The organism is Pseudomonas salmasensis (genome assembly GCF_014268375.2).
GTDB classification, from domain to species: Bacteria; Pseudomonadota; Gammaproteobacteria; order Pseudomonadales; family Pseudomonadaceae; genus Aquipseudomonas; species Aquipseudomonas salmasensis.
Genome location: NZ_CP077083.1, coordinates 922,744 through 980,414 on the forward strand (window position 1 = coordinate 922,744; position 57,671 = coordinate 980,414).

Here is a 57,671-nt window from a genome sequence, read left to right on the forward strand (position 1 = left end):
TGATGGTCAACCCGGCCGACGTACTCGATCACGCCGTCGGCGCGGTAGCGTGCCAGGTCTGCGGTGCGGTACAGACGCTCGCCGGGTTCACCGAAAGGATCCGGCACAAAACGCTCGGCTGTCAGCACTGCGCGATTCAGATAGGCACGCGCCAAGCCGCAGCTGCTACCGATATACAGCTCGCCCACGGCGCCCAACGGCGCCAGGTTCAAGTCGCGGTCCAGCACATACAGGGCCCGACCCGGCAGCGAGCGGCCAATCGGGCTGGCAGTGGCGCCGATGATTTCAGTACCGGACGTGCAATCGAGCACGCTCGATACCACCGTGGCTTCGGTCGGACCGTAAGTGTTGAGCAAACGCACATGGCCAAGACCGGCTTTCAACCATTGCGCTGGGCCATCTAGCGGCATGGCTTCGCCGCCAATATGAATTTGACGCAATGCACCGTAGGAGCGAGGGCCAGCGGCCAGGCAGTCGAGCAGAAACAGGTTCCAATAGGCGGTTGGCAAGTCTGCCAGGGTGATGCCCTGGGCAATAATTTCGGCGTATAGCCGCGCGCTGTCCCACAGTTCGGGGCCGCGCAGGACAACCGTGGCGCCATGGGTCAGCGCCGGGTACAACTGCTCGACAAACCCATCGAAGTTCAGGGTAGCGAATTGAAGCACGCGGTCTTCGGCGGTCAACTGCGAGTAACCGGCGGCAATACTGGAGAATTCGGTCAGCGCCGCATGGTTGATAGCCACGCCCTTGGGCTTGCCAGTGGAGCCCGAGGTGTAGATCACGTAGGCCAGGTTTTTCGCGGTAACAGCCACCTGCGGATCGTTTTCAGGACACAGCGCCAAGCGTGCATCCGCCAGATCGATCGTCGCCATGCCTTCGGGCAATGGCATCGCCACATGGGCTTGGGTCAGCACCAGGCGCACGCCACTGTCTTCAAGCATATGCAACAGCCGCTCACGCGGGTATTGCGGGTCAAGCGGCACATAGGCGCCGCCGGCCTTGAGTACCGCCAACAGGCTGACCACCATGTCGAACGAACGCTCGACCGCTACCCCCACCAGCACTTCCGGGCCAATGCCCTGGTCGATCAGCTGATGGGCCAGACGGTTGGCCTGACGGTTCAGCTCGGCATAGCTGATGGACTGATTATCCAGGCACAGGGCAATCGCATCAGGCCGTTGCCGGACCTGGGCCTGGAACAAGCCGTGCACGCCCACGACGTCTTCAAACGCCGCGGCGCTGCAGTTCCAGTCTTGCAATAGCCTGCGTTGCTCGTCATCTACCAGCATCCCAAGCTGTGCAATACGATTGCCAACGCGCCCCACCACCGCCCGCAACAACATTTGCCAGTGCTCGGCCATACGCCGCACCGTCGCAGCCTCGAAGAGGTCGGTCGCATAACTCAGCGAGGCCCAAATCCCTTCCGCAGATTCCTGGGTATCCAGGCTCAGGTCGAACTGCGCACTCTGGCTGCCCCACTCCAGAGCCTCCACACCCAGGCCTGGCAACTGCTGCTCGCCCCGTGGCCCGCGGCCTTCGGTCTGGTGATTGAACATCACCTGGAACAACGGGTTATGACTAAGGCTACGCTCGGGCTGCAAGGCCTCCACCAACTGTTCGAACGGCAGGTCCTGATGACTTTGGGCCTCCAATGCACGTTGCTTGACCTGGGCCAGTAACTGGCTGAATGTCATTTGCCCGTCGATGTCAGCCTTGAGCACCTGGGTATTGACGAAAAAGCCGATCAGCCGCTCGGTTTCCGCGCGATTGCGGTTGGCAATCGGCACACCGACACGGATATCCGACTGCCCGCTGTAGCGATACAACAAGGTCTGGAAGGACGCCAGCAACAACATGAACAGCGTCACGCCTTCGCGCTGGGCCAACGTCTTGAGTCCGGTGACCAATGCCGCGTCCAGGCCGATATCGAGCCGGTCACCGCGATAGCTCTGCACGGCCGGGCGCGGGTGATCCAGAGGGAGTTCAAGCACCGGTTGCTCGCCGCCCAACTGCGCGCACCAATAGCCCAACTGACGCTCTTTTTCGCCGGCCTCCATCCAGCTGCGCTGCCACAAGGCATAGTCCGGGTATTGGATCAACAACGCCGGCAGGCGTGAATCATGGCCTTGGTTGTACGCGACGTACGACTGCACCAACTCGTCGACCATCACCTGCATCGACCAGCCATCGGAGACGATGTGGTGCAATACCAACACCAACACGTGCTCATCGGGTGCCAATTGCAACAACTTGACCCGCAACAGCGGACCTTGTAGCAGATCGAAGGGCTTGGCGATTTCTGCTTGCACCAGCCGTTCAAGCTGCGCTGGATCAGCGCTTTCAAAGGCGATTTCAAGCGACAACTCGGGCCTGACCACCTGCAGCACTTGGTCGAGATCCTGACGCAAGTAAGTACGCAGGCTCTCGTGGCGGGCGATAAGGCTATCGAAGCTGCGCTGCAAGGCGGCCCGGTCAAGGTGACCTTTCAAGCGCAAGGCGCGCGGCAGGTGGTAAGCCGGACTCTGCGGCTCCAACTGCCACAAGAACCACTGCCGCTCCTGAGCATATGAGAGCCGAAGGGGCTCACCTTCCTGGCGCTTGAAAACCGGAGCGATCTCAAACAGGTTGATGCCTTGCTGTTTGAGCATAACCGCCAACGCTTTCTTTTGTTGCGCCGAAAGTGAACCTACCGACTCGATTAATGCTTGCACGCCACGCCCCTCAGGAAATCAATTTATCCAAATCTTCTGCTGATAGACGTTTGAGGGCCTCCAAGGATTTAGCCAATGCATCCTGCACCGGCGAATTATTTGTCTGCTGGGCCGCCACATGGGCACTGAAATCAGCCAGCGTCGGGGTGGTAAAGATCGATTTGACGTCGAATTCAGCGTGCAACTGTTCGCGCAGGCGCACCACCACCTGGGTGGCCAGCAGGGAATGCCCACCCAGTTCGAAGAAGTTGTCGCGCATGCCCACCCGTTCAACGTTCAGCACCTCGGCCCAGATCGCGGCGATCTGCTGCTCCAGTTCGCTTTGCGGGGCGACGTATTCCCGGGCTTGCAGGTTGGCGTCGACCTTCGGCAGGGCTTTGCGGTCCAGTTTACCGTTGGGGCTCAGGGGCATTTGGTCCAGCAGCATCCACTGCGCCGGCACCATGTAATCCGGCAGATGCTGGGCCAGGTGGGCACTCAGCACATTGCGCCAGTCATCACCGACGTTGTGCAGCACCAGGTAGCCCACCAGGTACTTGCCCTCGACCGCCAGCACGGCGACTTCCCGGACCCAGTTGTGTTCCAGCAGGCGTGCTTCGATTTCGCCCAGCTCGATGCGCAGCCCGCGCAGCTTGACCTGGTGGTCGATACGTCCGGCGTATTCAATCACCCCATCCTCACGGTAGCGCGCCAGGTCGCCGGTGCGGTACAGGCGCTCGCCTTTGACAAACGGATGCGCGATAAAACGTTCGGCCGTCAAGGAAGGACGGCGGTGATAACCACGGGCCAGGCCAACGCCGCCCAGGTACAGCTCGCCCAGCACGCCGACCGGCACCGGTTCGAAGTGGCTGTCGAGGATGTAACACCCCAGGTTGGCAATCGGGCGGCCGATCGGCACAGCATCGCGGCCTTCGTCCACGCACGTCCAGTAGGTCACGTCGATGGCGGCTTCGGTCGGGCCGTACAGGTTGTAGAGCCCGGCTTGGGGCAGCTTGGCGAAGACCTGCTGCTGGGCGTCCACCGGCAGGGCCTCACCACTGCAGACAATGCGTTGCAGGCTTTGGCAGCTCGACGCCGCCGGGTCCTGCAGGAACGCCTGCAACATCGACGGCACAAAGTGCAGCGTGGTGACCTGCTGCTGATTGATCAGGCTGATCAATTTGGCCGGATCACGATGATCCCCCGGTGCTGCAACCACCAGGCGCGAGCCGGTCATCAATGGCCAGAAAAACTCCCACACCGACACGTCGAAGCTGAACGGCGTTTTCTGCAGCACGGTGTCGCTGGCGTCCAGGCCATAGGCTTCCTGCATCCATTGCAGGCGGTTCAGCAACGCCGAATGACGGTTACCGGCTCCTTTGGGCTGACCGGTGGAGCCCGAGGTGTAGATCACGTAGGCAAGGTTTTCGCCGTCCAGCTCGATGCCAGGGTTGGCATCGCTGTAGGCTTCAAAAGCCGACTCGCCCAGCACCAGGCTTTCCAGGCCATCCGGAATCGGCAGTTGATCAAGCAAATGCGCCTGGGTCAGCAGCAGTTTCACGCCACTGTCGTCGAGCATGTAGGCCAGGCGCTCACGCGGGTATTCCGGGTCCAGCGGCACATAAGCACCCCCGGCCTTCAACACCGCCAGCAGACCCACAACCATTTCGAGGGAACGCTCCACCGCCAGGCCCACCAGCACGTCCGGTCCCACGCCGGCTTCGATCAGGCGATGGGCCAGGCGGTTGGCGCGGCGGTTCAGTTCGGCATAGCTCAAGCGCTGCTCGGCAAACACCAGCGCCGCAGCGTCTGGCGTGCGCGCCACCTGCTCTTCAACCAGGTGGTGCACGCAGTGTTGCAACGGGTAGTCCCGCGCTGTGGCGTTCCAATCGTGGGTCACCTGTTGACGCTCAGCCGCATCGAGCATCGCCAGGTCGCCCAAACGCTGCTGGCCACCCTCGAGCATGGCGCGCAGCAGGTTGATCAGATGGCGGCCATAGGTGTGCACCGTACCTGCACCGAAGTGTGCACGCGCAAAGCTGAACTGCACCGACAGCGTATCACCAACGTCCACCAGCACGGTTAACGGGAAGCTGGTTTGCTCACGGGAGTCCGGCAGGCCAAAACGGATACCGCTGCCTCCGCTCTGCTCCAGGGCCTTGGACACCGGGTAGTTCTCGAACACCAGGATGTTGTCGAACAAGGCTTCACCACCCTGCCCGGCCCAGCGCTGGATATCGTAAAGCCCGGTGTGTTCATGCTCGCGCAGGGCCAGGTTCTGCGCCTGCACCGCCTGCAACCAGTCGGCTACGCTTTGCTGACCATCCACTGCGCAGATCACCGGCAGGGTATTGATAAACAGGCCGATCTGCTGCTCTACACCCACAAGATCCGCCGGGCGTCCGGCCACGGTGGCACCAAAGGACACCACCGACTGCCCGCTATGGCGCTGCAACAGCACCAGCCATGCCGCCTGGATCAGGGTGTTGAGCGTGACCTTGTTGCTGCGTGCGAAGGCCTCGAGACGTTCGGTCAGCGAGCGATCCAGGCTCAGTTGATGTTCGCCATGCCCACCTGCCGTCATCGGCTGGCTGCTGCCCAGGCGAGTCGGTGACTGCAGTGTGCTCAACTGCTCGCGCCAGAAGGTTTCGGTCGCACCGGCATCACGCTGCTGCAACCAACCGATGTAGTCGCGATAACGCCCGGCCGCCTCCGGCACAGCCACGCCGGCGTAGCGCTGCAGCACTTCACCGAACAGCCGTGAATTGCTCCAGCCGTCCATCAGGATATGGTGGTGGGTGTAGATCAGCTCATGGCGTTGCTCGTCGGTGCGCACCAGCACCATGCGCACCAGGGGTGCCTTGGCCAGGTCAAAGCCCTGGCAACGCTGGGCTTCCTGCAAGTTTTGCAATGCCAGCTCACGCTCCGGCATCGCACGCCAATCAAGGTGTTCGATCGGCAATCGGGCCTCGCGGTACACCACCTGGCACGGCCATTCCAGCTGACCCTCCCAGAAGAACCCACTGCGCAACACGTCATGGGCGCGCACCGTGGCATCCCACGCTTGCTGGAATCGCGCCACATCCAGGCCCTCGGCGGTCACGAGGATCTGGTTGATGTAGTCGCCGGCTGCCTGTTCGTACAGGGTGTGGAACAGCATGCCCTGCTGCATGGGCGACAAGGTGTAGATGTCTTCAATGGCGTCGGCAGCCAGCGGCAAGGACTCCAGTTGCTGTTGGTTCAAGCGCGACAACGGGAAATCGGAAGCGGTCACGCCACGGTTGCCGGGGGTGCAGCAATGCTCCACTAACGCCGTCAGTTCGCGGGTAAAGGCTTGGCTCAAGGCGTCGATTTGCGAGGCCTCGAACATCAGCGGGCTGAAGGTCCAGCCCATGTGCAGTTCACCGCCGTACACCTGGCCGTTAAGCGTCAACCAGTTGCCCAGCGGCGCCTCGGGGCTCTGCTCGGCACCCGCGCTTTCTCGCGCTGGCACGAACAAACCGTCTGGCTGATCAAAGCTACCGTCGATCTGGCCCAGGTAGTTGAAGGTGATGCGTGGCACCGGCAACTCACTGAACGCCTGGCGCGTGGCGTCGTCGCCGAGGTAGCGTAGCGCGCCGAAACTCAGGCCTTTGTCTGGCACGGCGCGCAGTTGTTCCTTGATTTGCTTGATCGAAGTGGCAAGTGATTCGGTCGGAGTCAGGCGCACCGGAAACAAGCTGGTGAACCAGCCCAGGGTACGGGTCAGGTCGATGTCGTCGAACACGTCTTCACGGCCATGGCCTTCCAGCTGGATCAGGCTCGAAGCCTGCCCCGTCCACTGGCAGATAACCCGCGCCAGGGCCGTCAGTAGTAGGTCGTTGATCTGGGTGCGATAGGCAGTGGGCGCCTGTTGCAGCAATTGCCGGGTGTGTTCGGCGTCCAATTGGCTGACCACGGTCTGCGCCAGGTAACCGGGACGTGCGCCGTGTGGATCCCGGCACGGCAAGTCGGTCGGCACGCCCTGGAGCTGTTGCAACCAGAAGTGTTTTTCCGCCTCCACCGCTTCGCTGCGCGCATGGGCCCGCAAGCGCTCGGCCCAGACCTTGAACGACGTGGTCTTGGCCGGCAACTGTTGCTGGCGATACAAGCTTTGCAGGTCTTCGAGGAACACCCGCCAGGACACGCCGTCCACCACCAGGTGGTGCATGACGAGCAGCAGGCGCTGGGAACCGTCAGCCATCTGGGCGAGTACCGCGCGCAGCAACGGGCCTTGCTGCAGGTCGAGGCTACGCTGGGCGCGCTCGCACAGGGTTTGCAGTTCGGCAACGTCCAGCACGTTCGCCTGCCACAGCAGGGTTGCAGGTTGCGCATCATGCCGTGCGGTCCAGGCCCCGGCCTGCTGGCTGAAGCTCAGGCGCAGCACATCGTGGTGCTGGGTGAGTGCTTGCAGCGCCGTTTCCAAAGGCTCGGCCTCAAGGGGCTGGCGTGGCGTCAGCAGCAAGGACTGGTTCCAGTGGTGACGGTCCGGCAGGTCCATCTCGAAGAACAATTGCTGGAACGGCAGCAACGGCGTCTCGCCCTGCACCGGGCCTTGGTCGATCACCTGCGCTGTCTGCAACTGCGCCACGCGGGCCAGGCTGCGCACCGTTTGGTGCTGGAACAATGCCTTGGCAGTGAAATGGATACCGGCGGCACGGGCGCGGCTGACCACTTGAATGGAGATGATCGAATCACCGCCACGCTCGAAGAAGTTGTCGTTCAAACCCACTTGCTCAACGCCCAGCACCTCAGCCCAGATTGCGGCGATCTGCTGCTCCAGGCCACTCTGCGGCGCTTCGTAGTGGTGGGTGGCTTCGGGCTTGGGCAGGGCTTTGCGGTCCAGTTTACCGTTGGGGCTCAGGGGCATTTGGTCCAGCAGCATCCACTGCGCCGGCACCATGTAATCCGGCAGATGCTGGGCCAGGTGGGCACTCAGCACATCGCGCCAGTCATCACCGACGTTGTGCAGCACCAGGTAGCCCACCAGGTACTTGCCCTCGACCGCCAGCACGGCAGCTTCCCGGACCCAGTTGTGTTCCAGCAGGCGTGCTTCGATTTCGCCCAGCTCGATGCGCAGCCCGCGCAGCTTGACCTGGTGGTCGATACGTCCGGCGTATTCAATCACCCCATCCTCACGGTAGCGCGCCAGGTCGCCGGTGCGGTACAGGCGCTCGCCTTTGACAAACGGATGCGCGATAAAACGTTCGGCCGTCAAGGAAGGACGGCGGTGATAACCACGGGCCAGGCCAACGCCGCCCAGGTACAGCTCGCCCAGCACGCCGACCGGCACCGGTTCGAAGTGGCTGTCGAGGATGTAACACCCCAGGTTGGCAATCGGGCGGCCGATCGGCACAGCATCGCGGCCTTCGTCCACGCACGTCCAGTAGGTCACGTCGATGGCGGCTTCGGTCGGGCCGTACAGGTTGTAGAGCCCGGCTTGGGGCAGCTTGGCGAAGACCTGCTGCTGGGCGTCCACCGGCAGGGCCTCACCACTGCAGACAATGCGTTGCAGGCTTTGGCAGCTCGACGCCGCCGGGTCCTGCAGGAACGCCTGCAACATCGACGGCACAAAGTGCAGCGTGGTGACCTGCTGCTGATTGATCAGGCTGATCAATTTGGCCGGATCACGATGATCCCCCGGTGCTGCAACCACCAGGCGCGAGCCGGTCATCAATGGCCAGAAAAACTCCCACACCGACACGTCGAAGCTGAACGGCGTTTTCTGCAGCACGGTGTCGCTGGCGTCCAGGCCATAGGCTTCCTGCATCCATTGCAGGCGGTTCAGCAACGCCGAATGACGGTTACCGGCTCCTTTGGGCTGACCGGTGGAGCCCGAGGTGTAGATCACGTAGGCAAGGTTTTCGCCGTCCAGCTCGATGCCAGGGTTGGCATCGCTGTAGGCTTCAAAAGCCGACTCGCCCAGCACCAGGCTTTCCAGGCCATCCGGAATCGGCAGTTGATCAAGCAAATGCGCCTGGGTCAGCAGCAGTTTCACGCCACTGTCGTCGAGCATGTAGGCCAGGCGCTCACGCGGGTATTCCGGGTCCAGCGGCACATAAGCACCCCCGGCCTTCAACACCGCCAGCAGACCCACAACCATTTCAAGAGAACGCTCCACCGCCAGGCCCACCAGCACGTCCGGTCCCACGCCGGCTTCGATCAGGCGATGGGCCAGGCGGTTGGCGCGGCGGTTCAGTTCGGCATAGCTCAGGGACAGCTCGTTGAAGCGCAACGCCGACGCCTCCGGCTGGGCCAGCGCCTGGGCCTCGAACAGCTGATGCACCCACTGTCCTTGCGGATAGTCGCGCTCGGTGGCGTTCCACTCAGAGAGAATCTGCTCGCCCTCACGGGCGCTGAGTATCGCCAGGCCCTGCAAAGGCAGCGCAGTATTCGCCACGGCGGCACGCAACAGGCTCAGCCAGTGCTCAGCCATGCGCGCCACCGTGGCGGCATTGAACAGGTCGGTGGCATAGGTCAGGGAGGCCCAGATCGCGTCGCCGCTCTCCTGGGTATCCAGGCTCAGGTCGAACTGGGCGCTGTGGCTGTCCCATTCGAGGTTGGCCACGCGCAAGCCCGGCAGCGGGTGCGCTGCTGCTTGAGTGCTGGCCTGGTGATTGAACATCACTTGGAACAGTGGGTTGTGGCTCAGGCTACGTTCCGGTTGCAGCGCTTCCACCAGTTGCTCAAAGGGCAAGTCCTGATGGGCCTGGGCCTCCAGCGCACGGCGCTTGGTGTGTTGCAGCAACTGGGCGAAGCTCATCTGGCCGTCGAGGTCGGCCTTGAGCACTTGGGTGTTGACGAAGAAACCAATCAACGACTCGGTCTCGACGCGGTTGCGGTTGGCAATCGGCACGCCGACGCGAATATCCGGCTGGCCACTGTAGCGATAAAGAAAGGCCTGGAACGAGGCCAGCAGCAGCATGAACATCGTCACGCCTTCACGCTGGGCCAGGGCTTTCAACCCCGCAACCAATGCCGGCTCCAGCGCGATGTCCTGGCGCGCGCCGCGGAAGCTCTGTTGGGCCGGGCGCGGCTGGTCGAAGGGCAACGCCAGCACCGGCTGCGCGCCGCTGAGCAGTTCGCGCCAGTACGCCAGTTGACGGGCCTTCTCCCCCGCTTCCATCCAGCTACGTTGCCACAGCGCATAGTCGGCGTACTGGATCGGCAGCGGCGCCAAGGCACAGTCCTGGCCCTGGCTATAGGCGGCGTAGAGTTGCATCAACTCCTGCACCATCACACCCATCGACCAACCATCGGAAACGATATGGTGCTGCACCAGTACCAGCACGTGTTCTTCTGCATTCACTGCGAGCAAGCTGACCCGCAGCAATGGGCCTTGCTGCAAATCGAAGGGACGGGCAATTTCCGCTTCGACGCGGGCCTTGAGGTGTGCTTCGTCGACGGCGCTTTCGGCGATCTCGATCACGCTGTGGGCCAGAACCTCCTGGGCACGCTCATCGGCGTCCAGATGCAGGCGCGTGCGCAGGCTTTCATGGCGTGCCACCAGGGTGTCGAAACTGCGTTGCAGGGCGGCCTTGTCCAACTGGCCGCTCAGGCGCAGGGCGCCGGGGACGTGATAGGCGTCGCTGTCCGGGTCCAGCTGCCAGAGAAACCACTGGCGCTCCTGGGCGTAGGACAGCGGCAGCTTCTGGCCATCCTCGCGGATCGAGGCAATCGGTAGCTGGGCGAAGCTCATGCCCCGGCTTTGCAGGCGCTGGTAAAACTGCTGGCGCTGTTCCAGAGGCAGGCGAAGAAAGCGCGAAACCAGATCGATATTAGGGTTGGAAAGCATGGTTCAAATCGCCTCTAGTTCGCTCAAAAAGTCACGAAGATCATCAAAGTCTTCCGCGCTGCCGGCGCGGAAGGTGGCGGCGGCCTGGACATAGGCGCGCAGCGTTTCGGTCTGGAATACTTCCACCAGTGGCACTTCCAGCCCCAGTTCGGCCTGGACCCGCGAGGTGATCTGGATCGCCAGCAGGGAATGGCCGCCCACTTCAAAGAAGTTGTCGTTGAGACCCACTTGCGGCAAGCGCAGCACGTCAGCCCAGATCGCGGCGACCTGCTGTTCAAGCTCGGTTTCGGGGGCCACATAGGCCTGTTGCAACAGGCTGGCGTCCGGCTCGGGCAAGCCCTTGCGGTCGAGTTTGCCGTTGGGAGTCAGCGGCATCTGGGCAAGGAACATGAAGTGCGTCGGCACCATGTAGTCCGGCAGGCGGGTTTTCAGGGCGCGGCGCAGGCTGTCGCGCAACTCGGCCTGATCGGCCAGGTTGGCATCTGCCGGAACCACATAGGCCACCAGTTGTTTGCCAGTCGGGCCATCCTGGGCGACTACGACGGTTTCACCGACGTTGTCCTGTTCACGCAAGCGCGCTTCGATTTCGCCCAATTCGATCCGGAAACCGCGAACTTTTACCTGATGGTCAACGCGCCCGAGGTAGTCCACCACACCATCCGGGCGGCCACGGGTCAGGTCACCGCTGCGATACACGCGGCCGCCGGGTTTGCCGAATGGGTCCGGCACGAAACGCTCGGCGGTCAGTGCCGGGCGCTCCAGATACCCACGGGCCACGCCTTCCCCTCCCAGGTACAGCTCACCTGCTACGCCGATCGGTTGCAGGTTGAGTTGCGAGTCCAGCACGTAGCCACTGCGATTGCCCAACAGCGTGCCAATCGGCGCGTAGACGGCGCCGCACGGATCGCCCTTGCGCGCCTTCCACAGCAATGGCGTGACCACAGTTTCGGTCGGGCCGTAGCCGTTGAACAGGTAGGTCGGCTTGAGTACGCGCCAGGCCAAGTCATAGCTGGCCTGGGCGACGGCATCACCGCCGAAGCAGTACACGCGAACCTTCGGCGGGTTGCCGTCACGCTCGGCATGTTCGGCCAACTGTTGCAGGTACACCGGTGGAAACACCGCCATGGTCACGTTGTGACGATGCATTTGCTGGTAGGTGTATTCCGGCAGCCACAGGCTGTCGTCACGAATCAGCACGCTGGCGCCGTTGATCAACGGGTGCATCCAGCCTTCGTGGGAGCCGTCGAAGGCAAATGACATGAAGTGCAGTTCGCAGTCGGCTGGCGAGGTTTCATAACGCTCGCCGGTAGCAATGATGTGCGCCACCAGTGGACCGTGGGACACCGCCACGCCCTTGGGCATGCCGGTGGAGCCGGAGGTGTAGATCACGTAGGCGAGGTTGTCGCCGTTCAATTCGATCTTCGGCACCGCGTCACTGTGATCGGCCCACTCCTCGGTGCGATCAATCGCCAGGCTATCGAGGCCGTCTGGGATCGGCAGTTGCTGCAAAGCGCTGGTGTGGGTCAGCAGCAACTGCGCGCGGCTGTCCTGCATCATGTACAGCAGGCGATCACGTGGGTATTCGATGTCCAGCGGCACGTAGACGCCACCGGCTTTCATCACCGCGAGGAACGCCACCATGATTTCGGCACTGCGCGGCATGGCGATAGCCACGCGCACTTCGGGGCCAACGCCACGGGCGATCAACGCATGGGCCAGACGATTGGCCTGGCGGTCCAGCTCGCCGTAGGTCAAGGTTTGTGCGTCGAACTTCACTGCCACGGCATCGGGGGTTTCGCGGGCGCGGTCGGCCACTAACTCGTGCACCAGGCGCTCGGCCGAGAAGCCGGCGTCGGCCTGGTTCCACAGCTGGATAATATGTTGCTGCTCTTCGCCGTCCAACAACTGCAACTGCCCAATGTTCTGCTGCTGATCGGCAACCATTGCCTGCAACAGGTTCTGCCAATGGCGCGCCATACGCTTGATGGTCGCGGCCTCGAACAGGTCGGTGGCATAACTCAGCGAGGCACTTAACTGCTCCCGGGACTCTTCGATGTCCAGGGTCAGGTCGAATTGCGCGACCGTCTCGTCCCAGCTCACAGGACTGACTTCAAGCTGGCCCAGGCGTTGCAAATGCTGGCCGGCTAGGCTGATATGGTGGTTGAACGCCACCTGGAACAGTGGGCTCAGGCTCAGACTGCGCTCGGGCTGCAGCGCCTCGACCAGTTGTTCGAAGGGCAAGTCCTGATGGGCCTGGGCTTCGAGCGCGCGGCGCTTGACCTGGGCCAGCAACTGGCTGACGGTGGTGTGCCCATCGATCTCGGCCTTGAGCACCTGGGTGTTGACGAAGAAGCCGATCAGGCGCTCGGTCTCGACCCGGTTGCGGTTGGCAATCGGCACGCCGACGCGAATATCCGGCTGGCCACTGTAGCGATGCAGTAACATCTGATAGGACGCCAGCAACAGCATGAACAGCGTCACACCCTCGCGCTGGGCCAGGGCCTTGAGGCTGTCGAGCAACGGTATTGGCAACGGGATGTTCAAGCGTGCACCGCGATGGGTCGGCACTGCCGGGCGCTGATGATCGAATGGCAGTTCCAGCACCGGTTGCTCGCCACCCAACACTTCACGCCAGTAATCGAGTTGGCGAGTTTTCTCGCCCGCTTCCATCCAGCTGCGCTGCCACAGCGCGTAATCGACGTACTGGATCGGCAGCGCCGGCAGTTGCAGCCCTTCGCCTCGGCTGTAGGCGGCATAAAGCTGGACCAGTTCATCGACCATCACCTGCATCGACCAACCATCGGAAATAATGTGGTGCTGCACCAGCACCAGCACATGTTCGTCTTGCGCCAGGCGCAACAGGCTGAGACGCATAAGCGGGCCCTGGCGCAGGTCGAATGGCTGGGTGATGCTCGCTTCTACCTGGGCTTTCAGACTTGCTTCATCGGCGTCCGCCAAGGCGAGCTCAACCCTTGCTGGCGGGCTGATCACTTGCACGGTGCGGCCGGCATCTTGCTGCAAGTGGGTACGCAAGCTTTCGTGGCGCACGACCAATGTATCGAAGGCGCGCTGCAGGGCGTCGCGGTCGAGTTGCCCTTTGAGGCGCAACGCGCGGGGTACATGGTAGGCCGCGCTGTGGGGGTCCAGTTGCCACAGGAACCATTGGCGCTCCTGCGCATAGGACAGCCCCAGCGGCTGCTCACGTTCGACGCGCTCCATACGGCTGCTTTCAACGTGTGCCTGGGTCAGGCTATGGACAAAAAGGCCCAGCACCGGCTGATCGAACAGGGCTTTCAAGCCCACATCGAGGCCCAGCCCATGACGGATGCGCGAGACGGCCTGAGTGGCCATCAACGAATGCCCGCCGCGTTCGAAGAAGTGGTCATTGAGGCCGACACGTTCGACACCGAGTACTTCGGCCCAGATCGTAGCGATCTGTTGCTCCAGTTCGCTTTGCGGGGCGACGTATTCCCGGGCTTGCAGGTTGGCGTCGACCTTCGGCAGGGCTTTGCGGTCCAGTTTACCGTTGGGGCTCAGGGGCATTTGGTCCAGCAGCATCCACTGCGCCGGCACCATGTAATCCGGCAGATGCTGGGCCAGGTGGGCACTCAGCACATCGCGCCAGTCATCACCGACGTTGTGCAGCACCAGGTAGCCCACCAGGTACTTGCCCTCGACCGCCAGCACGGCGGCTTCCCGGACCCAGTTGTGTTCCAGCAGGCGTGCTTCGATTTCGCCCAGCTCGATGCGCAGCCCGCGCAGCTTGACCTGGTGGTCGATACGTCCGGCGTATTCAATCACCCCATCCTCACGGTAGCGCGCCAGGTCGCCGGTGCGGTACAGGCGCTCGCCTTTGACAAACGGATGCGCGATAAAACGTTCGGCCGTCAAGGAAGGACGGCGGTGATAACCACGGGCCAGGCCAACGCCGCCCAGGTACAGCTCGCCCAGCACGCCGACCGGCACCGGTTCGAAGTGGCTGTCGAGGATGTAACACCCCAGGTTGGCAATCGGGCGGCCGATCGGCACAGCATCGCGGCCTTCGTCCACGCACGTCCAGTAGGTCACGTCGATGGCGGCTTCGGTCGGGCCGTACAGGTTGTAGAGCCCGGCTTGGGGCAGCTTGGCGAAGACCTGCTGCTGGGCGTCCACCGGCAGGGCCTCACCACTGCAGACAATGCGTTGCAGGCTTTGGCAGCTCGACGCCGCCGGGTCCTGCAGGAACGCCTGCAACATCGACGGCACAAAGTGCAGCGTGGTGACCTGCTGCTGATTGATCAGGCTGATCAATTTGGCCGGATCACGATGATCCCCCGGTGCTGCAACCACCAGGCGCGAGCCGGTCATCAATGGCCAGAAAAACTCCCACACCGACACGTCGAAGCTGAACGGCGTTTTCTGCAGCACGGTGTCGCTGGCGTCCAGGCCATAGGCTTCCTGCATCCATTGCAGGCGGTTCAGCAACGCCGAATGACGGTTACCGGCTCCTTTGGGCTGACCGGTGGAGCCCGAGGTGTAGATCACGTAGGCAAGGTTTTCGCCGTCCAGCTCGATGCCAGGGTTGGCATCGCTGTAGGCTTCAAAAGCCGACTCGCCCAGCACCAGGCTTTCCAGGCCATCCGGAATCGGCAGTTGATCAAGCAAATGCGCCTGGGTCAGCAGCAGTTTCACGCCACTGTCGTCGAGCATGTAGGCCAGGCGCTCACGCGGGTATTCCGGGTCCAGCGGCACATAAGCACCCCCGGCCTTCAACACCGCCAGCAGACCCACAACCATTTCGAGGGAACGCTCCACCGCCAGGCCCACCAGCACGTCCGGTCCCACGCCGGCTTCGATCAGGCGATGGGCCAGGCGGTTGGCGCGGCGGTTCAGTTCGGCATAGCTCAGGGACAGCTCGTTGAAGCGCAACGCCGACGCCTCCGGCTGGGCCAGCGCCTGGGCCTCGAACAGCTGATGCACCCACTGTCCTTGCGGATAGTCGCGCTCGGTGGCGTTCCACCCCTCCAGCACCTGCCGGCGCACCGCGTCCGTCAGCGACGGCAACTCGCCCACACGCCGCGGCGTGACACTGGTCAAGCCGTGAAGCAGGTGCTGGAAAGACTCGGCCAACTGCCAAATCTCATCGTCGCCGAACGACTGCACGTCAAAGCTGAACTCGAACTCCAGAGCCACCCCGGCGCTAAGCAGCACCGTCAACGGATAATGGGTCTGCTCAAAATTCTGCACATTACTGAAGGTCAGCCCGGCCGGTGCGCCTTCGGCCAGCGCTGTGGACACCGGGTAGTTTTCAAACACCAGCAGCGTGTCGAACAACGCTGCGCCGCTCGCACCCGCCCAGCGCTGGATATCGAACAACGGCGTATGTTCGTGTTCACGCAGGCTGAGGTTCAATGCCTGCACCTGCTGCAACCATTCCTCCACCCACAACATCGGACTCGGGGTGGCGATAACCGGCAAGGTGTTGATAAACAGACCGACCTGCTGCTCCACCCCCGGCAACCCTGCCGGTCGACCGGATACCGTGGCGCCAAACACCACGGTGTCCTGGCCGGTCTGGCGTTGCAGCAACAACAGCCACGCGGCTTGCACAAGGGTGTTCAGGGTGATTTTGTGGGTCTGGGCAAACCCCTTGAGTTGGTCAGTCTGTGCGATGCTCAGGGCCAGTGTGTAGCTGCCTTTGGCGGACGAAGGATCCGACCCGGGGCCGCGCGCCAGGCGCGTTGGCTCCTGCATCGTGGCCAACTGGTCCTTCCAGAAGGCTTCGCTGGCAGCCGATTCCTGAGCTTGCAACCAACCGATATAGTCACGGTAGTGCCCTTGCAGCGTCGGTAACGGCCGGCCGGCGTAACACTCCAGGACCTCGCCGAACAACTGCGCACGGCTCCAACCATCCAGGAGAATGTGATGATTGGTGTAGATCAGATGGAAGCGATCGGCACCGGTGCGTACCAGTTTCAGGCTCAGCAGCGGCGCCTGCTCCAGCACAAAGCCTTGTGCCCGCGTCGACTCGCTCAACGCATCCAGCGCGGCGTGCTGATCCGGCAGGGCCTGCCAGTCGTATTCGGCGAACGGCAGGCCCGCTACGCGATACACCGCTTGCAACGGCTGCGTCTGGTCCTGTTGCCAGACAAACCCGGTGCGCAGCATGTCATGCCGCCCCAGCACCTGCTCCCAGGCGCGCCGGAACCGAGGCACATCAAGGCCGTGGATGTCGGCGCGCAACTGGCTGACATAAATATCCTCAACGCCCTGCTGGTACAAGCTGTGGAACAGCATGCCCTGTTGCATCGGCGACAGCGGATACAGGTCCTGTACCTCGCGCGATGGGAGCGCCAGATCATCCAGTTGTTCTTGCGTCAGGTGAGCAAGGATCACATCGGCCGGGGTGAACGCACCGTGTTTCGGGTCGACGCAATGTGCGATCAGCGCCAGCAGTTCCTGCTGGAAACCATCCGCCAGACGCTGGACAGTCGCCACCTCGAACATCTCCCGGCTGAACCCCCATTGCAACGACAGCTCGCCGCCATACACCTGCCCTTCCACCGTCAGCCAGTTGGCCAGCGGTGCTTCCGGGTCCTGGGCCTGCCCACTGCCCTGGCTGGCCGGCACGAACAGTGCCGATTCGTTGAACTGGCGGTCGAACTGGCCCAGGTAGTTGAAGGTGATGCGCGGCGCGGCCAGGGTCGACAACGCTTCGCGGGTGTCAGGCGTGCCGAGGTAACGCAACAGGCCGTAGCCAATGCCTTTGTTCGGCACGGCGCGCAGTTGCTCCTTCACCGACTTGATCGCCGCCGACAGTTCGCCCTCGGCGTGCAGGCGCACCGGGTACAGGCTGGTGAACCAGCCGACGGTGCGGCTCAGGTCGATGTCATCGAACAGGTCTTCACGGCCGTGACCTTCCAATTGGATAAGCGCAGCAGGTTGCTCGCTCCAACGGCTGATCACCCGCGCCAGGGCGGTCAACAGCAGGTCATTGACCTGAGTGCGATAGGCCGCTGGCGCGTCTTGCAGCAATCGGCGTGTGTGCTCGGCGTCGAGGCGCGTTTCCAGCTTGGCGCCCAGGCGGTTCTGCAGGCCGCCTTCGGGATGATCGCACGGCAGCTCGGCGTCGATGGCTTGGGCTTGCCAGTACGGCAGTTGCTCATCGAGGGTTTGCGCGTGGCTGTGCAACTGTTGCGCCCAGTGCTGGTAAGCACTGGTTTTCGCCGGCAGTGCCTGTTTGCGGTAGGCCTGTTGCAGGTCTTCAAGCAGGATGCGCCACGACACGCCATCCACCACCAGGTGATGGATCACCAGCAGAACTCGTTGGCTGCCGTCAGCCATGTTCACCAACGCGGCGCGCAGCAATGGGCCTTGGGCAAGGTCGAGGCTGCGCTGGGCTTCATCACACAGCGCCGCCAACTCGGCGTCGGTGCTGGCCTGGCATTGCCACAATAGCGGCTCGCTGACGTAGGCGGCATGGCTCTGCTGCCAGCCGTCAGCCTGCTGCACAAAACGCAGGCGCAAGGCGTCGTGATGCTGGATCAATTGCGCCAGCGCTGCCTCGAGACGTGCGGGCTCAAGCGCCTCGCCGGGCACCAGCAACAAGGACTGATTCCAGTGATGCCGCGCCGGGATCGGCTGGTCGAAAAAACTGTGTTGGACGGGCGTCAGCATGACCTCGCCGCTGACCGGGCCCTGGTCGATCAGGCTGACCTGCTCGAAGCGGGCCACCAGCGCCAGGCTACGAATGCTCTGGCACTGGAACAGGTCACGCGGGCTCAGGCGAATGCCGGCCTGACGGGCGCGGCTGACCACCTGGATGGAGATGATCGAATCGCCGCCCAGTTCGAAGAAGTTATCGTCCTGGCCGACCTGCTCAACGCCCAGCACATCACTCCAGATGGCGGCCAGGGCTGTTTGCAGGTCGCCTTGAGGGGCGACAAATGCCTGCTGCTGCGCCGCATCCGGCACTGGCAACGCCTTGCGGTCGAGCTTGCCGTTGGCGGTCACCGGCAGCTTGGGCAGCGCAATGAAATGCGTCGGCACCATGTATTCCGGCAAGCTGCTGAGCAACCAGGCTTTGAGGTCCGTTGGTGCCTCGCCCTCGTGCACCAGATAGGCAACCAACTGCTTGCCGCCATGTACCAGCACCACGGCTTCGCGCACGTGTGGATGTTGCATCAGGCGCGCTTCGATTTCGCCCAGTTCGATACGCAAGCCACGCAACTTGACCTGATGATCGAGACGGCCAAGGTATTCGATCACCCCATCGGCGCGTTGGCGCACGCGGTCTCCGGTGCGATACAGGCGCTGGCCCGTGACGAACGGGCTGGGCACAAAACGTTCGGCGGTCAACGCCGGGCGTCGGTGGTAACTGCGCGCCAGGCCGACGCCGCCGAGATAGAGCTCGCCACTGACACCAGCCGGCACCGGGTTGAGTTGCGCGTCCAGCACGTAGGTGCCGAGGTTGGCGATGGGGCGGCCGATTGGCACGCTGTCGACGCCTTCGTCAATGCAGGTCCAGTGCGTGACGTCGATGGCCGCCTCGGTCGGGCCATAGAGGTTGTACAGCGCCGCAGCGGGCAACTTGGCGAACACTTGCTGTTGCGCATCCAGGGGCAAGGCTTCGCCGCTGCACACAATGCGCGTGAGGCTCGCGCACGCCTGTACGCCCGGTTCATGGATAAACGCCTGCAGCATCGAGGGTACGAAGTGCAAGGTGGTGATGGCGTGCCGGCCAATGGTGTCGATCAGGCGCGCCGGTTCACGGTGCTCCCCAGGCGCCGCCACCACCAGACGTGCGCCGGTCATCAGCGGCCAGAAGAACTCCCACACCGACACATCAAAGCTGAACGGGGTTTTCTGCAACACCGCGTCATTGGCTCCCAGGCCATACGCCTGTTGCATCCAGCTCAAACGATTGACCAAGGCGCGATGGCTATTGCCGGCGCCTTTGGGCTTGCCGGTGGAGCCCGAGGTGTAGATCACATAGGCCAGGTTCAGGGCATGCAGGGCCACGTTCGGCGATTGGCTGCTGTAGCCGTCGAGCCATAACGCCGGCTGGTCCAGGGCGATCACCTGGATACCGGCGACGGGCAGCGACGCCAGCAGGCTCTGCTGGCTGAGCAGCAGTTGTACGCCGCTGTCTTCGATCATGTAGGCCAGGCGTTCCTGAGGGTACTCAGGGTCGAGGGGTACGTAGGCGCCACCGGCCTTGAGAATCGCCAGCAGGCCAACCACCATTTCGATGGAGCGCTCGATGCAGATACCCACCAGCACGTCGGGCCCTACGCCCTGCTCGCCCAAGGCATGGGCCAACTGGTTGGCGCGTGCATCCAACTGCGCGTAGGTCAAGGTGGTGGTACCGAACACCAGTGCCGGTGCATCAGGGCTGCGCCGCGCCTGGTCTTCGATCAGGTGATGAATGGCGCGCTCGGTCGGGTAGGCCTCGGCGGTCTGGTTCCAGGTGTGGACCAGCCGTTGCTGTTCACCCGCATCGAGCATGGGCAATTCGCCGATGCGCTGTTCGCCATCGAGCACCATGGCCTGCAGCAGGCGGGTCCAGTGCCGGGCCATGCGCTCGATGGTGGGCGTATCGAACAAGTCATTGGCGTAGGTCAGCGCCGCATGCAGGGTGCCGGACTTTTCATAGGTGTCCAGGGTCAGGTCGAACTGGGTGGTGCGGCCTTGCCATTCAACCAGTGCCAATTCCAGCCCCGATGCGGTGCTGACCGAGGCGATGTCGGCAACTACCGGTTGGTGGTTATACATCACCTGGAACAGCGGCGTGTGGCTCAGGCTGCGCTCGATTTTCAGCGCTTCCACCAGACGTTCGAAGGGCAATTCCTGATGAGCCTGGGCGCCCAGGGCATGCTCCTTGATCCCTTGCAGCAACTCGGCAACCCGGGTTTGCCCGCTCAGTTCGGTGCGCAACACCTGGGTGTTGACGAAGAAACCGATCAGCCCCTCGACTTCGGTGCGATTGCGATTGGCAATCGGCACACCGACGCGGATATCGCCCTGGTCGGTATAGCGGTGCAACAGCACATTGAAGGCGCCGAGCAGCAGCATGAACAGAGTGACATTGTGTTTTTGCGCGCAACTGCGCAGTTGCACGGCCAGCGCCGGCTCAATCGCGAAGTTATGCCGTGTGCCCTGGTAGCTGGGCATGGCCGGCCGCGGGTGGTCGGTGGGCAGTTCCAGTACCGGATGCTCATCACCCAGGCGGGCCTGCCAGTATTCCAATTGGCGTGCCTGCTCGCCCGCTTCCAGCCAGCGACGCTGCCACAGGGCGTAGTCGCTGTACTGGATGGGCAGCGCCGGCAGTTGGGGCGCTTCGTTGCGCTCATGGGCGTCATAGCAACGGATGAACTCGTCGATCAGTACATTCATCGACCAGCCGTCGGAGACGATGTGGTGCAGGGTCAGCAGCAGCACGTGTTCCTGCTCGGCAAGCTTGAGCAGTTGCACGCGCAGCAGTGGCCCGTGTTCCAGGTCGAACGGCAACAGCGATTGACGGGTGGCGGCGGCGTTGACGGCCTGCTCCCGCGCATCAAAGGCCAAGGCCGTGAAGTCCAGGTGCTCGACGGTCACCGACGGCTCCACCGCCACCTGCGCCAGCCGCTCATCGGCCTGACGCTGGAACACCGTGCGCAGGGTTTCGTGCCGCGCCACCAGGCTGGCGAACGCTTGCTCCAGCGCTGGCAGGCTCAACACGCCACTTAAACGAACCGCGCCGGGCAAATTGTAGGCGCCGCTGGCCGGGTCCAACTGCCATAGAAACCACATGCGCTGCTGTGCGTAGGACAGCGCCTGGCGGTCCTCCACCTCCACCCCTGCCGGAATCGGAAACCTTGAAAAGTCCACGCCTTCTTTCTGCAAGGCTTGCAGGAACAATTGGCGCTTTTCCAGGGGCAGCCCGATAAACCGGCGAGCAAGTTTCAAGGAGTCTTCAGCATTCATTTCTTGGAATCCGGGGCAATAGGCGGGAAGCACAAAGGCACGTCGTCCCTATAAAACGAACCGGGCGGGGAAAAATTAGCGGGGGGATGGGAGGCGTCGAGTGAGCTGTCATCAGGGGTTACATCAATCCTCGGGAAGCGACGCGAACCTGGGCTAGCATTGACGAACACCACTTTTTGCAACTACATTTAGTTACACGCAGGGCACGCCGTGTCCAAAAATGAAAAGCTGCTCGCCAAACTGCTCAATGAGCACATGGCATTTACCTGGTCTGAGCTCGTCACGTTATTCCGCCGATTGGGATACACACAGATTGAAGGGGCTGGAAGCCGGGTCAAGTTCGACATGGGCGACCCCAGTGCAATGATCACCCTGCACAAGCCTCACCCCGGCAACGAACTGAAACACTACATTCGGCGCCAGATCATCGAACAATTGAAATCAGGAGAACTGATTCCATGAATAACCAACTGAAACACAAAGGCTACATCGGCTCCATCGAAGCCAGCCTCGAAGACAACTGCCTGTTCGGCAAGATCCTCTTCATCAAGGCGCTGGTGAGCTACGAAGGCAAGACCGTCGCAGAGTTGGACGCCGCGTTCAAAGAGGCGGTGGAGGATTACCTCGCAACGTGCCAGGCCCTGGGACAGACACCCGAAAAACCCTGCAAGGGCTCCTTCAACGTGCGTGTCGGCCACGACCTGCACCTGGCTGCCGCCCTGGCGGCGACTCGAAAAAAAGTGACGTTGAACGACCTCACGCGCCAGGCGCTCAACGAGTTCCTGCTGCAACATGGCGCAGAGGGGCTTGCCGCCGTTTGAACGCGAGCGTGCGGGCCAGGCGCCAGCGTCCCTGGGGTCTTTCGAGGCTGGGGACGGGCGCCAGAAGCTGGCTCATGGTGCGTCCTTATCCCTTTCTCCAACCAAATTGATTCCAAACAGAACTAACCGATCCAATTGTATTTTTCGTCCGGGCTTCTAGATTGAAAAATCACACGCCTTCCTTTCCTGACCCTTGGTCCGCAGTAACGTCCAATGGCATAGACACGCGGAGTCTTGCTATGAACGACATCACCCCACACTCAGCCCCGCCAAAAACCACAACCCGCCTCCAGCTTCCGGCCCTTGAATGCCCGCTACCGCTACGGGTCGATGAGGCGCTGGGCGACCGCATCAATGAGCTGTTAGTGGGATGGGTGCGGCGAACCGGTATTTTCAAGGGCCAAGTGGCGCACGTAAGGGCCTCGAATTTCGGACGTTTCGTGATGCTGTGCCACCCCGACACCGACGACGTGCAACGCCTGTTGTTGGCGGCAAAATGCATGGCTGCATTGTTCGCGGTGGACGATTACTACTGTGACGACGAACGACGGGGCGCCAACCCCACGTTATTGGGCGCGCGGTTATCACGTGCGCTGGCCACAATGGACAAGGCTTACCTGAACCCACCCCACGATCGCGCACTGAAACACGCCCTCGAAGATGACCCGGTGCTGCGTGGCCTGAAAGGCTATATGAGCCATCTTGACCGCTACAGCACGGCGTCCCAAAAGGCGCGCGTACAACACGAGACCATCGCCATGTTCGTCAGCATGAGCGCAGAAGCGTCATGGCGGATCGAACACAGCCTGCCCCAAATCTGGGAGTACCTGGCGCATCGCCAGGTCAACAGCTTTATCCCGTGCATGGCCCTCATTGATATCGTTGGCGGCTATGAGCTTGAGGCCGATATCTATTTCTCTGCGCCTGTGCGTGAAGTGGTAACACTGGCCGCCAGTACAACCATGATCGTCAATGACCTGTTTTCCGCCGCCAAAGAGCAACAGCCTGACCTCAGTGATTTCGATCTGCCCTCGTTGCTCGTACACGAACAGGGCCATTCGTTTCAGGATGCACTGGCGCTTAGTGCAGACATTCACAACGCACTCATGCGTCGCTACGAAACCAAGGAAAGACGAGTGCTGAAACACGCCTCGCCTTCGCTCCAACGGTTCCTCGGTGGCGTAAAAGCCTGGCTGGCTGGCAACTACGAATGGCACCGGTACAGCGCTCGCTATCATGTGTGAGCCGACCCGACATTCAGCTCAAACGTCGATACCCCAACACGGCTGAGCCCATGACGATGCCCCCCGCCGCCAGCGCCACCCAAAACCCGCTGGTGGCGCCAAAGTGGTCGATCATCCACCCTGAACTGGCGGCGCCAATGGCCACGCCGATACTCAGGCCGGTAATCAGCCAGGTCATGCCTTCGGTCAGGCGGCTGGCCGGGACGATCTGCTCCACCATGGCCATCGACACAATCAAGGTGGGCGCGAAGAACAGCCCGGAGATAAAGATGGCAGCGGCCAAGCCGGGAATATTGCTCACCAGCAGCAAGGGCAAGGTGGTCAACGCCGTGGCTACGCCGCAGTACAGGAACTGGCGTGGCAACGGTGCCTTGAGTTTGAGGGCACCGAAGGCCAACCCGGCCAGGCACGAACCAATGGCATACACCGACAGCACGATACTCGCCGCCGCTGGCTGGCCCTGATGCTGGGCGAAGGCCACGCTGACCACATCCACCACGCCGACGATCACGCCCATGGCCAGCAGCAAAATCATCAGGATCAATACCGACGGTGAAGCAATCAGCCAGCGACCGTGCGCGCCCTGATGCGCGTGTACCGGTGGCTCGGTTTGCCGTTGCAGCACAAAGGTGGTGACGCCCACCGCCAGCAACAGCGCCGCCACCAAGGGCCCGGCTTCTGGGAACACCGCCACGCTCAACCCCACCGATATGGGGGGGCCGATGATGAAGCACACCTCATCGAGCACCGACTCCAGGGCAAACGCGGTTTGCAGCCTGGGCTGGCCACGGTACAACTCGGTCCAGCGTGCCCGCACCATGGCCGACATATTGGGCATGCAGCCCGCCAGCGCGGCGAACAGAAACAGCGTCCAAGTCGGCGCCTGCAACCGCGTACACAACAGCAACATCAAGAGCGCGCCGCCGCCGATCAGCGCGGCAATCGGCAGCACCCTGCCCTGGCTGTAGCGGTCCACCCAACGCGACACTTGCGGCGCGCAAACCGCCGTGGCCAGGGCGAACACTGCCGCCACCGAACCGGCCAGGCCATAGCCGCCATGCACCTGGGACAGCATGGTGATCAGGCCGATGCCAGTCATGGATATCGGCATGCGCGCCAGCATGCCGGCGAGTACAAAGGCCCTGGCGCCGGGGACCTGGAATAATTCAGCGTAGGGGTTTGCCATCCTGCTTGACCTCTTGCTCGACGCCCTGGGCTTGCTATCTGAAACCATCAGGGCAGAATACATACGGTGCGTATGTGGCAGATCATGCTTCGCATACGCAGCGTATGTCAATCACTTAGCCAAGAGACTCCCATGAGCCGAGCCCGAGCCGAAATGATCGAAGACACCCGCGCCCGCCTGATAGCGAGCGCGCGCCGGGCCTTCGCCACCCAAGGCTATGCCAATACCTCGATGGATGACTTCACTGCCCGCGCCGGGCTGACGCGCGGGGCGCTGTATCATCACTTTGGTGATAAAAAAGGGCTGCTGGCGGCGGTGGTCGCCCAACTCGACAGCGAGATGGACGCGCGCTTGCAACGCATCTCGGAGCAGGCCGTAGAGCCTTGGCGTGGTTTTTGCGAGCGCTGCCGCGCCTATCTGCGCATGGCTCAGGACCCGGAAATCCAGCGCATTGTCTTGCAGGATGCACCGGCGGTACTGGGCGACACCGGCTCCCAACAACACTGCGTGGAGTCCTTGCGCCAATTGCTGGAAGCCCTGATGCAAGCAGGACTGATACCCGCGGCACCCAGCCACGCACTGGCGCAGTTGATCAACGGCAGCCTGGTCAATACCGCGTTGTGGATTGCCCGGGATGAGCCCCCGAACACACGGCTGGAAGAAGGCTTGCAAGGCCTCGAGTTGCTCTTGCAGGGGCTGGGCCTCACACCAACCGCTTGATCTGCTTATGCCGCCACACCAACCGGTAATAGGCGATCTGCAACACCAGCATCGCCAGGTAGGTCACCGGAAATGCCATCCACACCCCTTCCAACCCGAAGTGGGCGTTGAACAGATAGGCCATTGGCAGTTCCACGCAGAGCACGCAGAAGATCGAGATCGCCACCGGCATCAGCACCACGCCGCTGGCGCGCATGATGCCGCCGATCACTGCCTGGAAGCCAAATACCAGAATGCTCCAGAGCATGATGTGCAGCAGATGTTCGGCCCGCACCCGTGCGCTGTCGTCGGTGATGAACAGGCCCAGCAACCAGTGGGACAACCCATAGCCGAGCACGATCAAGCCACCGGTGAGGCACAGGTTGATCACAAGCCCCGTGCGCAGGATCGGCCCAATACGCTCCAGGCGCCCGGCGCCAATCGCCTGGGCGCCGAGGATCGAGGCGGTGATGGCAATCGACAGCGCCGGGAACTGTACATAGTTGACGATCTGCGTCACCGCGCCATAGGCCGCCGTGGCCTGGGAACCGTGGCCGTTGACCAGGGCCAGGATGACCAGTTCCGACAGCGACAACACCACCATCTGCAAGCCCGTCGGCAGGCCGATGCGCAGGACTTTGCCGAGGATGACGCGGTCCAGGCGCAAGGCCGCAAGCAGCTCGCGGTCTGGCGCCATTACGTGGTTTTTGTGCCGCAGGCGCAGGACCAAAAACAGCATCGCCAAAGCGTTACCCACCAACCCCGCATACACCGCACTCTGGATGCCCATGGGCGGCAGGCCGATCCAGCCGCGAATCAGCGCAGGCGTCAGCAGCAAGCCCACCAGGGTCGAGACCATCAATGCCAGCAACGGCGAAATCGTGTCGCTGACCCCACGCAGCAGTTGGGTATAGAGGATGAACACCAGCAGCAACGGCATGATCAACATCATCATCTGGGCGTAGCCCACCGCAGCGTCGAGCACGTCCACTGGCGTGCCCAACGCCTGCAATGCCGGGCGCGCGAACAGGCTGCCCAGCACCGCGGCAACCAGGCCCACCAATGCGCCCAGGGTCAGGGTGGCACCGGTGATCGCCTTGACCATCCCGGTCTCCTGGGCGCCCCATGCCTGGCCGATCAACACCGAGGCGCCCGCCCCCAGGCCGATCACCAGGGCGATAAAGAAAAACACGATGGGAAACATCCCCGACACCGCAGCCAACGCCTGGGTGCCAAGCATCTGCCCGACGTAAATGCCATTGAGGGTACCGGAAAAGCTTTGCAGGAAATTGGACAGCACCATCGGTGCCAGGAACAACAGATAGATTTGCCACAGCGGACGTTGCAAAGGGTTTTGCATGAAAAACGGGGCCTCGAATGACGAAAGCGTCTCAGGGTTATACCGTAACTGGATCCAATATGCTGTTGTGAAGGCTCGGGTTAACCCCCAAAGGTCTGCGACGGCCTGCGCAACGTCGGATCAAACGGATTGAGGCGCGGCCCGATGGCCGCCGCCTCGCGCTTGAGCAACTCCACCACCATCGGCAGGCGGCTCGGCCCCAGGCGGTCGCTGATGGTCGCCACGCTCAATGCCGCGACCGCGTACCCGTCGCGGTTGAGGATGGGCACCGCCAGCCCCGCCATGCCTTCCAGCACACCAGTGTTGCGTGCCGCGTAACCGAGGTGGCGCACGCTCTCCACTTCGGAGCGCAGCAGCACTTCGTCATACAGGTGGAAGTCCTTGAGCCGTGGCAGGTTGTAGCGGATCACTGTCTCGCGCTCTTCCTCTGGCAAAAACGCCAGGATCGCCAGGCTGCCCTGCCCCACGCCCAGGGCCACGCGCCCGCCGATATCACCGGTGAAGGTACGGATCGGGTACGGGCCCTCGCTGCGGTCCAGGCAAATGGCGTCGAAGCCTGAGCGCGCCAGCAGGAACAGCGAGTCCCCCAGCGACGCGCTCAGGCGCAACAGGCTGGGGCGCACCAGGTCGCGCAGGTTGCCGGTCTTGCCTGCGTTGGCCGCCAACGCGAAGAACTCCAGGCTCAGGCGATAGCGTTTGCTGCGCGCATCCTGCTCGACCATGCCTTCGTCCATCAGGCTGCGCAGCAGGCGGTGGGTGGTGGGTTGGGACAAGCCCACCTGCTGGGCGAGCTGGGTAACCCGCTCGCCACCCTCCGGTACCTCCCCCAGGGCTCGCAGCACGGCAAACAACCGGGACACGCTGCCCGCACCGATATTCTTACCGCCGCTATTCCGCTCAGTGGAATCCATAACACCTAATCTCGTTAATAATTCTGCTCAATGAATAAATCTTAAAATAGTAGTCCGCTGAGTGAAATCCTATCTTCCGCCCATCCTAGTCTTCGTCCTAATCTGCGTCCACAGGGGCGAAATGAACAACAACCGGCAGCCGACTTGAGATCGAGCGCCAACGCACCGGCACCGCACTTTTCGCATCTGCCCAAAACAAGAAAGCGCGTTTTTGACGCGACTGAATAAAGGTGGAACGCAAACATGGCATTTCTCCAACTCAAGGCCTTGAGCAAACGCTATGGCGCCGTCGATGCGGTGGTCGCCACTGATCTGGCGGTGGAACAAGGCGAGTTCGTTTCCCTGCTCGGCCCTTCAGGCTGTGGCAAGACCACCACCCTGCAAATGATCGCCGGTTTCGTCGACGTCAGCGGCGGCCAGATCCTGCTCGACGGTCGCGACATCACCCGCGCCAAGCCCGCCAGCCGTGGCCTGGGCGTGGTGTTCCAGAGCTACGCGCTGTTCCCGCATATGAGCGTGCGCGACAACGTGGCCTTCGGCTTGAAGATGCGCAAGGTGCCAGCGGCCGACATCGCCACCCGCGTCAACAGCGTGCTGGAGTTGGTACGCCTGGCCCAACATGCCGAGCGCTACCCCCGCGAGCTGTCCGGCGGCCAGCGCCAGCGCGTGGCCCTGGCCCGTGCGCTGGTGATCGAACCGCCGGTGTTGTTGCTCGATGAGCCACTGTCCAACCTCGACGCCAACCTGCGTGAAGAGATGCAGTTTGAAATCCGGCGTATCCAGTGCGCGGTGGGCATCACCACTCTGATGGTCACCCATGACCAGGCCGAAGCCCTGTCGATCAGCGACCGCGTGGTGGTGATGCAGGCCGGGCGTGTGACCCAGATCGACGCGCCGTACAAACTCTATGAACACCCGCGCACGCGCTTTATCTCGGACTTCGTGGGCAAGGCCAACCTGCTGGTCGGCGACTACGACGCGCTCGGCATCCCTCAAGTGCGCCACGACGGCGGCGCAGGTGAACTGACCCTGAGCCTGCGCCCGGAAAAAATCCAACTGGTGGACCCTGGTACCGGGCGCATGCAAGGCACGGTACTGGACCGCTACTTTTTCGGCAGCCAATGGCTGTACCGCGTTCACACCTCCCTGGGCGAAATCACTGTAGTGCGCAGTAACGACGGCAGCGCGCCCTTGGCTAACGGCGCAGCGGTAGGCCTGCAATGGCAGGCCGATTTGCTGCGCGTACTGGCGGCCGATGAGGTGCACCCATGAGTCGCGGTTACCTGCTCTCGCTGCCGGCGCTGGTGCTGTTTGCCGGGCTTTTGATCATGCCGCTGGGCTTGACCCTGGTGCTGTCGTTCAATGTGTTCGACTACCAAGCGGGCGTAAAGGCCGATGAGTGGACCTTGGCCCATTACTGGGCGCTGTTGAGCGACGCCTACTTTTACGAGATCTTCTGGCGCACGTTCTGGATCAGCGCCCTGGTGACGCTACTGTGCGTGGTGATCGGCGTGCCGGAGGCCTACATCCTCAGCCGCATGGGCACGCCGTGGCGCTCGATTTTCCTGATCGTGATCCTCACGCCGCTGCTGATTTCGGTGGTGGTACGCGCGTTTGGCTGGAGCCTGCTGCTGGGTGCCGACGGGCTGATTAACCAAATGATCCAGGCCCTCGGCGGGCGCCCGATGAAGCTGCTGTATACGCCGTTCGCCGTGATTATCGCGTTGGTGCACGTGATGCTGCCGTTCATGATTATTCCGGTGTGGACCTCCCTGCAGAAGCTCGACCCGTCGGCCGAACAGGCGGCGCTATCCCTGGGCGCCAGCCAAGCCACGGTGATGCGCAAGATCGTATTGCCCCAAGTGATGCCCGGTGTGCTGTCCGGCACCCTGATCGTGTTCGGTTTGGCTGCCAGCTCCTTTGCGATCCCAGGCCTGCTGGGTGGGCGACGCCTGAAGATGGTCGCCACCGTGGTGTACGACCAGTACCTCTCGGAACTCAACTGGCCCATGGGCGCGACCCTCGCGGTGGCGCTGCTGTTGGTCAATCTGCTGATCATGCTGAGCTGGAATCGCATGGTCGAAGGCCGCTACAAAAAGTCCCTGGGGGTTTAAGCGCATGTCCAGAAACGGTCCGTTGGCCCTCGGCTTCCATGCCATGGTGGTGCTGTTCATGATGGCGCCGCTGGTGGTGGTGTGCCTGGTGGCATTCACGCCAGAGAACACCTTGAGCCTGCCCACGTCGGGCTTCTCCCTGCGCTGGTTTCGCGCGGTGTTCGAACGCGCCGACTTTATCCAGGCGTTCTACAACAGCCTGATCCTGGCCTTCACTGCCGCCACCCTGGCCACCCTGATCGCGGTGCCGGCAGCCCTGGCGATCAGCCGCTATTCATTCCCGGGGCGCAATTTCTTCAGTGCGCTGTTCCTGTCGCCCATCATCATTCCGCACTTGGTGCTGGGGGTGGCCATGCTGCGCCTGTTTGCGCTGATGGGCGTCAATGGCAGCTTTACCTGGCTGATGCTCGCGCACGTAGTGATCATTACGCCCTACGTGTTGCGCCTGGTATTGGCGGCGGCCATCGGCATTGATCGCAGTGCCGAGCAGGCCGCCGAATCCCTTGGTGCAGGGCGTTTTACGCTGTTCCGGCAGATCACCCTGCCGATGATTTTGCCCGGTGTGGCCGGTGGGTGGTTGCTGGCGTTCATCAACAGTTTCGATGAAGTGACCCTGTCGATTTTCGTCAGCTCGCCAGCCACGCAAACGCTGCCGGTGCGCATGTACGTGTACGCCACCGAGTCCATCGACCCGATGATGGCGGCCGTGTCGGCGCTGGTGATCGCACTGACGGCAGCGACCATGATTGTGCTCGACCGGGTCTACGGCCTGGACCGCGTGCTGGTGGGGAAACACTGATGGCCTTGTTCAAGCGACTGAGCGAAACCCAACGCCCTGCCCTGGCCTTCACCCTTGATGGCCAGCCCGCCACGGGGTTGCTCGGCGATACCCTGCTGACCGCCATGCTGACCTGCGCCGAGCACCTGTGCGGCAGTGATTTCAGCGCCGAGCGTCGCGCCGGGTTTTGCCTGATGGGCGCGTGCCAGGATTGTTGGGTGCGCCTGGCCGATGGGCGGCGGGTGCGCGCCTGTTCGTCCCTGCTGGAAGAAGGCCAGGCGATCAGCCGTGATCCAGGGCGCCAGCCATGAAGCCGGTGGTGATTGTGGGTGCAGGCCCGGCGGGGATCAGCGCGGCGCGCACCTTGCTCGACCATGGCATCACACCATGCCTGGTGGATGAGAGCCCGCGCGGTGGCGGGCAGATTTATCGGCGCCAACCCCCAGGGTTCCAACGCACTGCCCGGCAGATCTACGGGTTTGAAGCACGCAAGGCACAAGCCGTGCACCGCACCATGGATGAACTGGCAGCGCTGATCGACTACCGGCCGGACACCTTGGTATGGAATGCCGAGAATGGTCGCCTGGACATGCTCAATAACGGGCGCGCCGACAGCCTCGACTACGCGCAGGTCATTGTCGCTACCGGCGCCACCGACCGCATCCTGCCTGTGCCGGGCTGGACGTTACCCGGCGTCTACAGCCTGGGCGCGGCGCAAATCGCCTTGAAGTACCAAGGCTGCGCGATAGGCGAACGCGTGGTGTTTTGCGGCTCCGGGCCGTTGCTCTATTTGGTCGCTTACCAATACGCAAAGGCCGGTGCCAAGGTGCTTGCGGTGCTCGACAGTGCACCGCTGAGCGCCCAATGCCGTGCCTTGCCGGCGCTGCTCAGGCAACCGGCGACCCTGGCCAAGGGCATGTATTACCGCGCCTGGCTGACCGCCCACGGGATTCCCGTGCATCAGGGCGCAATGCTCAAGCAGATCGATGGCGACCAACGGGTGCGCGGCATTCGCTGGGGCGAGCAGACCCTGCCATGCGATGCGGTGGCCTTCGCCCACGCCCTGCGCAGCGAAACGCAATTGGCCGATCTGCTCGGCTGTGAGTTTACCTGGAACCCCCTCAACCGCGCCTGGCTGCCGCAACGCGACAGCGCCGGGCGCAGCAGTGTCGAAGGGGTATACCTAGCGGGCGACGGCGCCGGCATCATGGGCGCCGATGCCGCGCACATGGCCGGCGAATGTGCCGCGCTGGCGCTGCTGGAGGATACCGGTGTCGCGGTCGACCAGCGCCGCCGGGCCACACTGGAGCGTCAGTTGGCGCGTATCCAGCGCTTTCGCCAGGGCCTGGAAACCGCGTTCCCCTTCCCCGAACACTGGGCCGCGCAGGCGCCGGACGAACTGGTCCTGTGTCGCTGCGAAGAGGTCAGCGTCGGCGAGGTGCGCGCCGTGGTGGATGAAGGCCACTGGGAGATCAATCGGGTCAAAGCCCATTGCCGCGTCGGCATGGGCCGCTGCCAGGGGCGAATGTGCGGGTTGGCGGCGGCGGAAATCGTGGCCGAGCGTAGCGGGCGTGACCTCCCCCAAGTTGGGCGCTTGCGTGGCCAGGCGCCGATCAAGCCGCTGCCGTTTGGCGTGCAGGTGCAGCCATGATCGACGTCATCGTCTTGGGGGGCGGCATCGTCGGGGCTTCGGCGGCCTTGATGCTCGCCCAGAAAGGCCAGCGTGTGGCCCTGGTAGAACGGGATTTTTGTGGCTCGCATGCAAGCGGCGTCAATTACGGCGGCGTGCGGCGCCAAGGGCGGCCCTTGCATCAGTTGCCGCTGTCGCAACGCGCTCACCAACTGTGGGCCGACCTGCCCGGACTGATTGGTATCGAGGGTGAATACGTGCGCTCCGGGCATTTGAAGCTGGCGCGCAGCCCTGCGGACTTTGCCGCACTGCAAGCCTACGCCGAGCAGACCCGTGGCTTTGGCCTGGGTTTGCAACTGTTGGACCGCAGCGAGTTGCGCAGGCGTTTTCCCTGGGTGGGCGACGTGGCAGTCGGCGCCTCGTTGTGCCCGGACGACGGGCATGCCAACCCGCGCCTGGTGGCCCCGGCTTTTGCTCGAACCGCCCAACGCCACGGCGCTGCGGTGTACGAGCAAGCCGAGGTGATCCGCATCGAGCACGACAGCCACGTGTTCCAGGTGCACTGCGCCAACGGCCTGCACTTGCAAGCGCCCTGGCTGCTCAACTGTGCGGGCGCCTGGGCCGGCAAGGTCGCCGCGCAATTGGGCGAGCCGGTGCCGATCATCTCGGCGCACCCGGCGATGCTGGTCACCGAGCCGCTACCGGGGGTGATGACCGTCAGCACCGGCGTCGAGGGTGGCGGCATCTATGCCCGGCAAGTCGCCCGCGGCAATTGCATCCTCGGTGGCGGGCGCGGCTTTGCCCTGGGCCCGCAGCAGGCCAGGCCGGGCCAGGCGGCGGTGCTGGAGATTCTGCGCAACGCCGGCGAACTCTACCCGTTTCTCCAGGGTGCCCAAGCCATTCGCACCTGGAGTGGCACCGAAGGTTACCTGCCCGACCACGAACCTGTGATCGGCCCCAGCAGTACCCAACCTGGGCTGCTCCACGGTTTCGGCTTTGCCGGCGCCGGGTTCCAGCTCGGCCCCGCCGTCGGTGAAGCCCTGGCAGAGATCGTCTGCGACGGCGCCAGCGGCCAACCCATCGAAGCGTTTTCCATCCGTCGTTTCCAAGCCTGAGAGGAAAAACCCCATGCAATCACGTCTCGCGTTGTCCTGCTTGTCCCTCGCCTTGCTCACCGGCACGGCCCATGCCGCACCCACGCTGTACCTGGGCATGAACGGCGGCACCATGGAACGGGTGTACGCCGACAAGGTGCTGCCCGCCTTCGAAAAGGCCAATAACGTCAAGGTCGTGATCGTACCTGGCACTTCCTCGGACATCCTCGCCAAGGTCCAGGCCAACAAGGCCAACCCGCAGATGCATGTGATGTTCCTCGACGACGGCATCATGTACCGCGCCATCTCCATGGGCCTGTGCGACAAGCTCGCGCCGAGCCCGGCGCTGGAACAGATCCCGGCCAAGGCCCGCATCAAGGACGAAGCCGTGGCCGTGACCCTGGGCGTCACTGGCCTTGGCTACAACGCCAAGATGTTCAAGGACAACGGCTGGGCCGCGCCCACCTCATGGATGGACCTGGCCGACCCGCGCTTCAAGGACAAAGTGGTGTTCCAGTCCCTGGCCTCCTCCACCTTCGGCCTGCATGGGTTCCTGATGTTCAACCGCATCCAGGGTGGCGATGAAACCCATGTGGAACCGGGCTTCAAGGCCTGGCCTAAGACCGTTGGCCCCAACGTGCTGGAATACATCGCCAGCTCCGCGAAGATCTCCGAGATGGTGCAAACCGACGAGGCCGCGATCTTCCCCCTGACCCCGACCCAGGTCGCCACGCAAAAGCTGCTCGGCATACCGATGGAGTATGCGCAGCCCAAAGAAGGTGCGGTGGTGCTCAACGTGGCCGAATGCGTGATCGCCCGCAATGACCAGCCGGAACTGGCGCAGAAGCTCGCAGCGTTCTTGCTGACCGCCGAGGCCCAGGCGCCGGCGTTGGAAGAAGGTGACCAGATCCCGTCGAACCCGACCACCCCCACCACCGACAAAACCCGTGCGCGGGTGGAAGCCATGCAGGGTTATCTGCAAACGGCCATTTCGATTGATTGGGACCAGGTCAACCACGCACGGCCAGAGTGGAACGCGCGGTGGAGTCGCTCGATTGAACGTTGAGGCTTAGCCCTGCGCAATCAGGGCCAGTTCTTCGCGGGTGCGGCTGATGTGTGCACCGGCCTTGAGCAATTCGTCGACGGCCTGTACACCGCCCTCCTCGCTGATGCTGCGGCACGCCGGCAAATGCAGAACAACGTGCAAGCCGGCCTTGAGCAATTGCAACGCGGTAGTCTTGACGCAGTAGTCCAGCGCCAAGCCGCCGACGATCACACGAACCACGCCGTGGGCCTTGAGGTACTCGATGACGCCGGTGGACAGCTTGTCGTGCAGGTCGTGGTAACAGGCGCCGTAGGGGTGCAGGTCGGGCTCGACACCTTTCCAGATGAAGTAGTCGTAGTCATAGGGCGTGGGCAACTCATCGAGCAAGGTGAACCCCTCGGTGCCCGGCACGCAGTGGCTGACCCAGGTCACATCGGCATGGGCCAGGCCGGTGGGTTGCAGCATCTCGCTGTGTTGCGCGACCACCCAGGGCGCGTGGGGGGTGTGGGCGTCCTTGCTACCGATGCGGTGGCCGGCAAGGCTGGCCATGTAGTTGAGTTCGGCACCAATGTGGTCGCCACCGGCTACCGGTAATTCATTGGGGCATAAAGGTGTGAAGCTCTTCTGGGCGTCGACGTCGAATGAAGCGATGGCGGCTTTCGAAAGGCTCATGGTCGTTCTCTGGTGGTCTGCACGTACGACCGCCTCAGGGCGAGCGTAGAAATCTTGAAGTATGGGACAGTTTACTGCGGGGATCGATGCGTTGCTAACTCACCCTATTCTCAAGAACGCTGAAGTTCAAAGGTGGGAGCTGGCTTGCCTGCGATGACGGGAGTGAATCCACCAACGCTATCGCAGGCAAGCCAGCTCCCACAGTTGGGTCAGCGTCAAACACTAGTTCATCCAATTGCCGCCATCGACGTTATAGGTCTGGGCCACCACGTAGTCGGCCTCCGCCGACGCCAGGAAGATCGCCATGCCGGTCAGGTCTTGCGCCGTGCCCATCCGCCCAAACGGCACCTCATCGCCTACGCGCTTTTTCTTCTCGCCAGGCGCCAGCCCTTCATGCCTGGCGAACAGCGCATCCACCCCATCCCAATGCTCGCCGGCCACTACACCGGGGGCGATGGCGTTGACGTTGATGCCTTGCTTGATCAGGTTCAACCCCGCCGATTGCGTCAGGCTGATCACCGCCGCCTTGGTCGCGCAGTAGACCGCCACCAACGGCTCACCCCGCCGCCCGGCCTGGCTGGCCATGTTGATGATCTTGCCGCCATGACCTTGGCTGATCATCTGCCGGGCCGCGGCCTGCAGGGTGAACAGAGTGCCGGCGACGTTGATCGAGAACAGCCGCTCAAAGCTGTCGCGGGTGATGTCGACGATGGGGGCCAGGTCGAACAAGGCGGCGTTGTTGATCAGGATATCGAGCTTGCCGGCGTGGCTCACCACTGTGGCGATGGCTGCGTCGATGGAGGCTTGGTCGGTGACGTCCATCGCCACGGCGTAAGCCTGGGGGCCCAGCTCGGCGGCAGTGGCCTGGGCCCTGTGCAGGTTGATGTCAGCAATGGCCACCGTGGCGCCTTCAGCGATGTAAGCCTGGGCAAACGCACGGCCAATACCCCGCGCCGATCCCGTGATCAGCGCGCTTTTACCTTCGAGTCGTTTCATGGGGTGTCCTGTAAAGGTTATTGCCGGTAGCCGGTGAGCGCTGCCGAGAACGGCTTGCCGACCTGTGTTGTTGAGCTTCGATTACAGCAGCTTGGCCTGCCGGCTCACAAACGACTGACGAAGGCTCGGCTGATACTTTTTTAACCGCAGGCATAGGATCAAAAAAGTATCAGCCTCAGGCGAAACCGGGGCTAGCGCACCGATTGCCAGTGCGGGTATTTTGGGGCGATTGCACCCTCACAAGAGGCAGCACCATGCCCATCAGCCCCGCCACCCTGTTCGAGCACCGCCCTGCGGAACTTGAAGTGATCCTGCCCGAACCAGAACATGGCTTTCGCTGGTTCGAACATGACTATCCCTATGAATTGGCGCGCTGGAACCATCACCCTGAATTCGAAATCCACCTGATCCGCCAAGGCAGCGGCAAGTTGGTGGCGGGCGACTATATCGGTGCGTTCAGCGCCGGGCATGTCGCGCTGATCGGCCCTGGCCTGCCGCACGACTGGATCGGCGAACTGGCCCCGGGCGAATACCTGCACGGGCGGGATGTGGTACTGCAATTCGACGGCGCCGCCCTCCTCGCCCTGCGCACCACCCTGCCTGAGCTCGGTGATTTACAGCCACTGTTTGAACGGGCGCGCCGGGGCATCGAATTCACCGGCGAGACCGCAACGGGCGCGGCACGGCTGATGGAGGCCATCGGCAGCGCCCATGGGCTGCAACGCCTGACCCTCTTCCTGCAACTGCTCGACACCCTGAACAACGCCTCACCCTCACAGGCCAAAACCCTGGCCAGCCCTTGCTACGCACCAACCCTGGACGCGCGCAGTGCCCAGCGCATCAACAAGGCGTTTGACTACTTGATGCGAGAGCTGACCGGCGATGTACGCCTGTCGGACATCGCTCGGCAATTGGACATGAGCGAACCGGGCTTTTCGCGGTTTTTCAAGCGCAACACCGGTCACGGCTTTATCGACCTGATGCGCAAGTTCCGCGTGCAGCGAGCCTGCCGCTTGCTGTTGCACAGCCAGATGTCAGTGGCGGACATCTGCTTTGAGGTGGGCTACGCCAACCTGTCGAATTTCAACCGCCACTTTCGTATCGAAATGCACCAGACGCCGAGTGAGTACCGGCGTCAGGCCGCACTTCAAGTATTCAACTGAGCCAGTGCCTGCTGTGCCAGGCGAGCAACCTGCAACTCATTCATGGCACGCTCGCGCTCCTGGTCTTCCAGAAACCAGGCGGCGGACAACCCGGCATGCGCCACTACCCATTGCAACAATCGCGGACGCGAGAGGCTGGCCGCCTGGGCGATAACCCCAACCTGGCGGCTGAAACGCAGCGGGTCGCTACTGGTCGGCAGATCCGGGTTGCAGATCAAATTAGCGTAATCGTAACCGCGTTCGCCCATCACCCGCTTAGGATCAATCGCCAGCCAGCCCCGCGGGCCAAAGTCGAGGATATTGTCGTGATGGCAATCACCGTGCAGTACCACCACCTCCTGTTGCGCAGCCAGCAATGTGCGGGCCATCGTCGCGCAGTCGCGTAAGTCGCCGCCCTCCTGTTCGGCGGCGTGCCATAAGGAACTGAACCACTCATCCAGACCAACCAACCCTTCAGGCGGCGACGCACGAGGCGCATGCAGCCGGGCCAGGGTGGCGCAGGCTATCTGGCTGGCTTCATCGTCCTGGCCATTGAGGGCCATGCGCAGCAAGGAACCTGGCCCCGTGGCGCGTTCCATCAACACAGCGGTGTAGTCATGGGCGAACACGCGTGCCGCGCCGTCGCCTGCCCACCAGCTCAACAGGCGGCCGCCGAGTTTTTCTTCAGGGGTATGGGCAATTTTCAGCATCGCCGGCACGCCTTGCCAACGCACCGGCAAGAGGTGGCTGCCCGGTGTGACGATAGGCTCTCCATCGGCACTTAGGTTCCAGGCACGCAGGTAGTGTTCGAACATCGGGTTCCTCCACAGGGTTGGCGCGTCAGGATGACAGAAAACCCACAGTTTTCCTGACCAAAGCGTCGGCAAATTCGTCTTTTTTCTAAACAGTTCAAGCCATTGACCCAAGTTGGTACAGGCTGTGCAAACGTTTGCGGAACGAACTTGACCGCCAAGTTCACTCCTCCCCGTCAAATCGGGTTTAAACCGCGTAAGAATAAGGACTTTCAATGCACCCCACCTCAAAGCCTCGCGCTTGTCTTGGCGCTTCTTTGCTACTGGCCGCCGTTACGGGAGTACTCAGTGCACCCATTTTGGCGCAGCAAAAGCCCATGGATGACTCAGCACAGGGCGAAACCCTCAGCCCTGAAGCCAACCCCCCGGCGAAAAAAGGCGTGTATCTGTCGGAGTGGTTTAACCAGGACCTCACGCTGATCGGCAGCAAAGACATCAGTTTCGGCCCCAAGCCCCAGGATGACGTCTATCTGGAGTACGAGTACTTCGGGCGCAAAGGCCCCTTTGAGTTGTACGGCTATATTGATGTGCCGAAGATCCTCACCATCGGTAACAGCAATGACAAAGGCGTGTGGGACCATGGCTCGCCGGTGTTCATGGAGCATGAACCGCGGATCTCCATCGACTACCTCGCAGGACGTAGCCTGGCGTTCGGCCCGTTCAAGGAATGGTATGTGGCCTTTGACTGGATCTACGACCACGGCAGCCGCAAGGAAAACCGCGCCAACACCTTGTACAGCGGCCTGGGCACCGACATCGACACCCACTCGCGGGTCAACCTGTCGGCCAATTTCTACGGGCGCTACCAGTGGGAAAACTACGGCGCCAGCAATGAGTATTCCTGGGACGGCTACCGGGCGCAGATGAAGTACATCGTGCCCATCGGCAAGTTCGACAACGGCGCCTCGCTGACCTACATCGGTTTTACCAACTACGATTTCGGCTCGGACCTGCATAAGGACAACCCAGCGCGCACCGCCAATTCCCTGGTGGCCACCAACGTGTTGCTGTACTCGTTTACCCACCTGCGCTTTACCCTGGTCGGCCGTTACTTTCACAACGGCGGTAACTGGGAGGACGGCAGCGAGTTGAATTTCGGCGAAGGCAACTTCCGCGCACGCTCAGACGGCTGGGGTTACTACGCCGGCGTGGGCTACCAATTCTGATCAAGGAGCTGTAGATGAACGCATTGACCCGTATCTCGCTGGCCGCAGGCCTGGCCCTATTGCCCCACGTGGTGCTGGCGGATAACCCGGCGCCGATCAAACCCAAGGTGATGCTGATCACCATGTTCGCCCCCGAGGCGCAAACCTGGATCGACCGCCTGGCCCTCAAACAAGAAGTGCGCGTACCGGGCTTGTCCGCCGAATACCCGGTGATTCGCTGCAACGCCCAGGACGTGTGCCTGCTGGTGACCGGCATGGGCCAGACCAACGCGGCCGCGTCTACCCTGGCCCTAGCCTTGTCGCCCAAGTTCGACCTGCGCCAGAGTTACTTCCTGGTTGCCGGGATCGCCGGCATCAGCCCCAAGCACGGCACGATTGGCACCGCTGCCTGGGCTCATTACCTGGTGGAGTTCGGCACGCAGTGGGAGCTGGATTCACGGGATGCGCCCAAGGACTGGCCGACGGGCTATATCGGGATCAACACCAAGGGCCCCAACGAAAAACCACCGCTGGACTACAAGACCGAAGTATTTGAGCTCAACCAAAAGCTGCAAGCCAAGGCATTTGCTTTGTCGCACAAGGTGGAGCTGACAGAAAGCACAGAGTCCGCCGCCTGGCGCAAACACTACCCCGCCGCCCCGGCCAACCAACCGCCGCAGGTTACCCGCTGCGACACCCTGGCGGGCAACACCTGGTTTTCCGGCACGCGGTTGAGCGAACGTGCCGAGGTCTGGACCAAGTTGCTTACCGACAACAAAGGCGAATATTGCACCACCCAACAAGAGGACAACTCCACCTACGAAGCGCTGCTGCGCGCCAGCCGTGAAGGTTTGGTGGATATCCAGCGCCTGGCCGTGGTGCGCGCCGGCTCCGACTTTGACCGGCCTTATCCGGGCTACAGCGAGGTAGACAACCTGCTCAAGTATGCGGACCAGGGTGGTTTTGTACCGGCGCTGGAAAACCTGTATCGCACGGGCAACCCGTTGGTCCAGGCGATTGTGCAGAATTGGTCGGCGTGGGAAAAAGGCGTTCCCGAAACCGAATAAAGATCAAAAAAATGTGGGAGCGGGCTTGCTCGCGAATGCGGTGTATCAGTCACCTATATATCGACGGACACTCTGCATTCGCGAGCAAGCCCGCTCCCACATTTCTATCCCATCAAGGCAGGAAGATGATTTTGTCGGGGCTGCCGCTGTTCACTTCTGCATAGCATTGAACCCCGTCCACCAACGCCACTTCACGTAATCCCGTAGGCAGCGGCAACAGGCCTTCATCAAAGAAGCGCCCAAACGCCTCCAGCATCACCGCGCATTGTTCGCAGCTATAGAGCAACGAGTTAACCCCCACCACCGCCCCCCCCTTGCGGTACAGCGCCAGGGCCGGTAACTGCACGTGGCCGTCAACCGGGGCGGCGATGATCGCAATGCGGCCGAACGGTGCAAGCCCCGCCACCGCGGCAGGCAGCCAGAAGCCGGTGGTGTCAAAGATCACATCGGCGCCGCCCTTGAACACGGCCTGCACTTGCGCGCCCAGTTCCTCCGGCTTGCCCAAGGCAATCACCTCCAGACCTTGAGCCTGCAACAACTCGAGCTGATCGGCCTTGCGCACAGCCGCCAGCACCTGCGCACCGCGTATCTTCGCGAGCGCCAATGCCGCACTGCCGACCGCGCCGTTGGCGCCGACCACAAGCAAGCGCGTGCCCTGGCCAACGCCGCTGCGTTCCAGGGCATCCCAGGCGGTGGTATAGGGCACGCCGAGGCTGGCCGCCTGGGCAAAGCTCAAATGTGTGGGTTTGTGCGCCACGCCTGTGGCTGACACCCGCAGGTATTGGGCATGGGAACCGTCAGCGAAAAAGCCCAGGTCACGACCGGTGCCCCAGACTGCCTGCCCGAGCAATGCCTGCGGGCCTTCCACCACCACGCCGGCAAAGTCACGCCCGGGAATGCGCGGCAGCGTGGTGTAGGGGAAGCGGCCGAGCACGTTTTTGACGTCGCTGGGGTTCAGGCCCGCAGCTTTAATCTGAACCAGCACCTCACCGGCAGACGGCACCGGCACGGGCACCTCCACCAGGCTCAGGTGGGCGAGGTCGCCGGTGGCGGTAAATTGCAGTGCGTTCATCGAGGGCATCCGTCAAAGGGAAAAGGGATCAGGACAACCAACCACCGACCAACTGCCGCGCCATGGGCCAGAGCTTTTCGCCGAGCAGCATGCCCATCAGGCCGACCAGTGCGATAGCGGGCGGTGCCGGTGAGCGGAAATCCAGCGCGCCGTAGATCACGCCGACAAACAGGCCGATGGCCAAGGAAATCAAATAGCTCATGAAGGCTGCGCCCGGTGGATTGATGGGCTCAGTCTAGGGCGCGCCTACCGTGGGTATCGGCCAAGTGCTTCAGGATTTCGGCCAACCCCGGTACTGCGACGGCGACACGCCCAGTTCACGTCGGAACATGTCGCTGAAGCTGCTGGGCGAGTAACCCAGGGTGCGCGCTATGCCGCTCACCGACTGGCCCTGGATGAGCTCCGCCGCCGCCGTGGCCAACTGCACCTGACGGCGCCACTGGGCAAACCCCATGCCCAGGTGCTGCTGGAACAACCGCGCCAGGGTACGCACGCTGGCGCCCGCCGCCTCGGCGTGCTGTTCAAACGGGATGTCCAGGGAAGGCGCAGCCATGACCGCCTGGCACGCATTGATCAGCCGACGATCCGCCGCCACCGGCATGGCAATGCGAATAGACGAGCGACGTGCGCGTTGCAACTCCAGCAGGGCCAGGCCTACGACAGCCTCGTAGTAGGCCCCATCGCCGTGATCGCCCTGCTCCACCAAGGTCACGATCAACTCCCGCAACAAGCGGCCCACTTCGATCACCTGCACCTGGCTGTCCAGCGTCGCGGCCAACGCCGGGCGCAGGTAGATATTGCGCATCTGCAAATCGGAGGCCACACGGATGCCGTGTTCCACTCCCGGCGGCAACCAGACCGCGCGCTGGGGCGGCACCACCAGGGCTTCGCGGGGCGTCTCGACCCACATCACACCGCTCATGGCGTAGAGCAACTGGCCCCAATCGTGACTATGCGGCTCTACGTACAACCCACGCGGGTAGGTACGCGCCAACGGTTGCACGGGAACGGCGTGATCAGTGAGGTCGGGAGGCGCGGCCAGGGCCATGGCGGGTACATATTAATCAAGGATGGGCCACCATGGTAAAGACTGGCCGCGGGCAAGCGAACTGTTTTTACTCACCCTGCAGGCACCGGGTATCCGGGCCCGCAGGTCAATGCTGTCAACCGTGGGCCGACTTGGCGCATTCGCAACCCGTTGCGGCGGCGCAGGGTTCACCGTGAGCATGGTGCTCGGCACAGCCCTGGCAGCAATAGCCCTTGCCGTCTTTCATGATTGCGTCAGCGCCCAATACACATTTGCAGTGAGGGCAAGCACAGGTTTGATCTGGCATGGTCAGACTCCTTTTTCATGGTCGTCCGGTGCGGCGAGCGCCGCACCTTAAGCAGTGACCCTGAGCAAGCAAGCATGGTTCAGCGCCGTCAGTCGGCCCGGCGGCTATTGCTGCGGTACATGAACACCAACGCCAGGGCGAGCAACAGCATGGCGAGGATACGGCTGCCCGACAGCTCGATCGCCGGGTTGCCCAGCCAGCCAAAGTTGTCGATCAACATGCCCATGCCCAATTGCCCGACAATCACCGCCACCGTGGCGACGGCCGTGCCGACCACAGGCACCGCGCCGACCATCACCATCATGTACACCACGCCAAACAGGGCACCGGTCAATTGCCACTTGGGCACCTCCAGCAGGCTGACGGCCTGGGCCGGCTCGAAGAAAAATATCAACAGCGCCGTGGTCAGCGCGCCCACCGCAAAGGTCAACAGGCTGCTGCGCAACACCCCCACAGTCTGGCCCAGACGCCCATTGATAGCGGCCTGCACACTCAGCACCGCACCCGCTGCAATCACCACCACCAACAACATAAACAGATTCATCGCCTTAACCTCGCGCAATCAGAACCAGAGCCGCCACAATCAACGCCAACGCGATCCAGCGCTCGCCATTGACCCGTTTGCGCGCCGTGCCGAACCAGCCGAAGTGGTCGATCAACACGCTCTTGCCCACCTGGCCCGAGAGGATCGCGATCATGGTCATCGCGATGCCGATGTGCGGTGTGGCCAGGGTTAGCACCACCACGTACATCGGCCCCAGAAACCCGCCGATCAACTGCCAGCGCGGCAACTGCGTGAATGCCGGGCCCTTTTGCGGGCCGCTGAACAGCAGCAGTAAAAACAGAATCGCCGTGCCAACGCCAAAGATGCTCAACGTCGCCCACAAATGCCCGACCTGCGCGCCCAATGGCCCGAGCAACCCGGCCTCCACCGACAGGCCCATGCCCGCCAGAATTACCAACGGCAACAGCAGCAGCCGTAAAAGGTTATTGCTCGGCCTGGCCTGCGCCAGCCCCTCGGTAGAACGTGCCTGCATACATCACCCGTGTATCAAGAAAGAAAAACATGGCGCGCATTATCCGGTGGCCGTCCTGTGCGATAAATGGGAGTATGCGGACAACACCTTTGCGCAAAACGCACAGCCTGGAGAGATGATGCAGGGCTTGAATGAACTGAGTTTCAAGGCGCTACGCCTGTTTGTGGCCGTGCTGGACCAGGGCAGCTTTTCTGAAGTGGCCCGCCGCGAAGGCCTGGCGCCCTCCTCCATTTCGCGGCAGATCCAACTGATGGAACAGGCCGTCGGCCAGCAATTGCTCTACCGCCATACGCGTGCCGTCAGCCCCACCGAAGCCGGCCGCCTGCTGGGCCGCCACGCGCGCTTGCTACTCGAGCAGTTGGAGACGGCGAACCAGGCCCTGCAGGAGCAAGACAGCGAACCCAGCGGCCTGGTGCGCATCAACGCGCCCATGGTGTTCGGCCAGCGCCACCTTTCACCCTGGTTGGGAGCGCTGTGCCGGCGCTACCCGAAGTTGCAGCTGGATATCCAGCAGACCGACACCTTCGTCGACCCGCTGCAAGATGGCACCGACCTGCTGTTTCGTATCGGCGTGCTCAATGACTCGGGGATGCAGGCGCGCATCTTTGCGCCGCAACGCTTTCGCATCGCTGCCAGCCCTGCCTACCTGGCCCAGCACGGCACGCCGCGCCACCCCGACGAACTGGCCCACCACCACTGCCTGGCCTACAAAGGCATCACCGGCCAGCAGCGCTGGTTCTTCCGCCGCGGCCAAGGCGACTGGACAGCCTACAGCGTCAGCGGCCCCATCACCGGCAACCACGCCGATACCCTCACCCACGCTGCCGAACAAGGCCTGGGCCTGGTGGTGTTTCCGTCCTGGCTGATTGGCGAAAGCCTGCGCGCCGGCACCTTGCAGGCGGTGCTCGGCGAATACGAAGTTGCGACAACCCTGGAGCCCCAACAGATCGCCGCGTTGTGGCCGGGCAGCAGGAGGCTGTCGCTGAAGGTGCGCACGGTGATCGACTATTTCGTGGAGTGTTTTGGGGCGGTGCCGTATTGGGATCGGTGACGGATGTTGGCGCTGCTGAACGGCGCCAGTGAAGGAATATTCCTAGTAGGAAAAGTAGGCTCGTTCTGATTTTGGGGGCCAGTATTTCTGGGGACGGTGCGCTGGGGCAGACTTCGGCAACGTCCACTGCCGAGATACCGACATGAACGCTACGTGTTCGACACTGACTGTCTCACTCAGCCAAGCAAAAGCCGATTTTTTGAAATTGGCTCATCAGGCCAGCACTGGCCAGGTGATAACTATCACCAGAACTGGAGTGGCATTTGTCCAGCTTTTGGCTGTGCGAAAGGCTCCTCAACGCCGGATAGGAGCGATGAAAGGGAAACTGATTATTCCTGATGACTTTGATACACCGCTTCCTGACAGCCTGCTTCGGGAGTTTGAGAAAAAGAGCACATGACTCAACCCTAGCTCAGAACAACCACTGCCCAATCAACCAAGCATTCGCCCCACTGATCACCGCGAACAGAAACCACGCCAGCAGCCGCGTGGGCAGCCGGTTGACGAAGGGCCCCATCAGTTGCTTGTCGCCGGTCATGCGGATCAGCGGGTACAGCGCAAAGGGCAACTGCAGGCTCAATACCACCTGGCTGAGAATCAGCAGCTTGCCGATGGCATCGTCGCCCATCAGCCATACCCCCAGGAACGCCGGGATCAGCGCCAGCCCACGGGTGATCAGGCGGCGCTGCCAGCAGGGTATGCGCAGGTTCAGGTAACCCTCCATGATCACTTGCCCGGCAATGGTGCCGGTAAAGGTCGAGCTCTGGCCCGAAGCCAGCAAGGCGATACCGAACAGGATGCTGGCGAAAGCACCGCCGACCAGGGGGTCGAGCAGGTGATAGGCGTCCTGGATTTCCACCACATCGGTATGGCCGGTCTTGTAGAAGGCCGCAGCCGCCAGCACCAGGATCGCGGCGTTGACCAACAGCGCCAAGGCCAGGGAGCCAATGGTGTCGATACGCGCCAGCTTGACTGCATCCTGCTTGCTCGCCAGGTCCTTGCCGATCAGGCGGGTCTGCACGATGGAGGTGTGCAGGTAGAGGTTATGGGGCATGACCGTGGCGCCGAGGATACCGATGGCCAGGTACAACGGCGCCGCATCGCTGATGGCCGACAGTGACGGGGTGAACCCGCTGAGCACATCGGGCCAATAGGGTTTGATCAGCACCAGCTCGATGAAAAAGCACACGCCGATGGTCGCGACCAGCGCCAGCATGATCGCTTCGAGGCGGCGAAAACCACGATTTTGCAGGGCCAGGATCAACAGCGTATCGAATGCCGTGATGACGATGCCGGTGGTCAGCGACACGCCGAGCAACAGGTGAAACGCCAGGGCGCAGCCGAGCACTTCGGCAAGGTCTGTGGCGATGATGGAGATTTCCGCCAATGCCCACTGGGTACGAGCAGAGCGCTGGCTGTAGCGCTCACGGCACAGTTGCGCCAGGTCCTTGCCGGTGGCGATGCCCAGCCGCGAACACAGGCACTGCACCGCCATCCCCGCCAGGCTGGCCAGCAGCACCACAAACAACAGGCTATAGCCGTAGCGTGAACCGGCTTCGATGGCCGTTGCCCAGTTGCCGGGGTCCATGTAGCCGATGGAGATCAGCAGGCCGGGGCCAGCAAACATCAGCACCCGTTTAAAAAACGAGGCCTTGGGATCAACAGCGACAGAGCCGGCCACTTCCGGCGGGCAAAACGGAGCGGTAGCGATTTTTGGCAGGCTGAATTTCACGCGGTATTCCAGGCAAATACACAAGACTTGGGCAGCAGCTTATCAGTCGGTGGCGACCGTGCGCATCACCGTATCCCGTGGCAGGTCAAACGCTTCCACCACTTGCACCACCAGATCCAGCTCCTGGTTAAGCGCCTCGCGCTCCATGCGTTGGCGGATCACACCGATCACCAATACCGCCAAGGTAGTGATCGAATACGCCGGGCCGGAAAACGCCCGAACGCCGCTGACCAGCAACATCGCCGCAGCCAGCGCCTGGCCCACCACCGGAATCGCCGTGGCCGCCCCGCGCCGCAGGATAAACCCGGTCAGCCCGGCCAACGCCGTGCCGCTCAAAGCTGCGGTAGCCGAACGGCCCACATCCAAGCGGTTGAACAACCCCTGCTCTTTTTGTGCAGCCGCCTGGAGCTCGGCCTCGAACGCCTGGCGATCAGCGCGGCTGAGTTTGTCCTTGTACTGCTCGATCAGTGTTTCTGCGACCTGCCCTTCGATCTCTGCCAGCGTCACGTGTTCAAGTGGTTGGTCGAACTTGATGCCCAGGCGTTGCGCCACGTCTTCGGCAATCTGGCGATAGCCCACGCCATGGCCACGGGCCAGGTTCATAAAGCTGTCGCCGCCCATGCGCTGCAACTCAATGGCCAGTTTCAACGGTTCGCGCACACTGGCATCAATCGCGGCACTGCGCTTTTGCGCCATCAGTTCGGCAAGAAACTTCAGCTCCTCCGGCCGTGCTTGCATCAATGCCGGGTACAGGTCCACGTCTGCTTCGGCAAACCGCACTTCACTGCTGCGCGAGTCCACACGGATCATGCCGCGCCGTTCCTGCAGCAAATCGGTGTACTGCACCACCGTCTTCAACTGCGGCCAATAGGCGGCATGATCGAAGCTGGCCAGGTGCACATTGGTCACCTTGGCCTTGAGCGCGGGCGTCACGTCAATCGCATAGCGGCCAATGCAACGCTCGGTATCGGGCTTCATGGCCAGCGCCCAGTCCTTGCTGGAATGGCAGTTGATCAACCGCCCCTTCAGCGGCGCCGACACCTCGTCCCAGGGGCTCGAGGTACAGATCGCGCCGCCCATCAACAACAGGTTATTCAACGGCAGTTCGCGAGCGATCTCGGGGCTGGCCAGCAGGCTCTTGACCAGAATGCGCGCGCCCAGGGAGTGGCCGATCAGGTTAATGCGTCGCACCGGCAGCGACTGGTCGTGCAGGTAGCCGGCCAATTCTGGCAACAAGGTCTTGGCCACTTCATCCACCCGCGCCTCGACGCTTTTGTAATGATCAAGGAAATAGGCAATGGCCTTGCCCACGCCCACCGTCGCCGCGCCCAGGCCGCCACCGCCGAGCAATGAGGCGAGCACGTCCTTGAACGGTGCAAACAGGTTTTCCAGAAAATGCCCCGCCGGCCAGAACAGCATCAGGTTGGTCGAGCCTTCGATAGCCGCCAACTGTTGCTTGAAATTGCCCAGTTGCTGGCGGTTGAAGAACGCCGAGTAACCGTGAACATAGAGATTGAGCACATCCCCCTGGGGCTCGCCACACAGGACGAACGTGGGCTTGCGGGTGCGGTGCATTTCATCCCACTGGTGTTGCATAGAGCGGCGACTCCGGGTGACGGGATGGCGATAGTAACAAACAGAGGCGATCAGAAAGGTGAATCCTGACCGACGTTTGCAGAAGGGCCTGGCCAAAACAGTATTCAACCAAGACCAAACACTGCGCGACTGCTTAAACTGACTGGCGGGACATGGTAAAACAGGGCCCAGCCCCCTCACCGGAGACCGCCACCATGCCAGGCAAACTTGAACAACCCGAGCAATTGAGTGTGGTCATGGGCGCAAACTTCAGCACCTTGAGCCAAATTGAGCAACTGACCAGCGCATGACCGCACTCTCCTCGCTTGGCCAACCCCGCACTCTGGTGTTCCTGACCTACCCGCACATGGGCCTGCTTGACCTGACCGGCGCGCAAACGGTGTTCTGGGCCGCGACCAAGGCCATGGCCGAGCGCGGTTTGCAAGGTTATGTGCTGCACAACGCCAGCCTGACGGGCGGGCTGATGCCAACCGCCGAAGGCTTGAGCGTCGACACTGTGGCTTTGGCGCAGTTGGACCCAGCCACCATCGACACTCTTGTGGTACCCGGCGCGCCCGCCATTGAGCAAGCCATGCTGGACAATACTGCGCTGGTGGACTGGCTGCGCAACGCCTCCGGCCAAGCGCGACGTACCGCCTCGGTGTGCAGCGGCACTTTTTTGCTGGCGCTGGCGGGCTTGCTGGAGGGGCGCCGCGCGGCAACGCATTGGGCCATGTGCGAGCTGCTCAAGCAACGCTTCCCGAGCATCGAGGTGGACGTGGACGCGATCTTCGTACAGCAGGGCCAGGTGTGGACCTCGGCGGGCGTCAGCGCCGGGATCGACCTGGCGCTCGCGCTGGTGGAGGCCGACTGCGGGCGCGAAGTGGCGCTGCAAGTGGCACGCGAACTGGTGGTGTTCCTCAAGCGCCCCGGTGGCCAGGCGCAGTTCAGCCAGGTGCTGCAAGCGCAAACCGCCGACAGCGCCGGCTTTGATGCGCTGCATGCCTGGATCAGCGACAACCTGCGCGACAGCGACCTCAGCGTCGAACGCTTGGCCGCGCAGAGCCATATGAGCCCACGCAACTTTGCCCGGGTCTACAAGCAGAAAACCGGTCGCACCCCGGCCAAGGCCATCGAGCTGTTTCGCATGGAAGCGGCGCGCCGCATGCTCGAAGACTCCCAACGCAGCATCGAGCAGATCGCCGGGCTTTGCGGGTTTGGCGATGAAGAACGCATGCGCTGCACCTTCCACCGCCATCTGGCCATCTCACCGCGCGACTACCGCGAGCGTTTTTCCCGCTAGGCCGACTGACCTGGCAGTTATCCAGGGTTAACTGTCCTTTCGGACAGACCCTGCTGCTTTTACAGTGATCCGGCAATGCCTTGCGGCTTACCTGGTCTCTGGAGCAACCCATGAAACAACATATTCTGATCATTGGCGCCGGGTTCGGTGGCGTGTGGAGCGCCTTGAGCGCCGCTCGGCTGCTGGACAAGCACGACCGCAACGATGTGCGCATCAGCCTGCTCGCCCCCCAAGCGGAGCTGCGTATTCGCCCGCGGTTCTACGAGCCCGATGTGCATACCATGCTGGCCCCACTTGATGCGCTGTTCGACGCTGTGGGCGTGACCTTTGTGCAAGGCGCCGCCGACAGCATCGACCCCCCTAATAAGCAAGTGACCTATCGCAACGCGGCCGGCATCCCGGCCACCCTCGCCTACGACCGCCTGGTAGTGGCTGCCGGCAGCCGCTTGAACCGCCCAGACATGGACGGCATCGCGCATGTGTTCGATGTGGATCAGATCGAAGACGCCGCGCGCCTTGAGGCCCATATCAAGGCCCTCAAAAATCTGCCCGACAGCCCGGCCCGCAATACCGTGGTGGTGGCCGGCGGCGGCTTTACCGGTATCGAGACCGCCACCGAAATGCCGGCGCGCCTGCGTGCGGCACTGGGTGAAACGGCCAACATCCGTGTGATCGTGGTAGACCGCGGGCCGCAGATTGCCGCGTCGATGGGCGATGGTATACGCCCCTCGATCATCGAAGCTAGCCAGGCACTGGGGCTTGAATGGGTACTGAACACCTCGGTGGCCTCGGTGGATGCCGGTGGCGTGACCCTGGCGGATGGGCAGCGGATTGAATCAAGCACCGTGATCTGGACCATCGGCTTTCGTGCCAACCCGCTGACCGAACAGGTGAGTGCCACCCGCGATCCCCAGGGCCGCCTGCACGTGGACGCCACCCTCAAGGTCAAGGGCCAGGCCGCCATCTTTGCCGCCGGCGACGTGGCCTACGCCGCCACAGACGAGCTGGGCAACTTCGCTGCCATGTCCTGCCAGCACGCCATCGCCCTGGGCCGCTACGCCGGCAACAACGTCGCCGCCGATCTGATCGGCGTAGCCCCCATGGCCTACAGCCAACCCAAATACGTCACCTGCCTCGACCTCGGCGCCTGGGGCGCGGTGTACACCGAAGGCTGGGACCGTCAGCTTAAGCTGGTGGGCCAGGAAGCCAAGGACCTCAAACAGCAGATCAATAGCGTGTGGATCTACCCACCGGCGGCGGATAGAAAGGTGGCGTTGGCGGCGGCGGATCCGTTGATTCCGGTGGCGTAGAACTTCGCGTTGCTCACTACAATGACAGGATGTGAACGATCCAATTTTTTGATGTCATCCACTTCCCGGTTGCGATGGAGCATCGCGCAGGCTACTCTTTCAACTCGCAGCAAGTGCTGCGATTGGACTTGGCGGTCCGACCAGATATAGGCGCAACGGCGCCCCCAACACGATTGCAGGCGCTTTTTTTGCGCCCGTGATTTCGTGCAATGGCGGGTTGCGCAGGGACTTCTTCGGAAGTGCCGGGTCCTATATCCCCGGTCCGCCAACCTTGCGTAATCCGCCACCCTAATTCTGCTTGGCGGCAGAAGGTGACGGCTCACTTAGATATAGGAGCAAGAACCATGACCTCATCTGATCGGTATATGCCCATAACGGGCCCCGATTGCACCATACCTACACTGCTAATCGATACTCAGGCGCCGCTTGATGCTTTGCATGACGCAGCAGTTTTTCGTATTCGGGCAGTCACTCAAGTTCTGGAAAACCTGGCACTTCGCGATGAAATCAGCAGCGATACCATAGTGCTGCAGGACTTCGCGTTGCTGTTGAGTATTCCATTGCGGGACGGCTGCGATTTACTGGATGTGATCGGGCGTAGGCTAAGGGCAAGGATGTCGTAACCGAAAACAGGCGACCTTACGGTCGCCCTCTATAAACTCAGCAAATCAGCAAAGCCGCATTTATTCAGCGTACCTTGTGATAGTTGGTCAAAGCATTCATATAGGCTGCTTTAACTGTCATGCCTACAGTATCCAATACCTGCGCGTTAAGGGCAGCAAGCTTGTCACCTATCAAGCTTTGCCCCGCCTGCTTCAACTTGAGCCGGGAATGCCCGGCATATTTCGTGCCGGCGATATCCACCGTCAGGCTAACCTCACAGGCGTAATAGTCAGGAGAGTTCCAAGTCTTGACGAAGACTCTGTCGATCTCGACGCTGGTTTTGAGTGTCGAAGAGGGAGAAACGCCCACCGCACGTTTGGTGAACTGGGTCCAGTCATCAACAGGAACGTTGGCGAACCCCTCGTAAAGGCCGACATTGTAATTAGCAGCATGCCAAACAAGCTTGCTCGACTCCTTGCAGCGCGTACACTTTTCAGCGCCAGTCACTTGCACGATGTCGGCCTGTACAACACTACTTTTGATTGCCGCCAACTCGGCCTCCGTCGAGTACGCCGCGAAGTGCAACTGGTTGGTAACGCAACCACTGAGCCCTAACAGAACACATGCAACGATCAAGTACTTCATCAATCACCAATCCCTGTGAAATTCATTTGTTAAGCGGCACACCCTGCCCAAACCGCCGAATCGCCAGGCAATACCCCACCAACGCCAACCCCGCCAGCAAACCGCCCGCCGCGCCGATCCAGGCGAAGCCGAAGTGGCTGCCCACCCAACTGCCCATCAACGCGCCGCCGCCGATGCCGATGTTGTAGATCCCGGAAAACATCGCCATGGCCACATCGGTGGCGTCCGGTGCCAGCACCAGCACCTTGGACTGCATGGCCAGGCCAAAGCCCATGATCGCCATGCCCCAGAAAATGCTCAGCCCCACCAAGTAAGACTCGGCGCCACTCAACGGCAGCATCAGCGCCAGGCACGCGGCCAGGATAGACACCGCGCCGATCACGAACAGATGGGGGTTGAAGCGATGCACCAGGCTGAACAACAACGAACCGATGATGCCAGCACCACCGAACACCAACAGTATCAGGGTCACGGCACTGCCGCCCAGGCCGGCGACGCCTTCGACGAAAGGTTCGATGTAGCTGTAGGCGGTGAATTGGGCGGTGACGGTCATCGCCGTCAGCACGTACAGCGCCACCAGCGCCGGACGCTTGAACAACAGCGGCAGGCTGCGCAGGGAGCCGGAGTTCTGGCTGGGCAGCAGCGGCAAGGTGCGCGCCAGCCAGAACACCAGCGCGGCGGCGAACGCGGCGATCACCAAAAAGGTAGTGCGCCAACCCATGGCCTCGCCCAACAGGCGGCCCAAGGGAATGCCCAGCACCATCGCCAGGGATGTGCCGGTGGCCAGCAAGCCAAGGGCCTGCACCTGCTTGCCCTCTGGCGCCAGGCGTACAGCCAGCGAAGCCGTGATCGACCAGAACAACGCATGGGCCAGGGCAATGCCGACCCGACTGACCATCAGCAAGCCGAAACTGGTGGCGACGCTGGAAAGAATATGGCTGGCGATAAACAGGCCGAACAGCACGATCAGCAATTTGCGCCGTTCAACGTTGCGGGTCAGCAGCATCACCGGCAGCGAGGTCAGCGACACGATCCACGCATAAATGGTGAGCATCAGGCCGACGCTGGCCACGGGCATGTCAAAGCTGGCGCCGATGGCGCTGAGCAGCCCGACGGGGACGAATTCGGTGGTATTGAACACAAACGCGGCCAGCGCGAGGGCGATGACCGGTTGCCAGTTGGCTTGGGGGGTTGCGGCTGAAAGGCTCATTGACGGGCGCGATACTCTGACGATGATCAAGCGGCCACCCAGGACAAGCGCCGCCGCCGAGCATTCTATAGGTTTCTCGCACCGCTGTTGCTGCGGATCGTCGCCCGAAGGCCTACGGCGAAGTCATGGTAATGATGTAGTTGCCTGACTGGATGAGCTTGCCGGCGCGGTCTACCAACACGTAACGCTGATCGTAATAGCGCCCCTCGCCGCTGTCCGCCACCAGCCGCACATGGGGTGCGTCGACACTGGCCACCGGCGCGACACTGCGCACCTCGATGCGGCTACCACGACTGGATTGGGCACAGCCGCGCAGTTCCATTACCGAACCGCTGCGCGCATTTGTCGCACACCCTGACTCGACAATGGCGCCGCTGAACCTGATGGTGCCCTGCCCCACGGTTTGTGCGGCGCCGCAGGTACTTGCCCACAAGCCCAGGAGGCCAGTCATTACCGCTACACGATGAACGTTCATGCCGACACTCCTTCTTGGGTTAGTTAAGAAGTAAGTCGTCGGCACGCCGGTTAACTTGAGCTCATTTACCCGCGAATGAGAGGTGCATCACGGATCCACCTGCCCCATCAACTCAGGAATGCTCTCCGGCCGCTGGGCATAGCGTTGGGCCAGCGCCGCGCAGACCATCAACTGGATCTGGTGAAACAGCATCAACGGCAAAATCAACACGCCCATGCTTGCCCCGGCAAACAGCACCTGTGCCATCGGCACACCGGTTGCCAGGCTTTTCTTCGAACCACAGAACAAGATGGTGATGCGGTCCTCTTGGTTAAAGCCAAACGCCTTGCCCAGCACCGTGGATGCCACCAGCACCAGGGCCAGCAATACGCAGCAGGCCACCACCAACCCGCCCAATTCCCACAGTGGGATCTGGTGCCAGATGCCTTCGTTGACCGCCTCGCTGAAAGCTCCGTAGACCACCAGCAGAATCGAGCCCTGGTCGACGAATTTCAGCCAGGCTTTATTACGCCCAACCCAGCCCCCAATCCAGCGACTGGCGATCTGCCCGGCGATGAACGGCAACAACAACTGCACGCTGATTTTGACAATCGCGTCGACTGTGGAGCCGCCATCCCCGTGCACGTTGAGCAGCAGCGCTACCAGCAGCGGTGTCAGGAAGATGCCGAACAGGCTGGACGCCGCGGCGCTGCAGATGGCCGCCGGGATATTGCCGCGGGCCAGGGAGGTAAAGGCAATCGCCGATTGCACGGTGGCCGGCAAGGCGCAGAGGTAGAGCATGCCCATGTACAGCTCGTCGCCGATCAACGGCGACAGCAGCGGCTTGAGCGCCAGGCCCAGCAGCGGGAACAGCACGAAGGTCAGGCTGAACACCAGCAGATGCAGGCGCCAGTGGCCGGCACCGGCGACGATGGCTTTGCGCGACAGCTTGGCGCCGTGCAGGAAAAACAGCAGCGCGATGGCCAGGTTGGTGACCCAGCCGAACGCCACGGCGGTCTGGCCGCTGGCGGGCAGCAGTGAGGCGAGGATCACCGTGGCAATCAGGGTGAGGGTGAAGTTGTCGGGCAGAAACCGGGGCCGGGTCATAAGCAATTCTTCCAGGGGTTGCCAAGAGCGTCGCGACGACTCTAACGTAACCACCTGTTACCGACTAACGCCAATGAGCCAGTAAATGCCGCCTAAAGGACATGAAAAAGCCGTGCGCCGCAGTGTCCCTGGGCTTTCCAGCCTGCCACGGCCGGTGTACGGGCGCACTGAATCCTTGCCCAACCGTGCGCTGACGCGACGCCACAGCCACCCGTGGGTGCAGTTGTCCTACGCGATTTCCGGGGTATTGGAGATCCAGACCAGCGTCGGCCGTTTCGTCGCGCCACCCCAGCGCGCGGTGTGGATCCCGGCCGGCATGCCCCATCGGGTGTTCAGTTCGCCCCATACGGAAATGCGCAGTTTGTATCTTGATTGCAGCGTCACCGCCTGGGCCGCCGAGCGTTGCCAGGTGCTGGAGGTGAGCAGTTTGTTGCGCGAGTTGATCCGCAACTTCAGCCAATTGCCGGTGGAATATACCGAGGACGGGCCGGACGGACGCCTGGCCCAGGTGCTGCTCGACCAGCTCGCCGCCGCGCCCCAGGTGGATTTGATGTTGCCGCTGCCTCACGACCCACGGTTGCGGCAGATCTACCGCAGCCTCAACCTGCACCCCGAGCAGCAGACCACCTTGGGCGATTGGAGCCGCAAGCTGGGGGTCAGCGAAAAGACCCTCAGCCGGGTGTTCCTGAGTGACACCGGGCTGACATTCCGCGCATGGCGCCAGCGCCTGCGCCTGTTGAGCGCCCTACCCGCCCTGGAACAAGGCGAGCGGGTGACGGATGTGGCATTGGGGTGTGGCTATGAGTCGACCTCAGCGTTTATCAATGCGTTTCGTCAGCAGTTTGATTCCACCCCCGGTGAATTCTTCCGCTGACCCTCCCCAAGATGCAAATAATCCCCAAACCCACGCTCGGCTGGTATTGTGCCGCGCTTTGAAACACAGCAACCGACTGCGAGGAAATGGACGTTGAACACTGACGAAAAAATGACCGGGGACCTGTTCGAGGTTGATAAGCGCCTGTCACTCAAGCCCGTGGTGGACTTCAACGCCTACCTGCGCAGCGCCTTCGGCGACGGCCCTTGCACCTGCGTGCGCTGCACGGCCAGCGGTGGTGATGAAAGCGGCTATGAGTTCCAACACACCTTTACCTTCGAGGGTAAGCCCGTGCACCGCCGCTTCGCTTCGACGGCGGGCAGTGATGTGTTGATGGCGTTGAAGAAGGCCTGGTTGTCGTACACCAAGGCCGAGCTGCCGCTCAGTGGTGTGTTGGCGCTGGATACAGTGAAGGAGTTTGTCGAGCCACAGCTGCACAAACGCCTGGCGCCGCTGTTTGTAGCCAGTGGGTTGGTCAAGGATGTCGACGGCGAACTGCGCATCCAGCCGCAGGCCGCAGCCTGACACCGGCTAATGTGAGAAACACCATTCTCGAAGCAAAGAAGAACCATGTGGGAGCTGGCTTGCCTGCGAAAGCGGTAGCGCAGTAACAGATGCAGTGACTGCCACACCGTTATCGCAACATACAACTCTGTAGGCTGTAGGCGCAGTCGGTAACCACGATGCGAAGCGAGCCGCTCTTGATCTTGATCTGCTTTTGATCTTAGGCGCCCCGTCAAACCACGCTGGCCGGAATTCGACAGGGATTTGGGGGGTAAACCGGCAGGGATGCCGGTTTAGCCGCCCCGCGCCATGGATGGCGCGTGGCGGCGGCCCCCCAAATCACTGGCGGATTACGGGCACACCGAGCCTAAGCGAGGTGCCGAGTGGTGGGGCAAGAGCCCTTTGGTTACTTTGGGGCTCTTTTCCAAAGTGACCCGCCGTCAGGCGGAACCCTAAGTGGCCGTTATCGCAGCAATGGATATGTACACAATACAACTGTGTCGCCTGTCAGGCCGCCTTCGCGAGCAAGCCCGCTCCCACAGTTGGATTGTGGGGTGTCAGGTAGATAGGTGTCGGCTGGGAGGCCGCCATCGCAGGCAAGCCAGCTCCCACACTGGTCATGCATTGCCCACAAAATCAGCGCCCGGCACAAATCCCCTGTGGGAGCGGGCTTGCCCGCGAAGGCGGCGTGTCCGTCACTGAATATTCAACTGAACCACCGCTATCGCAGGCAGCCAGCTCCCCTATTTTCCCGGGTATCGGCTTAGAAACCGGGAACGCCTTGTACGCGCAACTCAGGGGTCAGTTCGTCCAGCGGTTCGGTCAGCGGCCGGTCGTTCCCACCCGGCAGCAGGATCACCTTGCGGCATTCCTCCTCGGCTTTATCAAACAGCTCATACCCCCGCGCCGCCTGCTCCAGGGGCAGCCTGTGAGTGATGATCGCCTCCGGGTGCAGATGCCCCAGCTCGATATGCTCCAACAACTCCGGTAAGAACCGCTGCACATGGGTCTGGCCCATCTTGAAGGTCAGACCCTTGTCGAAGGCATCGCCAAACATGAAGCCATGGATAAACCCGGCATACACCCCGGCGACGCTGACCACGCCGCCACGGCGCACGGCGGCGATGCACTGGCGCAGGGCCTTGCCGCTGCTGCCCTCGATCTTCAGGGCAGTGAGCAGGGTTTCCGTGGTGCTGCCCTTGGCCTCGAAACCTACCGCATCCACCACGCCGTCGACACCGCGCATGCCGGCGGTCTGGCGGATGATGGTGTCAGCCGGGTCCTCGTCTTCTTCGAAGTTGATCGGGATCACGCCGTACATTTTCTGCGCATAGGCCAAACGATACGGATGGTCGTCGACCATGAAGATCTGCTCGGCGCCTAGCATCTGCGCGCACGCCGCACTGAGCAGGCCCACCGGCCCGGCGCCATAAATCGCCACACTAGAGCCTTTGCCAATGCCGGCATTGGTCACTGCCTGCCAAGCGGTGGGCAGGATATCGGAGAGGAACAGCACCTTCTCATCCGCCAAGGTGCCGGGCACCTTGAACGGCCCGGTGTTGGCCTTGGGCACTCGCACCCACTCCGCCTGGCCGCCGGGAATACCGCCATACAGACGGCTGTAGCCGAACAGCGCGGCCCCCGGTGGAATGGCTTTTTTATTCAGGATCGCACCGCGCCCATCGTTGGTGGTTTCA

The 57,671-nt window shown here is 62.3% G+C and carries 43 protein-coding genes (2 of these 43 only partly in view); 21 read left to right on the forward strand and 22 right to left on the reverse strand.

Going from position 1 to position 57,671, the window contains the following annotated elements:
• The 3 genes in view from HU731_RS03775 to HU731_RS03785 are tightly spaced (at most 10 nt apart) and all read right to left on the reverse strand, a layout consistent with a single transcriptional unit that may run on beyond the window.
• A protein-coding gene (locus HU731_RS03775) for a non-ribosomal peptide synthase/polyketide synthase (protein ID WP_225931592.1) crosses the window boundary here: on the reverse strand, window positions 1–2,711 show its start. Its footprint begins 10,852 nt before the window's first position; 2,711 of the gene's 13,563 nt are visible here — the first part of the coding sequence; the start codon lies at window positions 2,709–2,711; its stop codon lies off the left edge, out of view.
• Between the two features lie 10 nt (window positions 2,712–2,721).
• Window positions 2,722–10,503: a non-ribosomal peptide synthetase gene (locus HU731_RS03780; protein WP_217894830.1), complete on the reverse strand. Its 7,782-nt coding sequence runs from the start codon at window positions 10,501–10,503 to the stop codon at window positions 2,722–2,724.
• A gap of 3 nt (window positions 10,504–10,506) precedes the next feature.
• A complete protein-coding gene (locus tag HU731_RS03785; RefSeq protein ID WP_217894831.1) occupies window positions 10,507–21,447 on the reverse strand; it encodes a non-ribosomal peptide synthase/polyketide synthase in 10,941 nt (3,646 codons plus the stop codon).
• A gap of 210 nt (window positions 21,448–21,657) precedes the next feature.
• Between HU731_RS03785 and HU731_RS03790 the strand changes: the two genes are divergently transcribed.
• The 3 genes from HU731_RS03790 (at window position 21,658) to HU731_RS03800 (ending at window position 23,512) form a co-directional block, all read left to right on the forward strand.
• Window positions 21,658–21,909: a type II toxin-antitoxin system HicA family toxin gene (locus HU731_RS03790; RefSeq protein ID WP_186608048.1), complete on the forward strand. Its 252-nt coding sequence runs from the start codon at window positions 21,658–21,660 to the stop codon at window positions 21,907–21,909.
• Window positions 21,906–22,268 carry a type II toxin-antitoxin system HicB family antitoxin gene (locus HU731_RS03795; protein WP_186608047.1) on the forward strand — a complete coding sequence of 121 codons (363 nt, stop codon included), beginning with the start codon at window positions 21,906–21,908 and terminating at the stop codon, window positions 22,266–22,268. Before HU731_RS03790 ends, HU731_RS03795 begins: the two co-directional genes overlap by 4 nt.
• 239 nt (window positions 22,269–22,507) lie before the next feature.
• On the forward strand, window positions 22,508–23,512 hold the full coding sequence (locus HU731_RS03800) for a terpene synthase family protein (protein ID WP_186608046.1): 1,005 nt from the start codon (window positions 22,508–22,510) through the stop codon (window positions 23,510–23,512).
• Window positions 23,513–23,525: 13 nt separating this feature from the next.
• Here HU731_RS03800 and HU731_RS03805 read toward each other — a convergent pair whose 3' ends face one another.
• Window positions 23,526–24,698 carry an MFS transporter gene (locus HU731_RS03805; protein ID WP_186608045.1) on the reverse strand — a complete coding sequence of 391 codons (1,173 nt, stop codon included), beginning with the start codon at window positions 24,696–24,698 and terminating at the stop codon, window positions 23,526–23,528.
• 132 nt (window positions 24,699–24,830) lie between these two features.
• On the opposite strand from HU731_RS03805, the gene HU731_RS03810 reads away from it, so the two are divergent.
• On the forward strand, window positions 24,831–25,418 hold the full coding sequence (locus tag HU731_RS03810; protein ID WP_186608044.1) for a TetR/AcrR family transcriptional regulator: 588 nt from the start codon (window positions 24,831–24,833) through the stop codon (window positions 25,416–25,418).
• On the opposite strand, the gene HU731_RS03815 is transcribed toward HU731_RS03810, so the two are convergent.
• Together HU731_RS03815 and HU731_RS03820 are read right to left on the reverse strand one after the other, a co-directional pair.
• On the reverse strand, window positions 25,402–26,757 hold the full coding sequence (locus tag HU731_RS03815; RefSeq protein ID WP_186608043.1) for an MATE family efflux transporter: 1,356 nt from the start codon (window positions 26,755–26,757) through the stop codon (window positions 25,402–25,404). The two genes, HU731_RS03810 and HU731_RS03815, sit on opposite strands and share 17 nt — an antisense overlap.
• Window positions 26,758–26,837: 80 nt before the next feature.
• On the reverse strand, window positions 26,838–27,668 hold the full coding sequence (locus HU731_RS03820; RefSeq protein ID WP_186608042.1) for an IclR family transcriptional regulator: 831 nt from the start codon (window positions 27,666–27,668) through the stop codon (window positions 26,838–26,840).
• A gap of 243 nt (window positions 27,669–27,911) precedes the next feature.
• On the opposite strand from HU731_RS03820, the gene HU731_RS03825 reads away from it, so the two are divergent.
• Genes HU731_RS03825 through HU731_RS03855 form a run of 7 tightly spaced genes read left to right on the forward strand, consistent with a single transcriptional unit; the run spans window position 27,912 to window position 34,350 of the window.
• Window positions 27,912–28,940, forward strand: a complete 1,029-nt coding sequence (locus HU731_RS03825; protein WP_186608041.1) for an ABC transporter ATP-binding protein — start codon at window positions 27,912–27,914, stop codon at window positions 28,938–28,940.
• Window positions 28,937–29,782 (forward strand): ABC transporter permease, encoded by an 846-nt coding sequence (locus tag HU731_RS03830; protein WP_186608040.1) that lies wholly within the window; start codon window positions 28,937–28,939, stop codon window positions 29,780–29,782. The genes HU731_RS03825 and HU731_RS03830 overlap by 4 nt, the downstream gene beginning before the upstream one ends.
• 4 nt (window positions 29,783–29,786) lie before the next feature.
• A complete protein-coding gene (locus HU731_RS03835; RefSeq protein WP_032896775.1) occupies window positions 29,787–30,581 on the forward strand; it encodes an ABC transporter permease in 795 nt (264 codons plus the stop codon).
• On the forward strand, window positions 30,581–30,871 hold the full coding sequence (locus tag HU731_RS03840) for a (2Fe-2S)-binding protein (protein WP_186608039.1): 291 nt from the start codon (window positions 30,581–30,583) through the stop codon (window positions 30,869–30,871). Before HU731_RS03835 ends, HU731_RS03840 begins: the two co-directional genes overlap by 1 nt.
• Window positions 30,868–32,211: an FAD/NAD(P)-dependent oxidoreductase gene (locus HU731_RS03845; RefSeq protein ID WP_186608038.1), complete on the forward strand. Its 1,344-nt coding sequence runs from the start codon at window positions 30,868–30,870 to the stop codon at window positions 32,209–32,211. Before HU731_RS03840 ends, HU731_RS03845 begins: the two co-directional genes overlap by 4 nt.
• Window positions 32,208–33,305, forward strand: coding sequence for an NAD(P)/FAD-dependent oxidoreductase (locus HU731_RS03850; protein WP_186608037.1), 1,098 nt, complete (start codon window positions 32,208–32,210; stop codon window positions 33,303–33,305). The genes HU731_RS03845 and HU731_RS03850 overlap by 4 nt, the downstream gene beginning before the upstream one ends.
• A 13-nt stretch (window positions 33,306–33,318) precedes the next feature.
• The gene (locus HU731_RS03855) at window positions 33,319–34,350 is read left to right on the forward strand and encodes an ABC transporter substrate-binding protein (protein WP_186608036.1); all 1,032 of its coding nucleotides are present in this window, start codon (window positions 33,319–33,321) and stop codon (window positions 34,348–34,350) included.
• Between the two features lie 3 nt (window positions 34,351–34,353).
• Here HU731_RS03855 and HU731_RS03860 read toward each other — a convergent pair whose 3' ends face one another.
• Complete coding sequence (locus HU731_RS03860) at window positions 34,354–35,001, reverse strand: isochorismatase family protein (protein ID WP_186608035.1); 648 nt, start codon at window positions 34,999–35,001, stop codon at window positions 34,354–34,356.
• A gap of 222 nt (window positions 35,002–35,223) precedes the next feature.
• On the reverse strand, window positions 35,224–35,997 hold the full coding sequence (locus HU731_RS03865) for an L-iditol 2-dehydrogenase (protein ID WP_186608034.1): 774 nt from the start codon (window positions 35,995–35,997) through the stop codon (window positions 35,224–35,226).
• Between the two features lie 254 nt (window positions 35,998–36,251).
• Here HU731_RS03865 and HU731_RS03870 point away from each other — a divergent pair, with 254 nt between their 5' ends.
• The gene (locus tag HU731_RS03870; protein ID WP_186608033.1) at window positions 36,252–37,160 is read left to right on the forward strand and encodes an AraC family transcriptional regulator; all 909 of its coding nucleotides are present in this window, start codon (window positions 36,252–36,254) and stop codon (window positions 37,158–37,160) included.
• On the opposite strand, the gene HU731_RS03875 is transcribed toward HU731_RS03870, so the two are convergent.
• On the reverse strand, window positions 37,145–37,954 hold the full coding sequence (locus HU731_RS03875) for an aminoglycoside phosphotransferase family protein (protein WP_186608032.1): 810 nt from the start codon (window positions 37,952–37,954) through the stop codon (window positions 37,145–37,147). The genes HU731_RS03870 and HU731_RS03875 overlap by 16 nt on opposite strands.
• A gap of 212 nt (window positions 37,955–38,166) precedes the next feature.
• On the opposite strand from HU731_RS03875, the gene HU731_RS03880 reads away from it, so the two are divergent.
• Together HU731_RS03880 and HU731_RS03885 are read left to right on the forward strand one after the other, a co-directional pair.
• Window positions 38,167–39,117, forward strand: coding sequence for a nucleoside-specific channel-forming protein Tsx (locus tag HU731_RS03880; RefSeq protein ID WP_186608031.1), 951 nt, complete (start codon window positions 38,167–38,169; stop codon window positions 39,115–39,117).
• Between the two features lie 14 nt (window positions 39,118–39,131).
• Window positions 39,132–40,163: a purine-nucleoside phosphorylase gene (locus HU731_RS03885; RefSeq protein ID WP_186608030.1), complete on the forward strand. Its 1,032-nt coding sequence runs from the start codon at window positions 39,132–39,134 to the stop codon at window positions 40,161–40,163.
• A 112-nt stretch (window positions 40,164–40,275) separates the two neighbouring features.
• On the opposite strand, the gene HU731_RS03890 is transcribed toward HU731_RS03885, so the two are convergent.
• From HU731_RS03890 to HU731_RS03915, 6 genes are all read right to left on the reverse strand, one after another.
• Window positions 40,276–41,235, reverse strand: coding sequence for a quinone oxidoreductase family protein (locus HU731_RS03890; RefSeq protein ID WP_186608029.1), 960 nt, complete (start codon window positions 41,233–41,235; stop codon window positions 40,276–40,278).
• Between the two features lie 28 nt (window positions 41,236–41,263).
• Window positions 41,264–41,437, reverse strand: coding sequence for a DUF1427 family protein (locus tag HU731_RS03895; protein ID WP_078467628.1), 174 nt, complete (start codon window positions 41,435–41,437; stop codon window positions 41,264–41,266).
• Between the two features lie 69 nt (window positions 41,438–41,506).
• A complete protein-coding gene (locus HU731_RS03900; protein WP_186608028.1) occupies window positions 41,507–42,283 on the reverse strand; it encodes an AraC family transcriptional regulator in 777 nt (258 codons plus the stop codon).
• A gap of 115 nt (window positions 42,284–42,398) precedes the next feature.
• Window positions 42,399–42,569 (reverse strand): metallothionein, encoded by a 171-nt coding sequence (locus HU731_RS03905; protein ID WP_019816816.1) that lies wholly within the window; start codon window positions 42,567–42,569, stop codon window positions 42,399–42,401.
• An 88-nt stretch (window positions 42,570–42,657) separates the two neighbouring features.
• Window positions 42,658–43,113, reverse strand: coding sequence for a DMT family transporter (locus HU731_RS03910; RefSeq protein ID WP_003191976.1), 456 nt, complete (start codon window positions 43,111–43,113; stop codon window positions 42,658–42,660).
• 4 nt (window positions 43,114–43,117) lie between these two features.
• The gene (locus HU731_RS03915) at window positions 43,118–43,606 is read right to left on the reverse strand and encodes a DMT family transporter (RefSeq protein WP_014718846.1); all 489 of its coding nucleotides are present in this window, start codon (window positions 43,604–43,606) and stop codon (window positions 43,118–43,120) included.
• Between the two features lie 118 nt (window positions 43,607–43,724).
• Here HU731_RS03915 and HU731_RS03920 point away from each other — a divergent pair, with 118 nt between their 5' ends.
• Both HU731_RS03920 and HU731_RS03925 read left to right on the forward strand, forming a co-directional pair.
• Complete coding sequence (locus tag HU731_RS03920; protein ID WP_186608027.1) at window positions 43,725–44,657, forward strand: LysR family transcriptional regulator; 933 nt, start codon at window positions 43,725–43,727, stop codon at window positions 44,655–44,657.
• A 142-nt stretch (window positions 44,658–44,799) separates the two neighbouring features.
• Window positions 44,800–45,057 carry a type II toxin-antitoxin system Phd/YefM family antitoxin gene (locus HU731_RS03925; protein ID WP_186608026.1) on the forward strand — a complete coding sequence of 86 codons (258 nt, stop codon included), beginning with the start codon at window positions 44,800–44,802 and terminating at the stop codon, window positions 45,055–45,057.
• 12 nt (window positions 45,058–45,069) lie between these two features.
• Here HU731_RS03925 and HU731_RS03930 read toward each other — a convergent pair whose 3' ends face one another.
• On the reverse strand, window positions 45,070–46,389 hold the full coding sequence (locus tag HU731_RS03930) for an Nramp family divalent metal transporter (RefSeq protein WP_186608025.1): 1,320 nt from the start codon (window positions 46,387–46,389) through the stop codon (window positions 45,070–45,072).
• Between the two features lie 42 nt (window positions 46,390–46,431).
• Window positions 46,432–47,985, reverse strand: a complete 1,554-nt coding sequence (locus HU731_RS03935) for a DUF726 domain-containing protein (protein WP_186608024.1) — start codon at window positions 47,983–47,985, stop codon at window positions 46,432–46,434.
• A gap of 286 nt (window positions 47,986–48,271) precedes the next feature.
• Here HU731_RS03935 and HU731_RS03940 point away from each other — a divergent pair, with 286 nt between their 5' ends.
• From HU731_RS03940 to HU731_RS03950, 3 genes are all read left to right on the forward strand, one after another.
• Window positions 48,272–49,267 (forward strand): GlxA family transcriptional regulator, encoded by a 996-nt coding sequence (locus HU731_RS03940; protein WP_186608023.1) that lies wholly within the window; start codon window positions 48,272–48,274, stop codon window positions 49,265–49,267.
• Between the two features lie 110 nt (window positions 49,268–49,377).
• Window positions 49,378–50,577, forward strand: coding sequence for an NAD(P)/FAD-dependent oxidoreductase (locus HU731_RS03945; RefSeq protein WP_186608022.1), 1,200 nt, complete (start codon window positions 49,378–49,380; stop codon window positions 50,575–50,577).
• A 365-nt stretch (window positions 50,578–50,942) separates the two neighbouring features.
• On the forward strand, window positions 50,943–51,200 hold the full coding sequence (locus HU731_RS03950) for a hypothetical protein (RefSeq protein ID WP_186608051.1): 258 nt from the start codon (window positions 50,943–50,945) through the stop codon (window positions 51,198–51,200).
• 64 nt (window positions 51,201–51,264) lie between these two features.
• Here the strand turns inward: HU731_RS03950 and HU731_RS03955 are convergent, their stop codons facing one another.
• From HU731_RS03955 to HU731_RS03970, 4 genes are all read right to left on the reverse strand, one after another.
• Window positions 51,265–51,825: a hypothetical protein gene (locus HU731_RS03955; RefSeq protein ID WP_186608021.1), complete on the reverse strand. Its 561-nt coding sequence runs from the start codon at window positions 51,823–51,825 to the stop codon at window positions 51,265–51,267.
• A 22-nt stretch (window positions 51,826–51,847) separates the two neighbouring features.
• Window positions 51,848–53,035: a sugar transporter gene (locus tag HU731_RS03960; protein WP_054917142.1), complete on the reverse strand. Its 1,188-nt coding sequence runs from the start codon at window positions 53,033–53,035 to the stop codon at window positions 51,848–51,850.
• Between the two features lie 112 nt (window positions 53,036–53,147).
• Window positions 53,148–53,510: a type 1 fimbrial protein gene (locus HU731_RS03965; RefSeq protein ID WP_186608020.1), complete on the reverse strand. Its 363-nt coding sequence runs from the start codon at window positions 53,508–53,510 to the stop codon at window positions 53,148–53,150.
• A gap of 87 nt (window positions 53,511–53,597) precedes the next feature.
• Window positions 53,598–54,596, reverse strand: a complete 999-nt coding sequence (locus HU731_RS03970) for a bile acid:sodium symporter family protein (RefSeq protein WP_186608019.1) — start codon at window positions 54,594–54,596, stop codon at window positions 53,598–53,600.
• An 85-nt stretch (window positions 54,597–54,681) separates the two neighbouring features.
• On the opposite strand from HU731_RS03970, the gene HU731_RS03975 reads away from it, so the two are divergent.
• Complete coding sequence (locus HU731_RS03975) at window positions 54,682–55,470, forward strand: AraC family transcriptional regulator (protein ID WP_120249073.1); 789 nt, start codon at window positions 54,682–54,684, stop codon at window positions 55,468–55,470.
• A gap of 93 nt (window positions 55,471–55,563) precedes the next feature.
• A complete protein-coding gene (locus tag HU731_RS03980) occupies window positions 55,564–55,995 on the forward strand; it encodes a hypothetical protein (RefSeq protein WP_186608018.1) in 432 nt (143 codons plus the stop codon).
• Between the two features lie 742 nt (window positions 55,996–56,737).
• Here the strand turns inward: HU731_RS03980 and HU731_RS03985 are convergent.
• On the reverse strand, window positions 56,738–57,671 hold the 3' portion of the coding sequence (locus tag HU731_RS03985; protein ID WP_137204451.1) for a zinc-dependent alcohol dehydrogenase. It continues 311 nt past the right edge of the window; the window shows 934 of its 1,245 coding nt (coding positions 312–1,245); its start codon lies off the right edge, out of view; it ends in the stop codon at window positions 56,738–56,740.

Bases quoted from the DNA above. Each gene is read 5' to 3' on its own strand.
- HU731_RS03780 (WP_217894830.1), bottom strand. From the start codon at position 10,503: ATGCTTTCCAACCCTAATATCGATCTGGTTTCGCGCTTTCTTCGCCTG.
- HU731_RS03785 (WP_217894831.1), bottom strand. From the start codon at position 21,447: ATGAATGCTGAAGACTCCTTGAAACTTGCTCGCCGGTTTATCGGGCTG.
- HU731_RS03795 (WP_186608047.1), top strand. From the start codon at position 21,906: ATGAATAACCAACTGAAACACAAAGGCTACATCGGCTCCATCGAAGCC.
- HU731_RS03800 (WP_186608046.1), top strand. From the start codon at position 22,508: ATGAACGACATCACCCCACACTCAGCCCCGCCAAAAACCACAACCCGC.
- HU731_RS03805 (WP_186608045.1), bottom strand. From the start codon at position 24,698: ATGGCAAACCCCTACGCTGAATTATTCCAGGTCCCCGGCGCCAGGGCC.
- HU731_RS03810 (WP_186608044.1), top strand. From the start codon at position 24,831: ATGAGCCGAGCCCGAGCCGAAATGATCGAAGACACCCGCGCCCGCCTG.
- HU731_RS03815 (WP_186608043.1), bottom strand. From the start codon at position 26,757: ATGCAAAACCCTTTGCAACGTCCGCTGTGGCAAATCTATCTGTTGTTC.
- HU731_RS03820 (WP_186608042.1), bottom strand. From the start codon at position 27,668: ATGGATTCCACTGAGCGGAATAGCGGCGGTAAGAATATCGGTGCGGGC.
- HU731_RS03825 (WP_186608041.1), top strand. From the start codon at position 27,912: ATGGCATTTCTCCAACTCAAGGCCTTGAGCAAACGCTATGGCGCCGTC.
- HU731_RS03830 (WP_186608040.1), top strand. From the start codon at position 28,937: ATGAGTCGCGGTTACCTGCTCTCGCTGCCGGCGCTGGTGCTGTTTGCC.
- HU731_RS03835 (WP_032896775.1), top strand. From the start codon at position 29,787: ATGTCCAGAAACGGTCCGTTGGCCCTCGGCTTCCATGCCATGGTGGTG.
- HU731_RS03840 (WP_186608039.1), top strand. From the start codon at position 30,581: ATGGCCTTGTTCAAGCGACTGAGCGAAACCCAACGCCCTGCCCTGGCC.
- HU731_RS03845 (WP_186608038.1), top strand. From the start codon at position 30,868: ATGAAGCCGGTGGTGATTGTGGGTGCAGGCCCGGCGGGGATCAGCGCG.
- HU731_RS03850 (WP_186608037.1), top strand. From the start codon at position 32,208: ATGATCGACGTCATCGTCTTGGGGGGCGGCATCGTCGGGGCTTCGGCG.
- HU731_RS03855 (WP_186608036.1), top strand. From the start codon at position 33,319: ATGCAATCACGTCTCGCGTTGTCCTGCTTGTCCCTCGCCTTGCTCACC.
- HU731_RS03860 (WP_186608035.1), bottom strand. From the start codon at position 35,001: ATGAGCCTTTCGAAAGCCGCCATCGCTTCATTCGACGTCGACGCCCAG.
- HU731_RS03865 (WP_186608034.1), bottom strand. From the start codon at position 35,997: ATGAAACGACTCGAAGGTAAAAGCGCGCTGATCACGGGATCGGCGCGG.
- HU731_RS03870 (WP_186608033.1), top strand. From the start codon at position 36,252: ATGCCCATCAGCCCCGCCACCCTGTTCGAGCACCGCCCTGCGGAACTT.
- HU731_RS03875 (WP_186608032.1), bottom strand. From the start codon at position 37,954: ATGTTCGAACACTACCTGCGTGCCTGGAACCTAAGTGCCGATGGAGAG.
- HU731_RS03880 (WP_186608031.1), top strand. From the start codon at position 38,167: ATGCACCCCACCTCAAAGCCTCGCGCTTGTCTTGGCGCTTCTTTGCTA.
- HU731_RS03885 (WP_186608030.1), top strand. From the start codon at position 39,132: ATGAACGCATTGACCCGTATCTCGCTGGCCGCAGGCCTGGCCCTATTG.
- HU731_RS03890 (WP_186608029.1), bottom strand. From the start codon at position 41,235: ATGAACGCACTGCAATTTACCGCCACCGGCGACCTCGCCCACCTGAGC.
- HU731_RS03895 (WP_078467628.1), bottom strand. From the start codon at position 41,437: ATGAGCTATTTGATTTCCTTGGCCATCGGCCTGTTTGTCGGCGTGATC.
- HU731_RS03900 (WP_186608028.1), bottom strand. From the start codon at position 42,283: ATGGCCCTGGCCGCGCCTCCCGACCTCACTGATCACGCCGTTCCCGTG.
- HU731_RS03905 (WP_019816816.1), bottom strand. From the start codon at position 42,569: ATGCCAGATCAAACCTGTGCTTGCCCTCACTGCAAATGTGTATTGGGC.
- HU731_RS03910 (WP_003191976.1), bottom strand. From the start codon at position 43,113: ATGAATCTGTTTATGTTGTTGGTGGTGGTGATTGCAGCGGGTGCGGTG.
- HU731_RS03915 (WP_014718846.1), bottom strand. From the start codon at position 43,606: ATGCAGGCACGTTCTACCGAGGGGCTGGCGCAGGCCAGGCCGAGCAAT.
- HU731_RS03920 (WP_186608027.1), top strand. From the start codon at position 43,725: ATGCAGGGCTTGAATGAACTGAGTTTCAAGGCGCTACGCCTGTTTGTG.
- HU731_RS03925 (WP_186608026.1), top strand. From the start codon at position 44,800: ATGAACGCTACGTGTTCGACACTGACTGTCTCACTCAGCCAAGCAAAA.
- HU731_RS03935 (WP_186608024.1), bottom strand. From the start codon at position 47,985: ATGCAACACCAGTGGGATGAAATGCACCGCACCCGCAAGCCCACGTTC.
- HU731_RS03940 (WP_186608023.1), top strand. From the start codon at position 48,272: ATGACCGCACTCTCCTCGCTTGGCCAACCCCGCACTCTGGTGTTCCTG.
- HU731_RS03945 (WP_186608022.1), top strand. From the start codon at position 49,378: ATGAAACAACATATTCTGATCATTGGCGCCGGGTTCGGTGGCGTGTGG.
- HU731_RS03950 (WP_186608051.1), top strand. From the start codon at position 50,943: ATGCCCATAACGGGCCCCGATTGCACCATACCTACACTGCTAATCGAT.
- HU731_RS03955 (WP_186608021.1), bottom strand. From the start codon at position 51,825: ATGAAGTACTTGATCGTTGCATGTGTTCTGTTAGGGCTCAGTGGTTGC.
- HU731_RS03960 (WP_054917142.1), bottom strand. From the start codon at position 53,035: ATGAGCCTTTCAGCCGCAACCCCCCAAGCCAACTGGCAACCGGTCATC.
- HU731_RS03965 (WP_186608020.1), bottom strand. From the start codon at position 53,510: ATGAACGTTCATCGTGTAGCGGTAATGACTGGCCTCCTGGGCTTGTGG.
- HU731_RS03970 (WP_186608019.1), bottom strand. From the start codon at position 54,596: ATGACCCGGCCCCGGTTTCTGCCCGACAACTTCACCCTCACCCTGATT.
- HU731_RS03975 (WP_120249073.1), top strand. From the start codon at position 54,682: ATGCCGCCTAAAGGACATGAAAAAGCCGTGCGCCGCAGTGTCCCTGGG.